This is a genomic window from Streptococcus cristatus (assembly GCF_003943505.1).
Lineage (GTDB): Bacteria > Bacillota > Bacilli > Lactobacillales > Streptococcaceae > Streptococcus > Streptococcus cristatus_E.
This window is the reverse complement of record NZ_RJPS01000007.1, coordinates 57,672-115,342: the sequence shown is the minus strand read 5'-3', so window position 1 is coordinate 115,342 and position 57,671 is coordinate 57,672. Positions and strand designations below refer to the sequence as shown.

Genomic DNA, 57,671 nt, shown 5'->3' with positions numbered 1-57,671 from the left:
ATGGTTCTTCTACTGAAGTTCCTGTACCAGTTAATGTTTTGCCTGCACCGGTAATTGAAACCTATAAAGTGACTTACCGCTTCGAAAGTGCTACGGTAGACAATAACTTGCCAGCAGAAGTATTGAGCTTACTTCCGCAAAGTGGAACATATACGACAAGCTCTTCAGCAGCGATTGCTTTTGTTCCAGAAACACCAATGCCTGTAGAAGTGGCTGCTGCAAATGGCACTTGGAAATTCGTGGGCTACAAAAAAGTGGAAGAGGAAACAAGTTTAACCTTCATCGGCAAATGGGCCTTTGAAGCCAAGCAAGCTCCTAGTCCGCAGCCGAAACCAGAACCACAACCAGAACCAGCGCCACAACCGCAACCGGTTCCGAAACCAGAACCTCAGCCAAGTCCGGTTACACCAGTGACTCCAGAAGTGAAGCCAGATCAAGAGACTGATGATAAAGCTCAAACGGATCAGCTAGTGAAGCCTGAAAGCAAACCTGTTCCAAATGCTAAGCCAGCTGTTCCAACTCCTGCAGGAGATAAGACTAAACAAGCGACCTTACCAAATACAGGTAGCACTGCTCCAGTTTCCATCGCGGGAGCGACGACAAGTGCTCTTCTTGCGGGTCTAGGATTCATGATTCTTGGTCACAAGCGCAAAGATGATGAGGCTTAAAAGAGCATCTCTTTGTGTAAGCTTTGGCTAGTGCCTCAATCAAATCATTAAGAGTCTTCTAAGTAGTGTTTGACTTAGAAGGCTCTTATTTTTCTGAGATTTATGGATTAAGCTAAGATTGATTCACAAAAACTTAGGATTTTTTGGTATAATAGACTCAATAATAGGATAAAAGTAGGGAAAATATGACAAAAATTAAAATTGTGACAGACTCTTCGATTACGATTGAGCCTGAACTAGCAAAAGATTTGAATATTACAATAGTTCCTTTGACGGTCATGATTGACGGTGTAGTCTACTCGGATTCCAATTTGAAGGAGGGAGAATTCCTTCGGTTGATGAAGTCTAGTAAAAATCTACCTAAGACTAGCCAGCCACCAGTTGGAGTATTTGCTGAGGTTTTCGAAGATTTTTCAGCGGAAGATGTCCAAATTATCTCGATTCACATGTCTCATGCTTTATCTGGCACTGTAGAGGCAGCTCGTCAGGGTGCTACCTTGGCTAAGGCTGATGTAACGGTTGTCGATAGTTCTTTCACGGACCAAGCGATGAAATTCCAAGTCGTTGAGGCTGCTAAGATGGCAAAAGCTGGAGCGACTTTGGAGGAGATTTTACAAAAACTTGAGGAAGTCAAAGCCAAGACAGAGCTATATATCGGCGTATCAACCTTAGAAAATTTGGTCAAAGGTGGCCGTATCGGCCGTGTGACTGGTCTGATTAGCTCGCTTTTAAATATTCGTGTCGTCATGCAGATGACAAATCATACCTTGACTCCTATTGTCAAAGGACGGGGCGCTAAAACCTTTAAGAAATGGCTGGATGACTTGAAAGAGTCTCTGAAAGAGAAGGAAATTGAAGAAATCGGAATTTCCTATGCGGGTGGACCAGAATTTGCTAATCAAATGAAGGAAGAGCTGCAGGAATTTGTTGAAAAACCAATCCCTGTCTTAGAAACAGGTTCCATCATCCAAACTCACACTGGAGAAAATGCATGGGCCGTTCTAGTTCGCTATAAATAGAGTAAATTATTTGTAAAATGTCTGCTTAAGACTTGACCTAGACGCTTTTTTTAGATATGATAATATCTGTTAGGGTTATTAACCCAGAAAAAAATTGGAGGATTTGTTAAATGGCTAACAAACAAGATTTGATCGCAAAAGTGGCAGAAGCTACAGAATTGACTAAAAAAGATTCAGCAGCAGCAGTTGACGCTGTATTTGCAGCAGTTACAGAATACCTTTCAAAAGGTGAAAAAGTTCAATTGATCGGTTTTGGTAACTTTGAAGTTCGTGAGCGTGCAGCACGTAAAGGTCGCAACCCACAAACTGGTAAAGAAATCACAATCGCAGCTTCTAAAGTTCCAGCTTTCAAAGCAGGTAAAGCTCTTAAAGACGCTGTAAAATAAAACAAAAATCAAAAGCCTATTGTATCAGCTTCCTAGCTTGTGCAGTAGGCTTTTTCTTATGTTTTGGCATAACATCAATCATTTTTCCTAAGCTTCTAGAAGACACAGTATTTGTTTGTTAGAGAAGACGGTAAAAATCAGGATGCTCCTCCTGCTCAACTTAAAATATGATATAATGTAGCTAAGAAATGGGGGTAACTATGAATTTTAAAAGAATAATAACCTTTTTAACCATGCTTGCAGCTGTCATGGCTTTGACAGCTTGCTATTATCCAAGGAAAAGGGTTCCTAGGTCTGAAGCCTCTTCTGTCCAAAAGGTGAAAATACCAAAGAAAGCGGAAGCAGGTAAGGATACAGGCTCTAGTCAGCAAGAAAAATCAAAGAGTAGCCAGACCTCATCATCAAGTGTCTCAGCTTCTGAGAGCAAGGCGACAAGTTCGCCAGATGAATTGACAGATGGCTTGCCTCAAGATGCGCAGTCTGCCAATACAGACAAGATCTATGCAACAGGTAATGCCAAGGTGTATTATCGTTCTTTTGAGGGAGGATTTAGCGCTCAAGCGCCTGATTTCAAAGGCTATACGGAGGAGCAAGTCAAAAAGGTTCTTGGCGAGCCAGAGGCCGTCATAAAGGATCCGAACTACATTAAGGACACTTTTAAAGCTCAGGAGTTAGAAAATATAAGAGAGCTCTATCAAGGTCAGCGTGTGACGGAAGAGCAGGCAAAGGCTTTCTATGTAACAGCAGTGGATATTGCACAGGCAGCTAGCTTGAACCAAGACTATCAGTTGGAGAGTGATTATATTTTATATAGCTATAAGCAACATAAAATTAATCTGATTTTCTCTAAAGGAGAGTTGTATTATATGACTCCCAATCCTGATTATCTTTATTTTAAATAATCCTGGAAAATTCTTGCGCTAGTTTATTAGGCTTGCTATAATAGCTAAAAAGAAATGGGAAGGAGCAAGGATGAAAGCTTATATTAATGTCAATCTGGTGACCTGTGACAGCGAATTTCATGTTTATCGGGAAGGCTTGCTGGTTGTGGAGGATGAACGCATTGCCTACTGTGGCCCCTACGATGAAAGCTGGCTAGGAAAATGCAGTGAAACAGTAGATTATGAAGGGGCTTGGATCATGCCGGGGCTGGTCAACTGCCATACTCACTCAGCCATGACCTTGCTGCGCGGGATTCGTGATGACAGTAATCTGCACGAATGGCTAGAGGACTATATTTGGCCGGCAGAAAGTCAATTCACATCTGATCTAACAACCGAGGCTGTCCAACTGGCTCTGGCTGAAATGCTCCAGTCAGGAACAACGACTTTTAACGATATGTATAATCCTCAGGGAGTGGAGATTGACCGGATTTATCAGACTGTACGGCGGTCTGGTATGCGCTGCTATTTCTCACCAACCCTCTTTAGCTCAGCAGCTGAAACAGCAGCAGAGACTCTGGCACATACTCGGGCCATTATTGAGGAAATCCTCGCTTATGAAGATGAAGATTTTCAGGTCATGGTGGCGCCGCATTCGCCTTATGCCTGTGACGAAGATCTGCTCAAGGGCAGTCTTGAGCTAGCGCGTGAGCTGGATTTGAAGCTTCATATACATGTGGCGGAGACCCAGGAAGAAAATAAAATCATCCTGGAGCGCTATGGTAAACGGCCTTTGGCTTTCTTGAAAGAGCTTGGCTACTTGGAGCAGCCAGCCATTTTTGCTCACGGGGTTGAGCTAAATCCGTCAGAGATTGCGGATTTGGCAGCTTCTCCAGTCAGCATCGCCCACAATCCTATCAGCAACCTCAAGTTGGCTTCTGGTGTAGCTCCAGTGACAGACTTATTAGCCGCTGGGGTGACCGTTGGCTTAGCGACGGACTCTGTCGCTTCCAATAATAATCTGGATATGTTTGAAGAAGGTCGGACAGCTGCCCTCCTCCAGAAGATGCGGGCAGGAGATGCGACTCAGTTTGCGATTGAGCAGGCCTTGAAGGCTTTGACCATTGAAGGAGCCAAAGCTCTGGGATTGGAGAAGAGAATCGGCAGTCTGGAAGCGGGCAAGCAAGCCGATTTTATCGCCATTCAGCCTAAGGGACGACTTCACCTTTATCCTTTGAAAAATATGCTGTCGCACCTAGTATACGCAGTCAAGGGCAGCGATGTTCAGGATGTCTATATTGCTGGGCAGCAGGTTGTCCGAGATGGTCAGGTACTGACAGTTGATCTAGAATCGTTCCGTTAGAAAGAAAAGCCGAGTTTGTCTCGGCTTTTATGCTAGTCAGGAAAGCTCTTTTCACTTTCTGCTGACTAAGAGTTTCTTTGTCAAAGAAAAACTCCGGGATACCCCAGAGTTAGTGTTAGATTTAAGCTTTCTTTGATTTAGAAATATAGAATAATTGTAGGACGATACCAAGGAGTGCCATACCAATAACGATATAGAAGGCCATTGAATAGTCTCCCTTGTTAGCTTGAGCAAGTCGAGCTCCCAACTGTGGTCCGGCAATAGCTGCAACACCATAGGCCGTGAACATCCAGCCGTAGTTTGTGCCGACATTGGCCACGCCCCAATTTTCTGCTGTAATACCTGGGAAAGATCCAAGGAAGCCACCGAAGGACAGGGCGACAAGCATAACACCTAAGATTGCAAGGATGCTTCCTTCCCCTTTAAAGAGAGCGGTCAGCGCCAAGCCACCAGCGACAGCGCCAAACATGGCGATTACAGTAGGGTAGCGGCCGATTTTGTCCGATACAGCTCCCCAGAAGATGCGTCCAAAAGTATTGGCAATAGAAACCAGCATAACGAATAGAGTCGCTTCTCCAACTAGTTTATATTGGTCGGAGATAGACGCTGCTGAACCGATGATCATCATACCACCAGTAGCACCTAAAATGTAGATGAGCCACAGCAACCAGAAGTTGCCTTCGCGTAGCATTTCTTTGTGAGTTTTTCCTGTCGGTGCAGAACCTCCTGCTGCTGGAGCAGCTGCTGGAGCTTTTTCCATGACAAGAGAAGAGCAGCAGATAACGACAAGCAGGGCAATACCCAGAACTTTAAATGTAGAATAAACGCCCATTGAAGCGATGAGAGTTTTGGCAAGTGGTCCGATGATTAGTGGGCCAAGACCAAAGCCAGCTGCGGTTAAACCACCCGCGAGACCTTTTTTATCAGGGAACCATTTGGTAGCGACAGAAGTTGAAGCGCCATAGGCTGATCCGATACCGAGACCAAGGACAACCCCGTAGGTCAAGTAGAGTACAGGAAGAGAAGTTGCAAATCCTGTAGCAAACATACCCGCACCAAAGAGAATTCCTCCTAGAAAGACAAATTTCTTAGGGCCTAATGAATCGACTTTAGGTCCGAAAATAATCATGCCGATTGGCACCATTGCAAAAGAGATACTGAAAGCTAGAGAGGTTTGAGCTTGCACCCATCCTTGGCTAGCATTGGCTTCCAGCAGCGCTTTTTGAAAAACAGACCAGGCGTATCCAGCACCTAAAGAAAGGTTGGTTAAGATAGCTGCTGCTAAAATTAACCAGCGATTTGGTGTTTTTTTCATAATGATATCCTCATTTATATATTTTTTTCTAAAAAGTGATAGAAAACCAGCCGTATCCAAATGTTCTTCGGCATCTTTTCTGCACGGCAGATAAAATAGCAGAAGTTTGGCTACAGAATTTGTTACTATAAAACCGATATATCAAAATTAAGCGCTTACATATTTGTTAACATCTCTATCATATCGTGCTTTGAGGCAAAAATCTACTTAATTAAAATGAATAAGTCTATTAGATGGCTTAATATTTTTCCTTATTTACAATCATTCTTAATAGAAAATCTATGTTTGTCATGATATAATGGAAATAAGCTAGAAATGAATGTAGATGGAGTATAGAGAAGATGCATGAAGAGTATGAAAAGAATTACCAGGAAGTAATTGAACATCTGAGGCTGAAAGGTGTTCGAATCACAGAGACGAGAAAGGCCGTGATTGCTTTTATCATCAGCAGTCATGACCACCCTAGCGCAGAGATGATTTACCAAGCCCTCTTGCCTGAATTTCCCAATATGAGCTTAGCGACTGTTTATAACAACCTAAAAGTGTTGATTGATGAGGGCTTTGTATCTGAGCTCAAGGTTCGTAATGACACGACGACCTATTATGATTTTATGGGGCATCAGCACCTCAATGTCATTTGTGAAAAATGTGGTCGGATTGCAGATATGGACTTGGATTTGCCAGATGTTCAGCAGGAAGCAGCAGAGCAGACTGGTTATCAAATCACGAAGAGCCAGATGGTCGTTTATGGCATTTGTCCAGAGTGCGCTCAGCAAGAACAAGTGGCTAGCTAGAAGTCTTGAGTGAGAATTGATTTTCTCAAAAGGCTGAGCAAGTGGAAAATTTCACAAATATCTCACTGAGACTAGATTTTTGAGAGAAAATTTTGTAAAATAGAATAGATAAACGGGGTAAACCCTGGAAAATAAAAGGAGAATCCATCTAATGGTAAAATTGGTTTTTGCTCGCCATGGTGAGTCTGAATGGAACAAAGCTAACCTATTCACTGGTTGGGCTGATGTAGATCTTTCTGAAAAAGGGACACAACAAGCAATCGACGCTGGTAAATTGATCAAAGAAGCAGGTATCGAATTTGACCAAGCTTACACTTCAGTTTTGAAACGTGCGATTAAAACAACAAACTTGGCGCTTGAAGCAGCTGACCAACTTTGGGTTCCAGTTGAAAAATCATGGCGCTTGAACGAACGTCACTACGGTGGTTTGACTGGTAAAAACAAGGCTGAAGCAGCTGAGCAATTTGGTGATGAGCAAGTTCACATCTGGCGTCGTTCATACGATGTATTGCCTCCAAACATGGACCGTGATGATGAGCACTCAGCTCACACTGACCGTCGTTACGCTTCACTTGACGACTCAGTTATCCCAGATGCTGAAAACTTGAAAGTGACTTTGGAACGTGCCCTTCCATTCTGGGAAGACAAAATCGCTCCAGCACTTAAAGATGGTAAAAACGTATTCGTAGGAGCTCACGGTAACTCAATCCGTGCTCTTGTTAAACACATCAAACAATTGTCAGATGACGAAATCATGGATGTGGAAATCCCTAACTTCCCACCATTGGTATTCGAATTCGACGAAAAATTGAACGTAGTTGCTGAATACTACCTTGGAAAATAATTGATGATGAAGCTCTGCTTAGCAGGGCTTTTTCTCATTGTTGGAGAAAAATTCTTTTTCGATCCTTTTAGATTTCCATGCTTCATTGCTGGGGAAATGTGGTAAAATAAAAGATAGATTTTTACGAGGATGAGAGAAGAAATGTCTAAGAGAAAATTTGATAGTCATTCTATCACAGGCCGACTCTACCTTCTATTTGGAATTGTCGGAGCCTTATTTTTGGTGCTGATCGCTCGTCTGGGCTACATGCAGGTCGTCAATCAAGAATTTTATACAGATAAATTAGCTAAAGCAAGTAAAACGAAGATTAAATCAAGTTCGGTTCGTGGGCAGATCTATGACGCTTCAGGCAAGCCCTTGGTGGAGAACACAACCAAGCAAGTGGTGACCTTTACACGCGATAATAAACTGACAGCAGAAGAAATCCGTGAAACAGCACAAAAGTTACTGCAGTATGTGTCAGTGTCTGACCTAAAGGTGACCGAGCGCCAAGAGGTTGATTATTATCTGGCGGATAATAAAGTTTACCGAGAAGTAGTTGAAAAATTACCCAAGGAAGAAAAATTTGATACGGATGGCAATCGTTTGCCTGAAGCCAAGATCTATAAGGCAGCGGCGGAGAGTATTGATCCAAGCCAGCTAGGCTATACAGATGAGGAAAAGAGGATTATCGCTCTATTTAGCCAGATGAATGCTGTTCCAAACTTTTCAACAGGGACGATTCAGACGGATGACTTGACGACGGAGCAGGTCGCTACAATTGCGTCCATCGGCAAAGAGCTTCCGGGTATTAGTATTTCAACCAGCTGGAACCGGAAGGTTTTGGAAACATCGTTGGCTTCGATTGTTGGTCAAATTTCAACCGAAAAAACAGGTCTGCCAGCTGAGGAAGCGGATGACTATGTCAAGAAGGGCTATTCTCTGAATGACCGAGTGGGAATTTCTTATCTGGAAAAAGAGTATGAGTCTGTTTTACAAGGAAAACGAGCGGAAAAAGAAATTCGGCTGGACAAAAATGGCAACATGGAGAGCGTTGAGACCATTTCCGAAGGCAGCAAAGGGAACAATTTGAAGCTAACTGTGGATCTGACTTTCCAGCAGGGAGTCGAGGATATTCTCAGAAATGCCTTTAATATGGAGCTAGCCAAGGGCAATGCCACCTATTCAGAAGGCGTCTATGCCGTGGCTATGGATCCCAATACGGGGTCAATCTTGGCTCTGGCTGGTGTCAAGCATGATCTGGAAACTGGCGATATCTCGGCGGATGCGCTGGGTACCATTACAAATGTCTTTGTTCCAGGTTCTGTCGTCAAGGCGGCTACCTTAACCGCTGGTTGGCAGTACGGAGCCATTTCTGGGAATCAATCCTTGGTCGATCAGCCGATTCTTTTCGCGGGTTCTGCTCCTATCAATTCTTGGTTTACAGCCTATGGTTCACGTTCTATTACGGCGGTTGAGGCTCTGGAATACTCGTCCAATACCTATATGGTTCAGGTGGCCCTAAATATGCTGGGGACTCCGTATAGCCCAAATATGGCCTTAGGAACCAACAATGTCGATGCTTCAATGAAAAAACTCCGTTCGACTTTTGCAGAATACGGTCTGGGGACTGAGACAGGAATTGATTTACCGACAGAATCTACAGGCTACATTCCCAAAAACTTCACAGTTAGCAATTACATTACCAATGCTTTTGGTCAGTTTGATAACTATACCCCACTTCAGTTGGCTCAATATGCGTCGACGGTAGCCAATAACGGCAAACGGGTTGCTCCGCATCTGGTCGAAGGCATTTACGCCAACAATGACCAAGGCGGCTTGGGAGACTTGATTGAGAAGAAGGAAACCAAAGAGCTAAATCAGGTCAATATTTCTGAGGAAGATATGGCTCTGATAAAACAAGGCTTCTATCAGGTGGTCAATGGATGGAGTGGCTTTACAACTGGACGGACGATTGCGCAGGGCGCTATGATTTCTATAAGTGCCAAAACAGGTACTGCCGAAACTTTTGTCAACGGTGGTACATCTGCTATCAATACCAATGTAGTATCCTATGCACCAAGCGATCGACCTAAAATAGCTGTGGCCGTAGTATTTCCACATAATACTGACCTCTCTTCAACAGTCAGCCACAGTATCACTCGTGATATTATCAACCTTTATAATCAACAGCACCCTATGAATTAGAAAGGAAAAGCAGTAGAATCGGATCGAGATTTTACTGCTCAACTATTACTATTATGCTTTATCCAACCCCTATCGCTAAATTGATTGATAGCTTTTCCAAGCTGCCGGGTATCGGCATTAAGACAGCTACTCGTCTGGCCTTTTATACCATCGGGATGAGTGACGATGATGTCAATGAATTCGCCAAAAATCTACTAGCTGCTAAACGCGAGTTGACTTACTGCTCTATCTGTGGCAATCTGACGGACGATGATCCTTGTGCTATCTGTACGGATCAAACGCGTGATCAGACCGTGATATTGATCGTTGAGGATAGCCGCGATGTGTCTGCCATGGAAAATATCCAAGAATACCACGGCCTTTATCATGTCCTCCATGGCCTCATTTCCCCTATGAACGGTGTAGGACCAGATGACATCAACCTCAAGAGCCTCTTGACTCGTTTGATGGACAGTCAAGTGACGGAAGTGATTGTAGCTACCAATGCAACGGCTGACGGAGAAGCGACTTCTATGTATATTTCTCGTGTGCTCAAGCCTGCAGGTATCAAGGTGACTCGACTGGCTCGCGGACTGGCTGTGGGCGCTGATATCGAATACGCAGACGAAGTGACCCTGCTCCGAGCCATTGAAAATCGGACAGAATTGTAAGACGAAAGAAAGATTTCCTGCTGAAAAACAGCTTTGGAAGTCTTTTTTCTATTCAAAAATGCCAGGAAATGTGGTATACTGAAACAGTCTAAAAAGAAGATGGGGCAACCCCAAATGAACTTATAGCTAGAAATGTTAGGATAAGATAATGGTCAAACAAACCTTGATTTTACTATACGGTGGCCGTAGTGCTGAGCGAGAAGTTTCAGTCTTGTCGGCTGAGAGTGTCATGCGAGCTGTCAATTATGACAAATTTTCTGTCAAGACTTATTTCATCACAAAAGCTGGCGATTTTATCAAAACACAGGAATTGACGGAAAAACCAGCTGCGGATGAAAAACTCATGACCAATGCAACGGTTGATCTTTCACAGCAAGTCAAACCGAGTGATATTTATGAGGAAAATGCAGTTGTCTTTCCTGTTCTTCATGGACCGATGGGCGAGGATGGCTCTATTCAAGGCTTCCTTGAAGTGTTGAGACTTCCTTATGTGGGCTGCAATATCTTGTCTTCCAGTGTTGCCATGGACAAAATCACCACCAAACGTATTCTGGAGTCTGCTGGAATTCCGCAGGTGCCTTATGTAGCGGTGATTGAAGGTGAAAATCTGGAAGAAAAAATTGCCGAAATCGAAGAAAAATTGACTTATCCGATTTTTACCAAACCGTCTAATATGGGTTCTAGTGTTGGTATTTCCAAGTCTGAGAATCAAGAGGAGCTGCGAGCGGCATTGGATTTGGCTTTCAAGTACGACAGCCGTGTTTTGGTTGAGCAGGGAGTCAATGCGCGTGAGATTGAGGTTGGTCTCTTAGGAAATTATGACGTTAAGAGCACCTTGCCGGGCGAAGTGGTCAAGGATGTGGCTTTCTACGACTATGAAGCCAAGTATATTGACAACAAGATTACCATGGACATTCCTGCGAAAATCTCGGACGAGGTTATTGCAGTCATGCGTACCAATGCTGAGACAGCCTTTCGTGCCTTGGGCGGACAGGGATTGGCTCGCTGTGATTTCTTCTACACCGAAGAGGGGGACATTTTCCTCAATGAGCTCAACACCATGCCTGGCTTTACTCAATGGTCTATGTATCCCTTGCTTTGGGAAAATATGGGACTGCCTTATTCCGAGTTGATTGAGAAATTGGTAAATCTAGCTGAAGAGGCCTTTGCTCAGAGAGAAGCGCATCTTTTATAAATATGATATAATAGAGGGACTGAGATGACAAACTGAATGTTCAACATTGAGTTTGGCCTCACTCCCTTCTTTTTTGGGAAAAAGCGAAAAAATGAGTTAAAAATATGAAATTAGATTTATATGAAATAGCAGAAGTTTTGGCTGCGAAAAATGATGTCAGTCAGTTTGAAAATGTGACTTTTAGAAATGCTGAATTTGACAGCCGTTTGATTGAGGCGGGGGATCTTTTTATCCCGATCAAGGGGGCGCGTGACGGTCATGACTTTATTGCGACGGCCTTCGCTCAGGGAGCTGCGGCTACCTTGTCTGAGCGTCCAGTAGCAGAAGGACCTTATGTCTTGGTCGATGATGTACTAGCGGCCTTTCAAGCTTTGGCTCAATACTATCTGGAAAAGACAGGTGTAGATGTGCTCGCTGTGACAGGCTCCAATGGGAAGACTACAACCAAGGATATGCTGGCTCAGCTATTGGCTACTAGCTACAAAACCTATAAGACCCAAGGCAACTATAATAATGAAATCGGTCTGCCCTACACGGTGCTCCACATGCCGGACGACACAGAAAAGCTAGTTTTGGAAATGGGACAGGACCACTTAGGAGATATCCATCTTCTATCTGAAATTGCCAAGCCAAAAACTGGCATTGTGACCTTGATTGGCGAAGCTCACTTAGAATTTTTCGGAAGCCGTACGGAGATTGCTAAAGGAAAGATGCAAATTGCAGATGGCATGAAGAAAGGCGGCTTGCTCTTGGCTCCAGCTGATAAGATTGTCAATGACTTTCTGCCAGATCAGCAAAAAGTAGTCCGCTTTGGTCCTGATGCAGATATTTGCTTGACCCGTCTAGAAGAGCGCAAAGACAGCTTGACCTTTGAAGCGAATTTTCTGGAGCAGGCGATTGACCTACCTGTGACTGGCAAATACAATGCGACTAACGCCATGATCGCCTCTTACGTAGCCTTGCAGGAGGGTGTCAGTGAGTCGGCGATTCGTCAGGCCTTTGCCCAGCTGGAATTGACCCGCAACCGAACCGAGTGGAAGAAGGCGGCTAATGGGGCCGATATCCTGTCAGATGTCTACAATGCCAACCCAACAGCTATGCGCTTGATTCTTGAAACCTTCTCAGCGATTCCAGCTAGTCAGGGTGGCCGCAAGGCTGCAGTCTTGGCGGATATGAAAGAGCTGGGTGCTGACTCCAAGCTTATGCACGGAGCCATGATTACCAGTCTCAATCCAGAGATTATTACCGATCTTTTCCTCTATGGAGAGGATATGGAAGCCCTCTACGTCTATGCTCGGGAAATCTATCCACCAAATCGGGTGCATTATTTTGTCAAAAATGCTGACAAGGATCAGTTTGAAGATTTGATCAAGACCGTTAAGACTTGGTTGCAATCAGCCGACCAAATCTTGCTCAAGGGTAGTAATTCGATGAAGTTGGATAAACTAGTGGAGGCCTTGGAGCATGGGGACAAGTGATACTTCCCCTGGGCTAGCTAGACAACTGAAAAACTTTTTAAAAAGAAATGAAGGACTTTGCTAGGAAGAACAAGCCCAGTGTCCTTAAAAATTATGTATTAGGATNAAAATTTTAAAGATGAATTTACTAGATTTTTTTACTAGTCACAAAACAGAACCGCCTGTGATGACGCCTTTTGCTTATATTCTGCTCATGATGAGCCTAGTGTCCGTCATCTATGTTGCTAGTCGTTATTTTGAGCAAAAGAAAGTGCAAACTTTTTTTAGAGTTGCCCAAATTGTGCAATTAGTCTCTTTGTATGGCTGGTACTTGGCTATTCAGGAGCCTTTGTCGGAGAGTCTCCCCTTGTACCATTGCCGAGTCGCTATGTTTGCTGTATTGCTACTGCCAGATAAAGTAGCTTATAAGCAATATTTTGCCTTATTGGGAGTATTTGGACCGATTTGCGCCATTGTCTATCCGATTTTGGACCCCTATCCATTTCCACATATCACGCTATTTTCATTTTTCATCGGTCATTTGGCTCTGCTAGGCAATTCGATTATCTACCTGATGAAGCATTATGATAGACTTAATCTGTCCTATCGCCGTATTGTAGAAATCACCTTTGGCTTAGATTTTCTCATCCTGCTTGCAAATATTGTATTTGGAGGAAACTACGGTTTCTTAAAGGAGCCACCTCTGGTAGGAGATTATGGTATGCTTGGCAACTATCTGATTGTGTCGATGGTCTTAGCGGCTGCCTTGCTTCTATTTTCTTACTTGTTCAAAGAAATGAAGGAAAGACAGGCAGAGCGATTGACCCAATAAGGATTGGAAGAGGAAATGATTTCTCTAGCAACTAGGAAAATTCTGCCTAAATTTTCAATCTGACTGGGAGTTTGAACATACAGATTTTAAAAGTAGAAAGGAAACCAGATGCATCATTTTTTGACTACCAACCAAACTGAACCACCCTTTGTATCAGCTTTGGCCTACTCTTTGATGATGGCACTGCTTTTGCTATCCATCTACGCATCGATAAAATACCATAAGAATCCTAGCTTTGTAAAAAGCATGAAAATTCTTCAATTGTGCCAACTGGCAATTCTTTATAGTTGGTATGTGGGTTTTCAGCTTCCTCTGGCAAACAGTTTGCCTTTGTACCATTGCCGTTTGGCCATGTTTGCGGTGGTTTTTTTGCCAGATAAATGGCCTAGCAAGCAGTATTTCGCTCTTTTAGGAGCCAGCGGAGCAGTCTTCGCCCTCGGCTATCCAGTCTTTGATCCTTATGATTTCCCGCATATTACCAGTTTTTCTTTCCTGATTGGTCACTATGCCCTCTTGGTTAATTCCCTAATTTATCTGATGAATCACTACGACAAGACCCAGCTCAAGAAATACATGATTGTTCTCTATACTTTTGTGCTCGATGCCTTTCTTGTCGGTGTCAATCAAGTGACGGGTGGAAATTACGGTCTGCTAAAAAGTCCGCCTTTTATCAGTCAGCACAATCTTTTAGTAAAATATCTAGCTGTATCGATTATTTTGTCCGCTACTTTGCTTCTTTTTGATGAAATATTTAAGAAACGGTGGAAAAAGCAGCTAGAAATTGTTTAATATTGCATTTTATAGCTCCTGTCAAGTATAGTTGGCGGGGGTTTTCTTAAATCTGATTTTAATCTTAATCTTTGCAATTTTTTTCTTTAGCAGTGTCTTAAGACAAGTTAGCCAAATATAAAGAATAGGAGAGTGGGACAGAAATCGGTAATTCGTTAGAATTCGATTTCGTCGTCCCACCTCCGCACAGTTGAGTAGGGCTGTAAAAGCTGATGAAATCAGCGTAATAGAGTCCACTCAACCACTGCGTCTTGCTCGACAATCCAAAGACAATTGAGGGGCTAGGACTTTTGTCCCAGCCTCTTTATCTTCTTCAGATAATTGAAAAAAAGCGCCAAATCCGCTATAATAGGTAGGTTGAAAGGATTGGAATATTCCGATGTAAAATAAAAAAATACTGACATTCACCATTATCCTAAAATGAAAGAAAGAGAAGAAGATGACTTTACAAGAAGAAATTAAGAAACGCCGCACCTTTGCCATTATTTCCCACCCGGACGCGGGGAAAACGACCATCACTGAGCAGTTGCTCTACTTCGGAGGCGAGATTCGTGAGGCTGGTACCGTAAAAGGAAAGAAAACAGGAACTTTTGCCAAGTCTGACTGGATGGATATCGAGAAACAACGTGGGATTTCGGTCACTTCATCTGTTATGCAATTTGACTACGACGGCAAACGCGTCAATATCCTAGACACACCAGGGCACGAGGACTTCTCTGAAGACACCTATCGGACCTTGATGGCGGTGGATGCTGCGGTCATGGTCGTGGACTCTGCCAAGGGTATCGAGGCCCAAACCAAGAAGTTGTTTGAGGTTGTCAAACACCGTGGCATTCCAGTCTTTACCTTTATGAACAAGCTAGACCGTGATGGCCGTGAGCCACTGGACCTCTTGCAAGAATTGGAAGAAGTTCTTGGTATTGCTAGTTACCCAATGAACTGGCCAATCGGGATGGGGAAAGCCTTTGAAGGCTTGTATGACCTCTATAACCAACGCTTGGAGCTCTACAAAGGGGATGAGCGTTTTGCTAGTCTAGAAGATGGGGACAAGCTTTTTGGTAGCAATCCTTTCTATGAGCAAGTTAAGGATGACATTGAGCTCCTGAAGGAAGCAGGGAATGAGTTCTCAGAGGAAGCTATTTTAGCTGGAGAATTGACACCTGTCTTCTTCGGTTCAGCTCTTACTAACTTTGGTGTGCAGACCTTCCTTGAAACTTTCTTGAAATTTGCGCCAGAACCGCATGGCCACAAGAAAACAGATGGAGAAATTGTCGATCCTTATGATAAAGATTTCTCCGGATTTGTCTTTAAAATCCAAGCCAACATGGACCCTCGTCACCGTGACCGCATTGCCTTTGTCCGTATCGTATCAGGTGAATTTGAACGTGGCATGAGTGTCAATCTGCCTCGAACTGGTAAAGGTGCCAAGCTGTCTAATGTTACTCAGTTTATGGCGGAAAGTCGTGAAAATGTGACCAATGCCGTGGCAGGTGATATCATCGGGGTTTACGATACAGGTACTTATCAGGTTGGAGACACCTTGACAGTTGGAAAAAACAAGTTTGAATTTGAACCACTGCCAACCTTTACCCCTGAGATTTTCATGAAAGTTTCTGCTAAGAACGTCATGAAGCAAAAATCCTTCCACAAGGGGATTGAACAATTAGTGCAAGAAGGAGCCATTCAGCTTTATAAGAACTACCAAACAGGTGAGTATATGCTAGGCGCTGTTGGTCAACTCCAGTTTGAGGTCTTTAAACACCGTATGGAAGGTGAGTATAACGCTGAAGTTGTTATGACTCCAATGGGTAAAAAGACGGTTCGTTGGATCAAGCCTGAGGACTTGGATGAACGGATGTCCTCAAGCCGCAATATCTTAGCCAAAGACCGTTTCGACCAACCAGTCTTCCTCTTTGAGAATGACTTCGCCCTCCGCTGGTTTGCAGACAAGTACCCAGACGTAGAGCTGGAGGAAAAGATGTGATTCAGTAAGCCTACTTGATTGCATAGCAATCTAAGTAGACTACGGCAAGTCCTATTAGACTTACCTAACTGCCTCACTAACTGAGTTTTACAAATGAAATCGATTTGTAAAACTCAGTGTCGTAATCTAACAATCGGTAACCGCTATGGCGGCTTACCTAAACGCTTCACTAGGAAAGTTTTACGAATAGTATCGATTCGTAAAACCAGTCAGGCTACCTAACTACGTTTGGCAAATGAAACCGATTTGCTTGGTTATTGTCAGGACATAGGAGTTTTGGCTATGAGGCTAAGTGTGGATATTAGGCGTGAGCTATTAGACAATCATTCTAGATCCCAGAAAGGAGTTCTATGTTTCTGGAGAGAAAACTAAAAGACCAATCTGTCTGGATCAACATTGACTCAGATGATGTTAAAAAGAATGGACAGATTTATCAGGATTACAATATCGACCTTGAAACCATCGAGTATGCACTGGATAAAAACGAGCGGGCTCACATGGACTACAATCGTGAGAATGGGACGGTTCTTTTCATCTATAATGTGTTAAATTTAGTGCCAGAGAAGGACCACTATGAGACCATTCCGATGACTTTCGTGGTACAGCAGGATCGCCTCATCACGATCTGCAATCAAGACAATGCCTATGTGGTCGATATCATGAAGGCCTACACGGAGCATCATGAGCCTGTGTCGGTCTATAAGTTTCTTTTTGCTAGTCTGGAGTTGATCTCCAATTCCTACTATCCGGTCATTGAGCAGATGGACAAGCGCAAGGATGAGCTTAACCGGCTTTTACGTCAGAAAACTACTAAAAAGCACTTGTTTGCCCTCTCGGACTTGGAAACTTCCATGGTCTATCTAGTGGCGGCATCCAAGCAAAATAACATACTGCTAGAGCACATCAAGAGTCATGCTGTTTATCGTGGCTTTGATGAACTAGAAACAGAGCAGTTTGAAGATGCCATGATTGAAGCACGTCAGCTGGTTTCAATGACGGATTTGATTGCTCAGGTTCTTAGCCAGCTTTCGGGCTCCTACAATAACATCTTAAACAACAATCTGAACGATAATTTGACTGTCTTGACCATTATTTCGGTCCTTCTAGCAGTTTTAGCCGTTATCACCGGCTTCTTTGGTATGAATGTGCCCCTACCTTGGGCAACGGACAAGAATGCTTGGCTTTACATTGTCACCATCAGTATTGTCCTTTGGGTTCTTTTGACCAAGCTCCTCAACTGGGTGGTCAATAAAGAGCGATGAATAAAATACATTAAACGAATGAGACTTTCGAGCCTCATTTTTTTGTGGTGTTAGCTGGAGTGAGTTTCATCTTCTGTTTATGAAAAATAAAGAGAAAATTTCTTGTATAGTAGGACAAAAAGATGAAAAACTGCTTTCAAAGTAGTATAATAATCTTAGTATCATAATAGGAGGTTTCATATGCTGCATGTAGAAAAACTAGAAAAAAGTTTTGGGCAAAAGCAAGTCTTGTTCGGTATTGATTTTGAAGCCCAGCCGGGGCATATCCTTGGTCTGATTGGGAAAAACGGTGCTGGGAAAACAACGATTTTTCACAGTATTTTGCGCTTCCTAGACTATAGTGGAGAGATCCGTTTCGAAGGGCAGGCTATTGAGCAGGAGACCTATAGCAGGATTGGCTATCTGCCAGAGGAAAGAAGCCTGATGCCCAAGCTGACGGTCTTTGAGCAAGTGCGCTATCTGGCAAATCTAAAAGGTGTGCCGACAGCTGTTGTCAAAGAAAAACTGCCTCAGTGGATGGAAAAGCTTCAGGTCAAGGGGAAATTAACCGACAAAATCAAGAGTTTGTCTAAGGGGAACCAGCAAAAGGTTCAGCTGATTATCACGCTCCTGCATGAGCCAGACTTGATTATTTTAGACGAGCCTTTCAGCGGTCTGGATCCTGTCAATACTGAAATTTTGAAGGAAGTCATTGTTGAGGAGAAGAAACGCGGAGCGACGATTATCTTCTCGGATCATGTCATGACAAATGTGGAAGAGCTGTGCGATGATGTCCTGATGATTCGTGACGGGCAAGTAGTTCTCAATGGCGATGTACAAGCAGTCCGCAACCAATATGGCAAGACTCGTCTTTTCGTTTCAAGTGACTTGTCACAGGCTGAATTAGAAGCCCTGCACCATGTTGTCAAGGCGACGCAGACCAAGCAAGGCATCTGGAAATTGATTTTGGACGACGAAACAGCTGGTCCTGAATTGTTTGATCGCTTGACTCAGGGAAGCTATGTGGCAACTTTCGACCAGCAGGCACCGACAATTGATGAAATTTTCAAATTAGAATCAGGGGTGGAAGTATGAAACAAATGTTAATCGTAATCAAAGAAACCTACCTGCGTCATGTCAAGTCTTGGAGTTTTGTCTTTATGGTCTTGTCTCCTTTTCTCTTTCTTGGGCTGAGCTTGGGGATTGGCTATCTGCAGGGGAGCTCGATGGCCTCTTCCAAAAAAGTAGCAGTGCTGACCCAGCTTGATTCTGTCAGAGAAGTATTAAGAGCTGAAGATCAGCTGAGTTTTCAGTACAAAGATGAAGCTGCAGCCAAGCAGGCTGTAAAAGATAAGAAAATCGCGGGCTATCTGACGATTGAGGAAAGAAGTGGACAGCTTTCTGCCACCTACTATGCAGAAACCAGTATGAATGCTGTCACAAAAATGGCTCTGTCCAATTCCCTTACTCAGGTCCAGCAGGCTTTAAACTTGGCTCAGGCCGAATTATCAGATGAGCAGAGTCAGATTCTTGCACGGACAGTCCAGTTTGAAGAAAAAATCGATGAAAATAAAGAAAGCAAGAAGATGGTTCAGACCTTTGCTGCAATGGGACTGGGCTTCCTGCTCTATATGATTCTGATTACTTATGCCAGCATTACTGCCCAAGATGTAGCCAGTGAAAAGGGCACAAAAATCATGGAAGTTATCTTCTCCAGTATTAAGGCGACGGATTATTTCTATGCCCGTATGATTGGGATTTTTGCAGTGATTCTTAGCCATCTGGGCATTTATGTGCTTGGTGGACTGGTGGCCTTTCTCTTTGCGGACAGCATTCCTCTTGTATCCCAAGTATTGAAGAGCAATCCAGCCATTCAGCAGTATATCGGAGAAGCTGTTTCCTTGAATACCCTAGCTTTTGTAGCTGTTAGTATCTTTATGTATGTTGTCTTGTCAGCCTTTCTTGGGTCAATGGTGGCACGAGCAGAAGATACAGGAAAAGTCCTTTCGCCAGTTATCATGCTGATTTTGGTCGGCTTTATGGGAGTTTCAGCTTTGGGGGCAGCAGGAGATAATGTGATTTTGAAGGTTGGTTCTTATCTTCCTTTCATCTCAACCTTTTTCATGCCTTTCCGAGCTATCAATGGTTATGCGACCAGCTTGGAAGCTTGGCTTTCTCTAGGAATTACAGCTGCTTTTGCGGTGATGATGACAGTTTTCATCGCGCGAATCTACTCCAGCCTTGTCCTGCAGACGGATGATTTGGGAGCTTGGAAGACCTTCAAACGGGCTTTAAAATATAAATAGTTCACAACTTCACTGGAGTCATCTGGTGAAGTTTTCTTTTTGTATTTTAATTTAATATTTTGAATAATAGGGCTAGGTAAAAAGTGGAATTTATGGTAAAATAGTACAGATAAAACAAGGAGTGGAAAAATGGTAGAACCTAAATATAAGCGTATTTTGATTAAACTATCTGGAGAAGCTTTGGCTGGCGAAAAAGGTGTAGGGATCAACATCGCCACTGTCCAAAAGATGGCTGAAGAAATCAAGGAAGTCCATGAACTGGGCATTCAAATTGCCTTGGTTATCGGTGGCGGTAATCTTTGGCGAGGCGAACCAGCAGCAGAAGCAGGCATGGATCGCGTTCAAGCGGACTATACTGGCATGTTGGGAACCGTCATGAATGCACTTGTAATGGCAGATTCCTTGCAACAAGTGGGCGTTGACACCCGCGTTCAAACAGCAATTGCCATGCAGCAGGTAGCTGAGCCTTATATTCGTGGACGTGCTCTTCGTCACTTGGAAAAAGGTCGGATTGTTATTTTCGGTGCTGGTATTGGTTCACCATATTTCTCAACAGATACGACAGCTGCTCTGCGGGCTGCTGAAATTGAGGCAGATGCTATCCTCATGGCTAAGAATGGTGTGGATGGGGTCTATAATGCCGATCCAAACAAGGATAAAACGGCTGTGAAATTTGATGAATTGACCCACCGTGATGTTATCAACAAAGGCTTGCGCATCATGGACTCGACTGCTTCTACCCTTTCTATGGACAATGACATTGACCTAGTCGTCTTCAATATGAATGAACCGGGCAATATCAAACGAGTAGTCTTTGGCGAGCAAATCGGGACAACTGTCTCAAATAATTTATAAAAATCAGGAGAAAAGAAAATGGCAAATGCAATTGTAGAAAAAGCAAAAGAAAGAATGACCCATTCGCACCAAAGTTTGGCGCGTGAATTTGGTAGCATCCGTGCAGGCCGCGCTAATGCTAGCCTTTTGGATCGTATCCATGTGGAATACTATGGAGTAGAGACACCGCTTAACCAACTCTCTTCTATCACAATTCCAGAAGCGCGTGTTCTTTTGGTGACACCTTTTGATAAGTCTTCTATCAAGGATATCGAGCGTGCCATCAATGCCTCTGACTTAGGTATTACACCATCTAGCGACGGATCTGTCATTCGTTTGGTCATTCCAGCTCTGACAGAGGAAACTCGTCGTGAATTGGCTAAAGAAGTGAAAAAAGTCGGTGAAAATGCTAAGATTGCGATTCGTAACATCCGCCGCGATGCTATGGACGAAGCCAAGAAACAGGAAAAAGCTAAAGAAATCACTGAAGATGAATTGAAGGTTCTTGAAAAGGATATCCAAAGAGTCACTGATGATGCAGTGAAGCATATCGATGATATGACAGCGACTAAGGAAAAGGAACTTCTAGAAGTTTAATATTTTAGCAGAATCAAAACTCAGTTGGCCTAGGCTGGCTGAGTTGTTTTAACATAAAAATCCTTGCGATTAGAAGAGGCAAGGTAGAAGTAGGACTATATGAACACAAATCTTGCTAGCTTCATCGTGGGGATTATCACGGATGAAAATGATCGTTTTTACTTTGTTCAAAAGGATGGACAAACTTATGCCCTTTCTAAAGAAGAGGGACCGCATGAGCTTGGTCAGTCTGTCAAGGGCTTTGCCTACAGCGATATGAAGCAGAAGCTTCGCCTGACGACTCTTGAAGTCACAGCGACCCAAGAGCAGTTTGGCTGGGGAACAGTGACGGAGGTTCGCAAGGATCTAGGCGTCTTTGTCGATACCGGCCTGCCGGATAAGCAAATCGTCGTGTCACTAGACATCTTGCCAGAAATCAAGGAACTTTGGCCTAAGAAGGGCGACCGCCTCTATATTCGTCTGGATGTGGACAAGAAAGACCGCATCTGGGGTCAACTGGCCTATCAGGAGGACTTCCAGCGCTTGGCTCGTCCTGCCTACAATAACATGCAGAACCAAAATTGGCCGGCCATCGTTTATCGGCTCAAGCTTTCTGGCACCTTCGTCTACCTGCCAGAGAATAATATGCTGGGCTTTATCCATCCGAGCGAGCGCTATGCAGAGCCACGTCTGGGGCAGGTCTTAGACGCACGAGTAATTGGCTTCCGTGAAGTAGACCGCACCCTTAATCTCTCCCTCAAGCCTCGCTCCTTTGAAATGCTGGAAAACGATGCCCAGATGATTCTGACCTATCTGGAGAGCAACGGTGGCTTCATGACTTTGAATGACAAATCTTCACCAGATGACATCAAGGCCACTTTTGGTATTTCCAAAGGCCAGTTTAAAAAAGCTTTGGGTGGTCTGATGAAAGCTGGTAAAATCAAGCAAGATCCAACTGGAACGGAGTTGATTTAAATGAGAAAATCTTTTTACAGCTGGCTGATGACGGAGCGCAATCCTAAAAGTAATAAGCCCAAAGCAATTTTGGCGGATTTGGCTTTTCAGGACACGGCCTTTCCCAAGCATACGGATGATTTTGATGAGGTCAGTCGTTTTCTGGAGGAGCACGCAAATTTTTCCTTTAACTTGGGCGAGTTTGATGCTATTTGGGAAGAGTATCAGGCCCATTAAGTGGATAGTGGCTAGGGATAGTCATTTTCTGCTTGCTTTGATATAATAAAGGTAATTCATTCAAAAAATAAATGAGAGAGGTTCTTTGTTTGCAGGAACATTCAGTAGAATTGAAACTGGGCCATCCAGATGATGCCTTTCATCTCTTTGGCTCTAATGAACGCCATCTGCGCCTGATGGAGCAGGAATTAAATGTCACCATCCATGCCCGAACCGAGATTGTGCAGATTCTGGGCACGGAGGCCGCCTGTGAGGAGGCTCGCCAGGTCATTCAGGCTCTCTTGGTCTTGGTCAATCGTGGTATGACTATCGGAACGCCCGATGTGGTAACAGCCATTACCATGGTCAAAAATGACGAGATTGATAAGTTTGTAGCTCTTTATGAAGAAGAGATTATCAAGGACAGCTATGGCAAGCCGATTCGGGTCAAGACACTTGGCCAGAAAATCTATGTGGACAGTGTTAAAAATCATGATATCGTCTTTGGTATCGGGCCAGCTGGAACAGGGAAGACTTTTCTAGCGGTGACCTTGGCCGTGACAGCTCTCAAGCGTGGGCAGGTCAAACGCATCATCTTGACGCGACCAGCGGTAGAAGCTGGTGAGAGTTTGGGCTTTCTGCCTGGTGACCTTAAGGAAAAGGTGGATCCTTATCTGCGACCAGTCTATGATGCCTTGTATCAGATTTTGGGCAAGGACCAGACGACACGCCTCATGGAGCGAGAAATCATTGAGATTGCACCCCTGGCCTATATGCGGGGGCGGACGCTGGATGATGCCTTTGTCATTCTGGATGAAGCTCAGAATACCACCATCATGCAGATGAAGATGTTTCTGACACGTCTGGGCTTCCAGTCCAAGATGATTGTCAATGGAGACATCAGCCAGATTGACCTGCCTCGCAATGTCAAATCTGGTCTCATAGACGCTCAGGAGAAATTGAAAAACATCTCCCAGATTGATTTTGTTCATTTCTCCGCCAAGGATGTGGTTCGCCATCCAGTGGTGGCGCAAATTATCCGTGCCTATGAACCGCCAGCTCCTAAGAAAGAGGATAGTGAAGTAGCTGAGGACGAAAGAATTAGCTGATAAAAAAACGACTAACTTGATGAGCAAGTTAGTCGTTTTCTAGTGTCTGCAAATTATTTGCTTAAACCGTAGTTGTAGTCATCATCTTGCATGGCTTCAACTTCACCAAGAAGGTAACCATTTCCGACTTGAGAGAAGAAGTCGTGGTTAGATGTTCCTGTTGAGATTCCGTTCATGACGATTGGATTGACATCGTCTGCTGAATCTGGGAAAAGTGGATCCTGTCCTAGGTTCATGAGGGCCTTGTTGGCATTGTAACGAAGGAAGGTTTTCACTTCTTCGGTCCAGCCAACACCGTCATAGAGGCTTTCTGTATAGCCTTCTTCGTTTTCGTAGAGGGTGTAGAGCAAGTCGTACATCCATTCTTTGAGTTTTTCTTGCTCTTCTTCCGGCAATTCGTTGAAACCAAGTTGGAATTTGTAACCAATGTAAGTTCCGTGAACAGATTCATCACGGATGATTAGTTTGATGATTTCCGCAACGTTGGCCAGTTTGTTGTTACCGAGATAGTAGAGGGGTGTAAAGAAACCAGAGTAGAAGAGGAAGGTTTCAAGAAAAACACTAGCAATCTTCTTTTCAAGGGGGCTACCATTGAGGTAGATTTCATTGATAATTTCTGCTTTTCTTTGTAGGTATGGGTTTGTGTTAGTCCATTCAAAGATTTCTTCAATTTCAGCCTTGGTATTCAAGGTAGAAAAGATAGAAGAGTAAGATTTTGCGTGAACGGACTCCATAAACTGGATGTTGTTGAAGACAGCTTCTTCGTGGGCAGTACGGACGTCCTTGCGTAGAGCATCCACACCAGATTCAGATTGGAGGGTATCCAGCAATGTCAATCCTCCGAAGACCTTACCGACCAAGTCTTTTTCCTTGTGGGACAATTTTCTCCAGTCATCTAGGTCATTAGACAAGGGAATTCGTGTATCGAGCCAGAATTGCTCCGTCAGCTTTTCCCAAGTTGATTTGTCGATGACATCTTCGATAGCATTCCAGTTTATGGCTTTATAGTATGTTTCCATGATAATCTCGCTTTAAACTTCTAATACTTGCTTATGTCGCCAATGGAATAATTTCTTTGGCGACATTGCGATAATTGTTTTTTATACTTTAATTTTGTTGAATTTAAATGGTGTAATTGTAAATTGTTACTTACTAGATCACACAGCTTTCACATTGGTTAGCTCCTACTTCGCCGCCATCGTCAGTAAAGGTGCGGACGTAGTAGATGGACTTGATTCCCTTGTTGAAGGCATAGTTACGCAGGATAGAAAGGTCACGGGTTGTTTGCTTGCTTTCTTTTTTCCACTCGTAGAGGCCTTTTGGAATGTCACTACGCATGAAGAGTGTCAGTGAAAGTCCTTGGTCCACGTGCTCAGTTGCAGCTGCGTAGACATCGATCACCTTGCGCATGTCCATGTCGTAGGCAGAAGTATAATAAGGAATGGTTTCAGTTGACAAACCTGCCGCAGGATAGTAGATCTTACCGATTTTCTTTTCCTGACGTTCTTCGATCCGCTGAGTGATTGGATGGATTGAAGCAGAAACATCATTGATATAGCTGATAGAGCCATTTGGTGCAACAGCTAAGCGGTTTTGGTGGTAAAGGCCATCAGCCTTGACCTTGTCGCGCAACTCTGCCCAATCTTCTGCAGATGGGATAAAGATACCTGCGAAGAGTTCTTTGACACGGTCAGACTTAGGTACAAATTCACCCGTCAGGTATTTGTCAAAGTAAGTTCCGTTGGCATAGTCAGATTTTTCAAAGTTATGGAAGGTCACGCCACGCTCGCGAGCGATATTGTTAGACTCAACCAAGGTCCAGTAGTTCATAAGCATAAAGTAGATGCTAGTGAACTCTACAGCTTCCGCAGATCCATAATCGATCAGCTGCTGTGCCAAGTAGCTGTGCAGTCCCATAGCTCCCAGGCCAAAGGTGTGGGCTAGGCTGTTACCGTGGTCAATTGAAGGAACAGCTGTAATGTGCGAGCTGTCAGTGACAAAGGTCAGGGCGCGTGTCATAGTCCGGATGGATTTTCCAAAGTCAGGCGAAGTCATCATGTTGACAACGTTGGTAGAGCCTAAGTTACATGACACATCTGTTCCCAAGTGGAGATACTCTTGTGCGTCATTTAAAAGGCTAGGCTCTTGTACCTGCAGGATTTCAGAGCAAAGGTTACTCATGATGATTTTGCCGTCGATTGGATTGGAACGGTTGGCAGTATCGATATTCACGACATAAGGATAGCCAGATTCTTGCTGGAGTTTAGAAATTTCTGTTTCCAAATCACGAGCTTTGATCTTGGTCTTGGTGATCTTAGGGTTAGCGACCAACTCATCGTATTTTTCAGTGATGTCAAGGTAGGCAAATGGCACACCGTACTCGCGTTCAACAGAATACGGGCTGAAGAGGTACATATCTTCATTTTTACGCGCCAATTCGTAGAACTTATCTGGAATCACGACTCCGAGCGAGAGGGTTTTAACCCGAACTTTTTCGTCAGCATTTTCTTTCTTAGTAGAAAGGAAGGCGATGATATCTGGGTGGAAGACATTGAGGTAAACAACTCCAGCTCCCTGACGTTGACCCAGCTGGTTAGAGTAGGAGAAGCTGTCCTCAAAGAGTTTCATAACAGGTACAACGCCAGACGCTGCTCCCTCATAGCCCTTGATAGGTGCTCCAGCCTCCCGCAGATTGCTGAGAGAAATACCGACCCCGCCTCCGATACGAGACAATTGCAGGGCAGAGTTGATGGAGCGGCCGATTGAGTTCATATCATCTGTTACTTGGATGAGAAAGCAGGAAACTAATTCACCACGACGAGCCCGACCAGCGTTGAGGAAGCTTGGTGTCGCCGGTTGGTAGCGCTGGTGGATGATTTCATTAGCAATATCCTTGGCAATGGCTTCATCTCCGTTGGCAAAGTAGAGGGCATTAAAGAGCACCCGATCTTCCATGCTTTCCAGATAGTATTCACCATCATTTGTCTTCAGTGCATACTGGTTGTAGAATTTATAGGCAGCCATGAAAGATTTGAACTTGAAATCTTGAGCATGGATAAAAGCAGACAACTCTTCAATATATTCAGGAGAATAGAGTTGGATAAATTCTTTTTCCAAGTAGTTCTCTTCGATTAAGTATTGAATTTTTTCAGTAATAGAAGCAAACTTCATCGTGTTTGGTTCAACATTTTCTTTAAAGAAGGCTTCCAAAGCTTCCTTGTCTTTGTGAAGCATGATTTGCCCATTGACTGGACGGTTGATTTCGTTATTTAGACGGAAGTAAGTCACATCTTCTAAGTGTTTGAGTCCCATAATTTTCCTTTTTCTAAAATGTCTTTTGCTTTTACAAAATAAACGGCTCCTACGAATGATAGGAGCGGCAACAAAGCTCTAAATACTGGTGAGATTATGATAATTTTTTAAGTTTACCAGGCTGGAAACCAGAGAATGCTTCAGTTGGCGTTTGAATAACAGGCGCTGCATTGAAACCGAGGCTTTTAACATGGTCGATGTATTCTGGTTGCTCATCAAGGTTGATTTCGCGATATTCCACATTGTTGGTATCAAGAAAACGTTTGGTCATCTTGCATTGAACACAATCGTTTTTAGAGTAAATAGTTACCATTAGATGATTCCTCTATACTTTCATTTTCTTAAATTTAAATCTGAAACTAGTATATCTAAAAGCGAATTCGATGTCAACAGTTTTGAACTAAATATTGTATGATGTTTTCTTATAGCAACTATTGAGATACAATATATAGTGTATAAAACATCGAAACAAAGAGAAATAACCACAAGGAGTCACAGCGCTTACTATACTTTAAGCGAAGCTAGACCAAGAAGAATTCATTATAGGGAAGAAATCCTTGAAACTATTTCGGAAAGAGAGGGAGTTGACTATCTAATCTACTATATTTAAAACAGAATTCATTTTCAAACTCTAACGAAATATTTTGTAAGCGGGCTATAAAATTCTTGAAAAAGATTTCAAAAAGTGATATAATATCAACTTGTAAGGGTTATCACTTTAACTCAAAAAGAATTATTTTAAAGGAGAGTCTAACTATGGCTTCTAAAGATTTCCACATTGTGGCAGAAACAGGTATTCACGCGCGTCCAGCAACATTGTTGGTACAAACAGCTAGCAAATTTGCTTCAGATATCACTCTTGAGTACAAAGGTAAATCAGTAAACCTTAAATCAATCATGGGTGTTATGAGTCTTGGTGTTGGCCAAGGTGCTGACGTTACAATCTCAGCTGAAGGTGCAGACGCGGATGATGCTATCGCTGCTATCTCAGAAACAATGGAAAAAGAAGGATTGGCATAAGAAAATGACAGAAATGCTTAAAGGAATTGCAGCATCTGATGGTGTTGCTGTTGCTAAGGCATATCTATTAGTTCAACCGGATTTGTCATTTGAGACTGTTTCAGTCGATGATACGAATGCAGAAGAGGCTCGTTTGGATGCAGCTCTTGAAGCTTCACAGAACGAGCTTTCTGTTATCCGTGAGAAAGCAGTAGATAGCCTTGGTGAGGAAGCGGCGCAAGTATTTGACGCTCACTTAATGGTACTCGCTGACCCTGAAATGGTTGGTCAAATCAAAGAAACGATCCGTACTAAGAAAGTGAATGCGGAAGCTGGTCTGAAAGAAGTTACAGACATGTTTATCGCTATTTTTGAAGGTATGGAAGACAATCCATACATGCAAGAACGTGCGGCAGACATTCGTGATGTGACGAAGCGTGTTTTGGCAAACCTTTTGGGCAAGAAATTACCAAATCCAGCTTCTATCAATGAAGAATCAGTTGTGATTGCACATGACTTGACTCCTTCTGATACAGCTCAATTAGACAAGAAATTTGTTAAAGCGTTTGTAACCAATATCGGTGGACGAACAAGCCACTCGGCAATCATGGCGCGTACGCTTGAAATCGCAGCCGTATTGGGAACCAATAATATTACTGAACTCGTTAAAGACGGTGATATCATTGCAGCAAATGGTATCACTGGTGAAGTTATCATTAACCCAACTGAAGAGCAGGCAGCAGCATTCAAGGCAGCTGGTGAAGCTTATGCGAAGCAAAAAGCTGAATGGGCTCTCTTGAAAGATGCTCAAACAGTGACTGCTGATGGCAAACACTTTGAACTCGCTGCTAATATCGGTACACCAAAAGACGTTGAAGGTGTCAATGCAAATGGTGCTGAAGCCGTAGGTCTTTACCGTACAGAATTCCTTTACATGGATTCACAAGACTTCCCAACAGAAGATGAGCAATACGAAGCTTACAAGGCTGTCTTGGAAGGCATGAATGGAAAACCAGTGGTTGTCCGTACGATGGACATCGGCGGAGATAAGGAGCTTCCTTACTTCGATATGCCGCATGAAATGAACCCATTCCTTGGATTCCGTGCATTGCGTATCTCTATCTCTGAAACTGGTGACGCTATGTTCCGTACACAAATCCGCGCTCTCTTGCGTGCTTCTGTACATGGACAATTGCGTATCATGTTCCCAATGGTTGCCCTCTTGACAGAATTCCGTAAAGCTAAAGCAGTTTACGAAGAAGAAAAAGCGAAATTGCAAGCTGAAGGTGTTGCTGTAGCGGACAATATTCAAGTAGGTATCATGATTGAAATTCCAGCAGCAGCAATGCTAGCTGATCAATTTGCCAAAGAAGTTGACTTCTTCTCTATCGGTACTAACGACTTGATCCAATACACAATGGCTGCTGACCGTATGAACGAACAAGTTTCATACCTCTACCAACCATACAACCCATCTATCCTTCGCTTGATCAACAACGTTATCAAGGCAGCTCACGCTGAAGGCAAGTGGGCAGGTATGTGTGGAGAAATGGCCGGTGACCAAACAGCTGTGCCACTCCTTGTCGGTATGGGCTTGGATGAGTTCTCTATGAGTGCCACTTCTGTCCTTCGGACTCGTAGCCTTATGAAGAAATTGGATACAGTGAAGATGCAAGAACTTGCACAACGCGCTTTGACTGAGTGTGCGACAATGGAAGAAGTTCTTGAACTTGAAAAAGAATATCTTGACTTTGATTAATCTAAAAAATAAGATCAGGAAATTTTCCTGGTCTTTTTTAGTTTTCTTCAGCGTTATAGTAGACCTAGTGTAGAAAGTGAGAATTGATAAAAAATCGAGAAGTATAGAGAGTTCATATGAGCAAAAGAAGATGATTCATGAAATTTGTGAAAAATTTCTTTAAATATATAAAATTTAGTTGAAATTTTCAGAAAATTTGATAAAATGATACTTAATAACATTATGGAGGGGACAAGTGACACAATATAAGAACTATATAAATGGAGAGTGGAGAGCTTCTGAAAATGAAATCACCATCTCATCTCCTATCAATAATGAGATTTTAGGAACTGTGCCTGCCATGAGTCAGGCAGAGGTTGATTATGCGATGGCGAGCGCTCGTGCTGCTTTGCCAGCTTGGCGCGCTCTTTCAGCAGTCGAACGTGCAGCTTATCTGCATAAGGCCGCGGATATTTTGGAGCGTGATCAAGAGAAGATTGGCGAAATCCTTGCAAAAGAAGTTGCCAAGGGGATCAAAGCGGCAGTCGGAGAGGTAGTCCGGACAGCAGACTTGATTCGTTATGCGGCTGAAGAGGGCATCCGTATTCACGGTCAGGTTATGGAAGGTGGTGGCTTTGAAGCTGCCAGCAAGAAAAAATTGGCTATGGTTCGTCGTGAGCCTGTAGGAGTTGTCTTGGCTATTGCGCCATTTAATTACCCAGTCAATCTGTCTGGTTCTAAGATTGCTCCTGCCCTTATCGGTGGAAATGTCGTGATGTTTAAGCCACCTACGCAAGGTTCGATTTCTGGTCTGCTCTTGGCTCAGGCTTTTGCTGAGGCTGGTCTTCCTGCTGGTGTTTTCAATACCATCACAGGCCGTGGTTCAGAAATTGGGGACTACATTATTGAGCATAAGGAAGTAAACTACATTAACTTTACTGGCTCCACTCCAATCGGTGAGCGCATCGGTAAGTTGGCTGGTATGCGTCCAATTATGCTTGAATTGGGTGGTAAGGATGCTGCAGTTGTGCTGGAAGATGCTGACTTGGAGCATGCAGCTAAGCAGATTGTTGGCGGGGCATACAGTTATTCCGGTCAGCGCTGTACGGCTATTAAACGTGTCATTGTCATGGAGAGTGTAGCAGATAAATTAGCGGCGCTGCTTCAGGCAGAGGTAGAGAAACTGACGGTTGGTAATCCCTTTGATAATGCGGATATCACACCAGTCATTGATAATGCATCAGCAGATTTCATCTGGGGCTTGATTGAAGATGCTCAAGAAAAGGGAGCGTCAGCCTTGACAGAAATCAAACGTGAAGCAAATCTCATCTGGCCTGCCTTGTTTGACCATGTGACACTGGATATGAAATTAGCTTGGGAAGAGCCATTTGGTCCTGTTCTTCCGATTATTCGTGTGACTTCCGTTGAAGAGGCTATTCAGATTTGTAACCAGTCAGAATTTGGCCTGCAATCTTCAGTCTTTACAAATGATTTTCTGAAAGCATTTGAAATTGCTGAGAAACTGGAAGTGGGTACTGTACATATCAATAATAAGACCCAGCGTGGTCCAGATAACTTCCCATTCCTTGGTGTTAAGGGGTCTGGAGCCGGAGTGCAAGGGATTCGTTACAGTATCGAAGCGATGACACAAGTGAAATCTATCGTGTTTGATGTGAAATAATGAGAAAGGCGGCTTTGTGCGGCCTTTTTTCTTACCATAATGAACTTGTAAATCTAACATATGATCGAACAATTTGAAAAGAAATAAGTATTTATATTTTTGATTACTTATCAATTTAAAATGTAAATTTACATATTGGTCTAGATAAATTATTTTAGGAATCCTAGTACAGGGATTGATTTTTAAGTACAGATATTAGCCTTAAACTCTTTGAAATCAGTATTTTATCAGATATTTTCCACAAAAACCTTGATATAGCAAGTCATTCTTTTGAAGAAATTGGGCTTTTGAAATTTTTGAGATAGTTTTTGGAAATTTACTTGAAAAATATAAGAAAATGGGGTAAAATAGAAACATAGAAAACGCTTACAAATAGAAAGGTGACTAAATGGACAAAAAAGAAGCATTAAGAACCTTTACAACAGGTGAAAACTTTCATTTGCAGCATTATTTAGGAGTGCATCAGGATGTGGTGGATGGCAAAGCTGGCTACACCTTTAGAGTATGGGCTCCAAATGCGCAGAATGTGCATCTGATTGGAGATTTTACCAACTGGTATGGAGAGCAGATTCCTATGACTCGCAATGAAGGCGGTGTCTGGGAAGTCTTCACGGATTTGCCTAAGGAAGGAGATATTTACAAGTACAATATCAAACGGAGTAGTGGTCAGGAAATCTTGAAAATTGATCCGCTTGCTATCTATTTTGAAGAGCGCCCAGGTACGGGAGCTATTGTTCGGACTATTCCAGAGAAGAAGTGGCAAGATGGACTTTGGTTGGCTCGGAGAAAGCGTTGGGGCTTTTTCTCAAGACCGGTCAATATCTATGAAGTACACGCTGGATCTTGGAAACGCAATCCTGACGGCAGTCCATATTCTATGGCTCAGCTTAAGGAGGAATTGATTCCTTATTTGGTAGAAATGAACTATACACACGTTGAGTTCATGCCGCTCATGGCTCATCCTTTGGGACTCAGCTGGGGTTACCAGCTCATGGGTTACTTTGCCTTTGAACATACTTATGGAACGCCAGAGGAATTTCAGGACTTTGTCGAGGAATGTCACTTGAATAATATTGGTGTCATTGTGGACTGGGTTCCAGGTCACTTTACCATCAATGACGATGCCTTGGCCTACTATGATGGAACACCAACCTTTGAGTACCAAGATCATGACCGAGCTCATAACTATGGCTGGGGTGCCTTGAATTTTGACCTAGGAAAAAATGAAGTGCAGTCCTTCTTGATCTCTAGCATCAAGTTCTGGATTGATTTCTATCATCTAGATGGGGTTCGTGTGGATGCAGTTAGCAACATGCTCTATCTAGACTACGATAGTGGTCCTTGGCAGCCAAACAAGGACGGCGGTAATCGTAACTATGAAGGTTATTATTTCTTGCAACGCTTGAACACAGTTATCAAGTTATTTCATCCAGATGTTATGATGATTGCTGAAGAGAGCTCGTCCGAAACCAAGATTACGGGTATGAGAGAGATGGGCGGTTTGGGCTTTGACTTCAAGTGGAATATGGGCTGGATGAACGATATTCTCCGGTTCTACGAAGAAGACCCGATTTACCGCAAGTACGATTTTAATTTGGTGACCTTCAGCTTTATGTATTCATTTTCTGAAAATTTCCTCTTGCCTTTCTCTCACGACGAAGTCGTTCATGGCAAGAAGAGTATGATGCATAAGATGTGGGGTGACCGCTATAATCAATTTGCTGGTCTCCGCAACCTCTTGACCTATCAAATCTGCCATCCAGGCAAGAAATTGCTCTTTATGGGTTCAGAATTTGGTCAATTCCTAGAGTGGAAGTCAGAAGAGCAGCTGGAATGGTCAAATCTGGACGATCAGATGAACAAGCAGATGCAGAGCTTCACTTCGGCCCTCAACGCCTTTTATCGAGACAATCGTCCGCTTTGGGAGATTGATTTGAGCTACGATGGCATCGAAATCATTGATGCTGACAATACCGATCAGAGCGTCCTTTCCTTTATTCGTAAGACGGAAAAAGGAGATATGCTGGTCTGTGTGTTCAATATGGTGCCAGTAGAGCGCAAAAACTTTACCATTGGTGTGCCAGTGGAAGCCATTTATGAAGAAGTATGGAATACTGAATTAGAGAAATGGGGAGGTGTTTGGAAGGAACACAACGAAACAGTTCAGTCTCAAGAGGGACTATGGAAAGATTATCCGCAGACCTTGACCTTTACGCTACCAGCTTTGGGAGCAAGTATTTGGAAAATCAAGCGTCGTGTGAATGTTCGTAAAAATGCTAAAAAAGATTCCACAAAGGAGTAGGATATGAAGAATGAAATGCTAGCTTTGATTCTTGCCGGTGGGCAAGGAACTCGTCTTGGAAAGCTCACACAAAGTATTGCAAAACCAGCAGTACAGTTTGGTGGTCGTTATCGTATTATTGATTTTGCGCTGTCAAACTGTGCTAACTCTGGGATCAACAATGTCGGTGTGATTACACAGTACCAACCACTTGCTTTGAACAGTCACATCGGGAACGGTTCAAGCTGGGGCTTGGATGGTATCAATACAGGTGTATCCATTCTTCAGCCGTACTCTGCCAGTGAAGGAAATCGTTGGTTTGAGGGAACTAGCCACGCTATTTTCCAAAATATTGACTATATCGATAGCATCAATCCTGAATATGTTTTAATCCTATCTGGAGACCATATCTACAAGATGGACTATGATGATATGCTCCAATCCCACAAGGATAACAGCGCTAGTTTGACGGTTGCTGTCTTGGATGTGCCTCTCAAGGAGGCTAGCCGTTTTGGTATCATGAATACCGATGCTAACAATCGGATTGTTGAATTTGAAGAAAAACCAGAAAATCCTAAATCTACCAAGGCATCTATGGGTATCTATATCTTTGACTGGCAACGTCTCCGTAATATGCTGATTGCTGCTGAAAAGACCAATGTAGATATGTCCGACTTTGGTAAAAATGTTATCCCTAACTATCTTGAATCTGGCGAAAGCGTTTATGCTTATGAATTTAGTGGCTACTGGAAAGACGTTGGTACGATTGAGTCACTTTGGGAAGCGAACATGGAATACATTAGTCCAGAAAATGCTTTAGACAGTCGTGATCGTCAGTGGAAAATTTACTCACGCAACTTGATTTCACCACCAAACTACCTTGGTGCGAATGCTCATGTTGAAGACTCTTTGGTAGTTGATGGCTGTTTCGTAGATGGAACTGTTAAGCATTCTATCCTCTCAACAGGTGCCCAAGTTCGTGAAGGCGCAGAAGTCACTGATTCTGTCATAATGAGTGGCGCTATTATTGGCCAAGGAGCTAAGATTAAACGTGCGATCATTGGCGAGGGCGCTGTTATTTCTGATGGTGTAGAGATTGACGGAACAGATGAAGTGCAAGTAGTCGGATATAATGAAAAAGTGGGGGTACCAACAGATGAAGATTGATAAATATTCAGCGATTTTAGGAAATACGGTCGGTTTCCACGACATGTCAACCTTAACAGAGCATCGTCCAGTTGCCAGTTTGCCATTTGGTGGGAAATACCGTTTGATTGACTTCCCCCTTTCTAGCCTTGCTAATGCTGGCGTTCGTAGCGTCTTTGGTATCTTCCAGCAAGACAATATTAGCTCTGTATTTGACCATATTCGTTCAGGTCGTGAGTGGGGCTTGTCTACACTTTTGAGCCACTACTATCTAGGCATTTACAATACTCGTGTAGAAAGTAGCACAGTTGGTAAGGAATATTATGAACAGTTATTGACTTATCTGAAGCGCTCAGGCTCTAACCAAACTGTAGCCCTGAACTGTGATGTGTTGATCAACATTGACCTTAATCAAGTCTTCCACTTACATAACACAACCCAGCAACCGATGACGGTGGTTTACAAGAAATTGCCATCTAAAGATATTTCAGATGTCAATGCAGTTCTGCAAGTCAGTGAAACAGACCATGTCCTAGGACACAAGCTGCATAGTGATAGAGACGAGGGCGAGCTTTTCAATATGTCTACAGATATTTTTGTAGTAGATACGCCGTGGTTGATTGAAAAATTGGAAGAAGAAGCCCAAAAAGAATTCCCACAAAAGCTACGCTATGTTCTTCGAGACTTGGCAGCTGAAGTTGGAGCTTTTGCTTATGAGTACACAGGCTATTTGGCAAATATCTACTCTGTTGCTTCCTATTATAAAGCTAACATTGACATGCTTGATCGGCAGAAATTCTACTCTCTCTTCTCACCAAATCACAAGATTTATACAAAGGTGAAAAATGAAGAGCCGACTTACTATGCAACTACATCAAAAGTAAATCGCTCTCAGTTTGCGTCAGGTAGTATTGTAGAAGGTGAAGTTGTAAACTCTGTTATCTCGCGGAATACAAGAATTTTAGCGGGTAGCAGTGTCAAAGACAGTCTCCTCTTCCCACGCGTTGTCGTTGGAAAAAATGCAGTGCTAGAATATGCAATTGTGGACAAGGGTGTTGAGATTGCTGAAGGAGTAGTTGTTCGAGGTACAGCGGAACATCCAGTTGTGCTGAAGAAAGGTCAAAAAGTTACAGAGGACATCGTTTCATGAAAATTTTATTTGTAGCAGCAGAAGGGGCACCTTTTTCCAAGACCGGTGGTTTGGGGGACGTTATCGGCGCCCTCCCCAAATCCTTGGTCAAAGCTGGCCATGAAGTNGGAGTCATTCTGCCGTACTATGACATGACGGATGCTAAATTTGGTGATCAAGTTGAAGACCTCTTCTCCTTTGAAGTCAGTGTCGGTTGGCGTCGAGAATACGTCGGTGTCAAAAAGATTGAGTTGGAAGGCGTCAACTTCTACTTTATTGACAATCAGCATTATTTCTTCCGTGGGCATGTCTATGGTGATTTTGATGACGGCGAACGTTTTGCTTACTTCCAATTAGCAGCAATCGAACTGATGGAGCGCATTGATTTTATTCCAGATGTTCTCCATGCGCACGACTACCATACGGCCATGGTTCCTTTCTTGGTCAAGGAAAAATATCGCTGGATTCAGGCCTATAATAATATCAAGACGGTGCTGACCATTCACAACTTAGAGTTTCAGGGACAGTTTTCGGACAGCATGCTCTGGGAACTCTTTGGTGTCGGCTATGAACGTTATGCGGACGGAACTCTCCGTTGGAATGACTGCCTCAACTGGATGAAGGCGGGTATTCTTTATGCGGATCGCGTGACAACTGTCTCACCTAGCTATGCCAACGAAATTCGGACGGCTGAGTTTGGTTGCGGTCTGGATCAGGTTCTTCGGATGGAGTCTGGCAAGCTGGTCGGTATTGTCAATGGTATCGATACAGATATCTACAATCCAGAAACTGATAAAATGCTGGCTTACCACTTTAATAAAGATGATTTGACCGGGAAATTAGAAAACAAACGAGCTCTTCAATCAAAAGTAGGCTTGCCAGTTCGGGATGATGTTCCTGTCGTTGGTATCGTCTCTCGTTTGACTCGTCAAAAAGGTTTTGATTTGGTGGTGGAAGAGTTGCATAATCTGCTTCAGGAAGATGTGCAAATTGTGCTACTTGGAACAGGTGACCCTGCATTTGAACGTGCCTTCGCTTGGTTTGGCCAGGCTTATCCTGAAAAATTATCCGCGAATATCCTTTTTGATGTTACTTTGGCTCAGGAAATCTATGCGGCTAGTGATATTTTCCTTATGCCGAGCCGCTTTGAACCTTGCGGTCTGTCTCAGATGATGTCCATGCGTTACGGTACACTGCCGCTGGTTCACGAGGTTGGTGGCCTGCGGGATACGGTTGAACCTTACAACGTTTATAGTGGACAGGGAACAGGCTTTAGCTTCAATAACTTCTCTGGTTATTGGCTAACATGGACTTTCAAAGAAGCCCTCAATCTTTACTGGCATGACCGAGAAGCTTGGCGCAGTCTGCAAACTCAGGCTATGGAAAGAGATTTCTCTTGGGATACAGCCAGTCGAGCATACAGTGATTTATATGAGTCACTGCTCTAGCATGTTGCATTAGAACAGCAATCCTCTCTTGTTTCTGACAAGAGAGGATTTGTCGAGTAAGTGGTCTTTCTTATGTTGACGTCTTATCCAGACGGATGCTTTTCCCTAAAAGAAAGGAAGTTGATTCGTAAAAATGGAGTTAAATAAAGAACAGTTTATCCGAGATTTCAAGGATACTTTGCACGAACGACAGCTGATTAAGATTGCGGATGCTACACCTGCCGAGCTTTTTCAAGCCCTCGCTAGTACCATTCGTAAATATATTACGCCACTGTGGCTGGAGCGCCGCAATAAACTTGTGGAACAGCAGCAAAAAACAGCCTATTATTTCTCAATTGAGTTTCTACCAGGACGTATGCTGGAAACCAACCTGCTCAATTTAGGTATTCTCGATACGGTCAAGGAAAGTTTTGTTGAGTTAGGAGTTGACTTTGAGGATGTAAAAAATGCTGAGCACGACATGGCTTTGGGAAATGGGGCCTTGGTCGCTTAGCAGCGGCTTTCATGGACTCGCTAGCTACTACTGGCTATCCAGGTTTTGGCAATGGACTTCGCTATCGCTATGGTCTTTTCAAGCAGAGAATCGTGAATGGCTATCAGGTCGAGATTCCAGATGATTGGTTTGGCAGTCTATGCAATGTCTGAGAAACCCGTAAGGATCACGGCATTGTGGATGTTAAAATCTTTGGTAATGTTTACCTCCGTGCCAATGAAGAAGGCCGTATTGTGCCAGTTTATGAGCATTCTCAAACTCTGCGAGCAGTTCCTTATGATGTGCCGCAAATTGGCTTTGGCAATGACAATATCAACAATCTCCGTCTTTGGGATGTTGAAATCCCAGAAGAATATGAATTGGACTATCCGACGATCGAAGCCCGTCGACGGGTGCAGGACATCACTGCCATTCTCTATCCAGACAACTCTAGTTATAAAGGAAAAGAACTGCGTCTGATTCAGGAATATTTTATGACCAGTGCAGGTTTGCAGACTATTATCAAGTCTTACCTCAAGCAAGGTCGTCCGCTCAAGGATATTCATGAGAAGGTCTCTGTCCATATCAACGATATCCATCCAGCTGTTGCACCGGCTGAATTTATGCGCCTTTTGCTGGATGACTATGGTCTCGAGTGGGCAGATGCATAGAAGGCGACGGTTAAGACCATGAGCTACACCAACCACACCATTTTGTCAGAAGCCTTGGAAAAATGGGATGCAGAGCTCTTTAAGAATGTCCTGCCGCGGGTTTATCAGATTATCCTAGAAATCGACAACCGCTATGTAGCTGAAATGGCTGGACGCGGTATCGATCCACGGGTCATCGAGAATACTCGGATTGTCAGGGAAAATCAAGTCCATATGGCTCACTTGGCTGTCATCGGTGGTCATTCGATTAATGGTGTTGCCAAACTCCACACCGAATTGCTCAAAGAAGATACCTTACGTGATTTTTACAGCATTTACCCAGAGAAGTTTAATAACAAGACCAATGGCATTATCCAGCGTCGCTGGCTGCAGATTGCGGATGAGCCGCTGTCAGCTGAGATTGATAAGTTGATTGGCAAGGGCTGGAGAAGTGATATCCACGAGCTGCGCAAGCTTTTGGAATTCAAGGATGATCAGCAAGTGCTGGCTGATTTCTACCGAGTGAAGCAAGAAGCCAAGGCTCGTCTGGCTGACTTCATCAAGGAATCAACAGGAGTAGAAGTTTCTACAGAAGCCATCTTTGATGTCCAGGTGAAACGCCTCCATGCCTACAAGCGTCAGCTGCTCAACCTGCTTCATATCATCAAGCTTTACTGGGACCTCAAGGACAATACTGATAAGGATATGGTGCCGCGCGTCTTTATCTTTGGTGCCAAGGCTGCTCCGGGCTATCACTTTGCCAAGTCTGTTATAAAGCTGATCAATGAAGTAGCCAATCTGGTCAACAAGGATGAAAGCCTGCAAGGCAAACTAAAGGTTGTTTTCCTAGAAAACTACCGGGTCAGCCTGGCCGAGCTCATCATTCCAGCTGCGGATGTATCAGAGCAGATTTCCCTGGCTTCCAAGGAAGCTTCTGGTACTTCCAACATGAAGTTCATGATGACTGGTGCCATTACCCTAGCTACACTGGACGGAGCCAATATCGAAATCAAGGACGAGGTCGGTGACGACAACATTGTCATCTTCGGGATGGACAAGGATCAAGTTTACGAGCACTATGCCCGCCATGATTATTACTCACGCGGTGTCTATGAAAGCAATCCAGACATTCGCCGGGTAGTCGATACCTTTGTCAACGGCACCATTCCAAACGTTCGTGAAGAAGGCTCTGAAATCTACGAAGCCCTCATCACCCACAATGATGAATATTTCCTCTTGGAAGACTTTCATGCCTATGTGGAAGCTCAAGAGAAGATTGATGCCCTCTATCGTGACAAAGAAAAATGGGCTCGCATGAGCTTGATTAATATCGCTACATCCGACAAGTTCACCTCAGATGATACCATTGAGCAATATGCCAAGGAAATCTGGAACTTGGAGAAATAATACTCCTGAGAAAATATGAACAAAAAGAGATTGGGACCTGGATCTCAGTCTCTTTTGTTATCCATCTACCATCTTATAAAGAATTATGCTATAGTAGAGAAAGTATGAGAGTCCAACGTTTAGAAAAGTAGGGTAAGTAAGCATGAAAGACTACACAATTTTTTATCAACAATTAACAGCTCCTTTTCTCAGTCGCCCTAGGATAGTGAAAGGGATGGCCTATTTTAATAGGGGGATGACTGTTTTTATGCCTCTAGTGTATGGATTGGTCTTGATTGATGCCCTTCTGACAGAAGGCTGGAAAGGCCTGCTTGCTTTTTTCTTCTTACCAGCTATTGGATTTGGTCTCTTGTCAGCTATTCGTAAACGGCTGAATCAAGCACGCCCCTACGAGAAATGGGCTATTCAACCCTTGCTGGCCAAGGATACATCAGGTAAGTCCATGCCCAGCCGCCATGTCTTTTCGGCGACAGTGATTTCCATGTGTTTGCTTTACTTTTTCTGGCTGCCGGGGCTTATCTGCCTCTTGCTTTCAGCAGGGCTGGCTGCGGTGCGCGTGATTGGTGGAGTGCACTATCCAAAGGATGTAGTGATAGGATACCTTTGTGGCATTTGCTGGGGAGCTTTACTCTTTTTATTATAAAGGTCTGGCCAGAGCCAGATTTTTTATGTAAAGTAAGGTGAGGAGTAGACAAAGTGCCCGAGTCTATATTATAATGTAAGCAGTTCCAAATTTTCATCGCCAAGGAATATGGGATTTTGGAAGATGAAAAATATGTAAGGAGACTATTATGTCAGAACCGTTATTTCTAGAGTCTGTGATGCAGGAGAAAATTTGGGGTGGCACCAAGCTGCATGATGTCTTTGGCTATGAAATTCCCAGTGACCATGTGGGAGAGTATTGGGCAATTTCGGCTCATCCGAACGGTGTCTCAACCGTCAAGAATGGCCGTTTTGCAGGTCAGAATCTAGATGCGCTCTATGCCGAGCACCGTGAGCTTTTTGGCAATCGTCCAGAGCCTGTCTTTCCGCTTTTGACGAAGATTTTGGATGCCAATGACTGGCTCAGCGTTCAGGTCCATCCAGATGATGCCTATGGACTAGAGCACGAAGGTGAGCTTGGCAAGACAGAATGCTGGTATGTCATCGCTGCAGACGAAGGGGCAGAGATTATATACGGTCACAATGCCAAGAGCAAGGAAGAGCTGCGCCAGCAAATCGAGAGCAAGGACTGGGATCATCTTTTGACCAAAATTCCAGTCAAGGCTGGTGATTTCTTCTATGTGCCAAGTGGCACCATGCATGCTATTGGCTCAGGGATTCTGATTTTAGAAACTCAGCAGTCTAGCGATACTACTTATCGGGTTTATGACTTTGATCGTAAGGACGACGCTGGCAATTTGCGCGAGTTGCATTTGGAGCAGTCTATTGATGTTCTGACTATCGGCGAGCCTGCTAATAGCCGTCCCGTTACCATTCAGGCAGACGATTTGATCTCTACTCTTTTGGTGGCCAATGACTTCTTTGCTGTTTACAAGTGGGACATTGCTGGTTCTGTTGAGTTTAAAAAGACAGCAGATTACAGTCTGTTTAGCGTTTTGGAGGGTGCTGGAGAGTTGACAGTGGATGGACTAGTGTATCCTATCGAAAAAGGCTCTCATTTCATCCTGCCGAGCGATGTCACAGAATGGACCTTGTCTGGCGACTTACAACTGATTGTCAGCCATCCATAGTGAAAAAACAAATGAGAGTGGGACAGAAATCGGTAATTCGTTAGAATTCGATTCCGTCGTCCCACCTCCGCACAGTTGAGTAGGGCTGTGAAAGCTGATGAAATCAGCGTAGTAGAGCCCACTCAACCACTGCGTCTTGCTCGACAATCCAAAGACAATTGAGAGGCTAGGACTTTTGTCCCAGCCTCATTTTTCTTTATTTTCGCAGAATGAATAGAGAAAACAGGACTTTAACTTCAATCGGTGAAAAAGTCCAATAAATAAGGCATTTCATCATGGTTGCTTGAAGATATTTTTTCTGAAAAATGTTACAATGAAAAGGAATATCCAAAGGAGTCGAATATGGAACACAAAGAAAAAGATTTTAGTTTATCCTGGTTTTTTAGATGGTTCTTGGATAATAAGGCCATTACCGTATTTTTGGTGACCTTGCTCATCGGTTTGAACATTTTTATTCTTAGCAAAATTAGCTTTATTTTTACACCAGTGATTGAGTTTATTGGTGTCATTATGTTGCCAGTGATTTTGGCTGGGCTGCTTTACTATCTGCTCAATCCCATTGTCGACTGGATGGAAAAGCGCAAGATTAGCCGTGTGGCTGGAATTACGATTGTCTTTGTCTTGATTGGTATCTTGATTGTGTGGGGCTTGGCAGTTGCTATTCCTAGCTTGCAGCATCAGATAGTGAGTTTTTCAAAGAATGTTCCCGCCTATCTCAAGCAAGCCAATAAAATGATTGAAGATGTTTTGGACAATCATATTTCAGATGATTTGAAGCCACAAATCGAGCAAGTTACGAATAAGCTTTCGACCCAGATTACTTCATGGGCTAGCAATTTTTCATCTAAGGCAGTCAATTGGGCTAGCAATTTGATTAGTACGGCTTCACAAATCATTGTAGCTATTATCATCATGCCTTTCATTCTTTTCTATTTGCTACGCGATGGGAAGAATCTCAAAGGCTATGTAGTTCAGTTCTTGCCAACGAAATTCCGCGAGTCATTTGGTCAGGTTATGACGGATGTTAATACCCAGTTGGCCAATTATGTTCGTGGTCAGGTGACTGTAGCGATTATTGTGGCCTTTATGTTTATGATTCTTTTCAAGATCATTGGCTTGCGTTACGGTGTGACTCTAGCCGTTGTGGCAGGGGTTTTGAACTTGGTGCCTTATCTGGGAAGCTTCCTTGCCATGTTGCCAGCCTTGGTTCTTGGCTTGATTGCTGGTCCGATAATGCTGTTGAAAGTCATTATCGTCTTTATCGTGGAGCAGACTATTGAGGGGCGCTTCGTGTCTCCTTTGATTTTGGGAAGTCAATTAAGCATCCATCCGATTACGATTTTATTTGTTTTGCTGACTTCAGGAACCATGTTTGGTATCTGGGGCGTCTTGCTGGGGATTCCAGCTTATGCGTCAGCCAAGGTTGCCATCACAGCGCTCTTTAAGTGGTACAAGAAGGTCAGCGGTTTGTACGAAGAAAGTGATCAAGAATTAGGAGAAGGCAGTGAGTAAGAGTGAACAAATGTTAACAGCCCTGCAAAATCAGGATTTATCACAGGCTGAGAAGTATTTTGAAGAGGCTTTGAGCCAAGATACCGATCAAGAGTTGTTAGAATTAGCCGATTACTTAGAAAGTATCGGCTTTTTCCCTCAAGCCAAACGTATTTATGAAAAATTGGCTCCGCTTTTCCCTGAATCCTATATCAGTCTGGCAACGATTGCTGCTGACGATGGTGACTTGGAAGAGGCTTTTGCCTATTTAGAGGAAATTGACTCGGAAAGTGAATGGTATGTGGCAGCTCTCTTGGCCAAGGCTGATCTCTATCAGCTAGAAGGATTGCCAGATGTGGCAAGGGAGAAATTGCTGGAAGCTGCGAAACTGTCGGACGAACCTTTAGTGACTTTTGGTTTAGCAGAAATTGAGTTTGAATTGGAAAATTTTGCCCAGGCCATCAAGGAATATGCTCAGCTAGATAATCGCTCTATCTACGAGCAGACAGGCGTGTCCACCTACCAGCGTATTGGCCTTTGCTATGCCAGTCTGGGGAAAATCGAAGCAGCCATTGAATTTTTGGAAAAGGCTGTGGAGTTGGAGTACGACGAAGAGACGGTCTATGAATTGGCAGCTATCTTATATGAGCAAGAGGAGTACCAAAAAGCTAATTTGTACTTCAAGCAGCTGGATACGATTTCGCCAGATTTTGAAGGCTATGAGTATGCCTACGCGCAGTCTCTCCATGCGGAGCATAAGACTGAGGAAGCTTTGGCAATGGCCGAGCAAGGCTTGACCAAAAATCCTTTCGAGACTCGCCTTTTGCTTCTTGCTTCGCAATTATCTTACGAACTGCATGATGTGGAAAAATCCGAGGATTACCTGCTAGCGGCTCAGGAAAATGCAGATGATGTAGAGGAAATTGCTCTGCGCCTGACTAATCTCTATTTGGAGCAGGAGCGCTATGATGAGATCTTAGCTTTTGAGGAACAAGAGCTAGACAATGTCTTAACCCGCTGGAATCTGGCGCGGGCTTATCAAGCCTTGGAAAATCTGGAAAAAGCTGGGGAGCTTTATCAGGAACTGGCAGTTGACCTGCAGGAAAATCCTGAATTTTTGGAAGAATATGTTTATCTCTTACGCGAATTAGGGCATGTGGAAAAAGCAAAAATACAGGCTGGCAAGTACCTGCGTTTGGTTCCAGATGATACTGCTATGGCAGATTTGTACGAAAGTTTGTAGAAGTTTCTGTGAAGAATCTCTTGTGTTAGTAGCTTTCTGTGCGGACAAGATAGTTTGATTAAAGAAGGAGTAGAGAGAATGTCCCAATTGAAAAGAATCCAAGAAATGGAAGAGCATTTGAATAAATACGCTCAGACGCTGGCTGCAGCTCAATCAGCTTTGGCTGAGCTGGAGGCCAGCCAGAAGCATTATATCCAGCTCCGAGATTATTACACCAGCCAAGCTTTCTTTGACGATTTGGAATTTTCCAATCGACCAGACTTTCCTGAGGATGTGGCCTGTGGTGTTCTGAGCGAGGATGCTGTCTATGACCTCATGGGAGAGTACTTTGAGACGGCCTTGCAGCTGCTAGATCTATCTAGTGCCATGCTGAAAGAAAGGTAAGGGCATAGAAATAGTAGGAGCTGAATAGTTACAACTGTAGTAAAACCTAAACAAAGTTCGACCAACTATTGGCCGTACCAAAGGGACAAAAGACTAGCAGAAAGGCGGTTGCGTATGCGTGATAATCATCTTCATACCTATTTTTCCTATGATTCTGAGGCGGATTTTTCTGACTATCTGGACCATTACGAGGGCGAGATTGTCACTACAGAGCACTATGACCTGTCCAATCCCTACCCTTACCAAGCTGCCTCGCCCCACGATGATGTTCCTGACTATGTGGCCTATTCAGCAAAAATTGCAGAGCTGAACCAGCAATATGGCAACCGCATCAAAAAGGGGATTGAAATTGGCTATTATGCTCCGCGTAAAGATGATATCCTAGCTTTTCTAGCGGACAAGGACTATGACCTGAAACTCCTATCTGTCCACCACAATGGTAGTTTTGACTATCTGGAAGAGCCTGTCTTGCAGATAGATAAGATGGAGTTAATTCCTCGTTACCTGAGAGAGCTGGAAGAGGCTATCGAGGCTGTTCCAGCAGATGTGCTAGCGCATTTCGACTATGGTTTCCGCAAATTTGCGCTTACTGTAGAAGAGTTGAAAAGTTTTGAACCGCAGCTACGCCAGCTTTTTCAAAAGATGATTGATCATGGTTTGGCTTTTGAACTCAATTGCAAGTCCATGTGTCTTTATGGTCACGAGGAACTCTATGTCTACGCTCTTGGTCTGGTCAAGGAGCTGGGTGGTCAGCGCTTTTCAGTTGGCTCCGACGGCCACAAGCTGGAGCATTTCCGCTTGAAGTTTGACCGCGTGGCTCAAATCCTCGCTGATGCCGGTATTGAGGAAGGTCAGTTGATTTAAGGCATCCCGTGTGGTTTTCCAATCGCCCATTAAACGCTTTTTTTGAAATTCAAGCAGAATATGATATACTTAATTATCTTAGAAAATACAGAATTTTGTTGATATAGGAGAAAAAATGGCAGAGCCAGTGAAATTATTTCAGTATAATACTCTAGGAGCCTTGATGGCTGGACTTTATGGTGGGAGCATGACGATTGGGGAGCTCCTGAAATACGGTGATTTGGGGATTGGTACACTGGATTCCATTGATGGGGAGCTGATTGTTCTTGATGGCAAGGCTTATCAGGCCAAGGGATCTGGCAATGTGCCTGAAGTCGTTGAAGTTTCAGATGATGTGACAGTGCCTTACGCTGCGGTTGTTCCCCACCAAGCGGAGGTCATTTTCCGCCAACGCTTCGAAATGACAGATGAAGAGCTGGAAAAGCGGATTGAATCCTATTACGATGGAGAAAATCTATTTCGATCCATCAAGATTCATGGTGAATTTTCCCACATGCATGTGCGAATGATTCCGAAATCAACCTCAGAGAAGAAGTTTGCTGAAGTAGCCGTGAGTCAGCCTGAGTACCATGCGGACAATGTTTCTGGAACTATTGTTGGCTTTTGGACACCCGAAATTTTCCACGGTGTCAGTGTGGCGGGCTACCATCTTCACTTTATTTCGGACGACCATACCTTTGGTGGTCACGTTATGGACTTTGTTATCAAGGAAGGGATTGTGGAGCTAGGTGCTGTCGATCAGTTGGATCAACGTTTCCCAGTTCAAGACCGTAAGTTCCTCTTTGCAAAATTCAATGTCGATGAAGTAAGATCAGACATGGACAAGGTTGAGTAGCCACCTGCTGCGGCAATAGTCTATATCTAACAAAAAAGAGGCTGGGATTCTTCTGTCACAACCTCTGAAAGATAACTATAAATTGAACTATTAGCAATTTCGAGGAGCCGAGGCTCCTCTTTTGTTTTTCAATATCCGCCAAATCGATATTTTAGAAACTGATTAGTTTACATTTTCATGCTTTTGATTTTTTCTTCGTCTGGTGTGACGCGCAGGGTTTTCTGCCCCGTATAGGTGACGAATCCAGGCTTACCACCAGTTGGTTTGTTGAGTTTTTTAGCCTCAATCATGTCCACTTGGACCAGATTGGAGAGTCTGGCCTTGGAGAAGTAGGCTGCTAGCTCGGCAGCATCTGTCTTGACCTCATCACTAGGCTGGAGATTGCCTGTGATGACCACATGACTGCCTGGAATATCCTTGGCGTGAAACCAAAGCTCGTCCTTCTTGGCCATCTTAAACGTCAACTCGTCATTTTGTAGATTGTTGCGCCCGACGAGGATAATAGTTTGACCATCTGTCGCCAAGTATTTCTCTGGCTTCTGTCTTTTCTGGATTTTTTCTCTTTGGCGTCGGCGGATAAAGCCTGTCTGGATGAGTTCCTCCCGAATTTCGGCAATTTCAGTCAGGCTGGCCTGAGCAAGGGCGGTTTCGACGCTCTCTAGATAGAGAATCGTAGACCGAGTCTCCTCAATCAAACTGATCAGGTGTTTGACAGCTTCCTTGAGCTTCTGGTAGCGTTTAAAATAGCGCTGGGCATTTTGATTGGGGGTCAGGGCCTTATCAAGCGAGATGATAATCTTCTCACCTGTGTAGTAATTGTCCAGCTCCACCTGATCTTGATCGTTGGGCACCTGATGGAGGAAGGTGGTCAAGAGTTCCCCTTTTTGGCGGAATTCCTCTGCATTCTCCGTTGCTAGGAGCTCTTCCTCCTGCTTGCCCAGCTTTTTACGGTTCTTGTCCAACTCATTTTCTACTCGGCGAATCAGTTCGCTGGCCTGCTGGTTGACCCGATCACGCTCAGCCTTATCCTTATAGAAAGTGTCTAAAAGCTCGGATAGAGTGGACATTTGGGTCTTACTGTCGGAAAATAGCAAAGCAGAAAAGGATTTTTCGGTCAAGCTTGGCTGAGTCGGACTGGCAAAGAAGGCTCGGAAGGTTTTGAGCTTGTCAGCTGTCAGACGGCCACTAAGTTCAGTAGCCGTATCCCGACCCAAGCCCTGAAACATTTGCTGCAGGCGTTTGGGCTCTAAGTCCTCTGTCTGTAGGATTTGGAAGAGCTTTTCATCACCCACAGTGAAAGGATTGAGACTGCCTGTCTGAGGTGGTGCGACATAGGTTGAGCCTGGCAGGATGGTTCGATAGCTATTTTGTGAAAATCCGACGTGTTTGATAGCTTCAATGATCTTTCCGCTGGCCTTATCCAAGAGAATGATGTTGCTGTGCTTGCCCATGATTTCGATGACCAAAGTCACAGCCACGCTATCGCCGATTTCGTTCTTATTGGAGACGCTGATTTCCAAAATCCGGTCATTCTCCACTTGCTGGATCGCTTCAATAACAGCGCCCTGCAGATATTTGCGCATGACCATGATAAAGGTATTGGGAACAGCAGGATTTTCAAACGTAGTCTCTGTCAGCTGGACGCGCCCAAAGACCGAGTGAGCTGACAGGAGCAGTTTGTGGCTTTTTCGATTGCTGCGAATCTGTAAAACCAGCTCCTGTTCAAAAGGTTGATTAATCTTTTGGATGCGGCCGCCCAGCAATTCGCGGCGGAGCTCCTCTGTCATGTGGTGTAAAAAAAATCCGTCGAAAGACATGCTTTTCTCCTTGAAAGTTGCTAAAGAAGATTATAACAAAAAACCAAGCTAAAAGCTTCTAAAGTCTCATCAAAAAGAAATTTATTTTTTGTCAATGATTATCAATATAAATAAAAACCGAACATTTTATAAAAAATTTCAAAAAAGCCTTGACATCCCTTCAGGAAAAATTTACAATATAGGAAATTAGAAAAGTAGTAGATGCATTTGTTTTTAGCGAGCTTGTGGTTGGTGGAAATGAGCAGCAAATCTTTACGAAATTGGGCTAATTGATAAAATGAATTTGAAACAATAAGAATTCGGTGCGCACACCTTACAGTGCAGCTTGTTTGATGACAAGACAGAGATATGGGGAAAGACTAGTTATTTTTCCATAAATGAGGTGGCACCGCGATTTACGCCCTCACACAGAATACCTGTGTGAGGTTTTTTGTTGCTTATTATAAAAAATAAGGAGAAATGTCCATGTTTAAACGATGGCGTCCCTAGGGATTGAATAGAAAAAATGGAATAAAGAAATGGAGAAAAAATATGAAAAATAAACGTTTAATGACTATTTTGGGCCTCTTGGCTATTTTGGTAATCGGTGGGATGGCTTATTCCAGCTTGAGCAGCAAGAGCAAGGCTACTAATAGTGGCGATGAGAGTAAGACAGTAAAGGTTGGTGTCTTGCAGTATGTCAGCCATCCATCGCTTGATTTGATTTACAAGGGAATTCAAGATGGTCTAGCTGAGGAAGGCTACAAGGGTGACAAGATCAAGATTGACTTTATGAATGCTGAGGGAGATCAGAGCAAAGTTTCTACTATGAGTAAGCAGTTGGTGTCCAATGACAATGATGTGCTGATTGGGATTGCCACTCCATCTGCGCAAGGACTAGCTGCGGCTACTAAGGACAAGCCTATCGTCATGGGAGCTATCACAGATCCAGTCGGAGCAAACCTAGTGAAAAATCTGGAAAAGCCAGGTGGTAATATCACAGGTGTTTCTGACCACAATCCAGCTAAGCAACAACTAGAGTTGATTAAAAAATTAACGCCAAATGTGAAAACAATCGGTGCCCTCTATTCTAGCAGTGAAGACAACTCCAAAGCTCAGGTAGAAGAGTTCAAAAAATTAGCTGAAGAGGCAGGCTACAAGGTAGAGGAATACTCTGTTCCTTCAACAAATGAAATTGCTTCAACTATGAATGTCATGACTGGTAAGGTTGATGCTATCTGGATTCCAATTGACAATACCATTGCGTCAGCATTTGCGACAGTCGTGTCCAGCAATAAAGAAGCTAAGAAACCGATTTATCCAAGTGCGACAGCCATGGTAGAAGAAGGCGGTCTTGCCTCTGTCGTTGTAGACCAGTATGACCTCGGTGTTGCGACAGGTAAAATGGCTGCTAAAGTCCTTAAAGGTGCCAAGCCTGCTGATACTGCAGTAGATATTTTTGATAAAGGTAAATCTGTTATCAATACTAAAAATGCCAAAGAACTCGGTATCACTGTACCAGAAGATGCTCTCAAAGAAGCAGGACAAGTGATTAAATAGAGAGAAAGGAAGTCCGTTGCTCAATGGACTTCTTTTTCTTCTTGTAAATTCTATAACTGAGCTTGCGAAATGTTTAGAAATCTGTTAGAATGAATTATAATTGAATAGCAATCCGCAAGACCAGTAACCTAGGGGAAGTTTGACAGGGAGGGGAGCCAGCGACTGAGAGCTCTCTAGATGAAAGCTAGGCGAATTCACTTGCTTTGGGATTGGTAATTAAGGTCTGGCTTGCCAGATAAAAAACGGATGGTACCGCGTGTCAACGCTCCGCTTCGGTGTGAGTGAGACCGCGGTTTTTATTTTGGAGGAACTATGTCAACAATTGAAGAACGATTGCAGAGTCTGCGTGAGGAAACTTTAGCCCAATTGCAGACCATTACTCTGGAAAATGCTAAGGATATGCAGGAGCTGAAAGTATCTGTCCTAGGGAAAAAAGGAAGTCTGACTGAGATTCTCAAAGGGATGAAGGATGTTTCTGCTGAGATGCGCCCTATTATCGGGAAGCACGTCAATGAAGCACGAGATGTGCTGAATGCGGCCTTTGAAGAAGCAGCTCAAATCTTGGAAGAGCAGAAAGTCGCAGCCCAGCTGACCAATGATGCCTTGGATGTGACCCTGCCTGGCCGTAAGATTCCAGCTGGAAATCGCCATATTTTGACCCAAACGAGTGAAGAAATCGAAGATATTTTTATCGGTATGGGCTATCAGGTCGTGGATGGTTTCGAGGTTGAGTCAGACTACTACAACTTTGAGCGGATGAACCTGCCTAAAGACCACCCTGCGCGGGATATGCAGGATACCTTCTACATCACAGAAGAGATCCTCTTGCGTACTCACACATCTCCTGTCCAAGCTCGTGCGATGGATGCCCATGATTTTAGCCAAGGGCCACTTAAGATGATCTCTCCGGGACGTGTTTTCCGTCGCGATACAGACGATGCGACTCACTCTCACCAGTTTCACCAGATTGAAGGTCTGGTCGTAGGGGAAAATATCTCTATGGCTGATTTGCAAGGAACCTTGCAGCTGATTATTCAAAAAATGTTTGGTGCGGATCGTAAGATTCGTCTGCGTCCATCTTACTTCCCATTCACAGAGCCATCTGTCGAAGTGGATGTCTCTTGCTTTAAGTGTGGTGGTGCCGGCTGTAATGTCTGCAAGAAGACTGGCTGGATCGAAATCATGGGAGCTGGAATGGTGCACCCAAGTGTCTTGGAAATGAGTGGCATTGATTCAGAGAAATATTCTGGCTTTGCCTTTGGGCTTGGTCAAGAGCGGGTGGCTATGCTTCGCTATGGTATCAACGATATCCGTGGCTTCTACCAAGGCGATGTGCGTTTTTCAGAGCAATTTAAGTAAGAAGCTTAGAATAGAACTTATTTTGAACAATCCCATCACGAAAAGCCTGATTAGCAATGTTTGCGGACTTGAAATGCATGGGAAAGAGGCTCATCAGTATTACTAGCTTATAAGACAATTTTAGCTAGGAATATCGCTCACAGCCGCTTCTGAGAAAGGAGTGCCCTATGTTAGTTAGAGTTCAGCCAGAAGATCTGGATATTTTGCGGGAGTTACAAGTACAGACCTACCAAGAAACTTTTGGTCCTTTCATCAAGCAAGAAGATTTGGAACATTATTTTTCCCATGAGCTGGCGCGTGAAAGGCTGGCGCGGGAGTTGGCGAATCCTGAGTCTGAGCATTATTTTGTACTGGACAAGGAGCAAAAGATCGCTGGTTTTCTCAAGTGTAACTGGGGGCAGGCTCAGACAGAGCAAGAGTTGGAAGATTCCTTTGAAATTCAACGGATTTATGTGCTTGCCTCTCATCAGGGCCTCGGCTTGGGCAAGGAAATGTTTGAATTCGCCCTAGCAGAAGCTGAGAAACGTGGTTTTAGCTGGGCTTGGCTAGGCGTTTGGGAAAGAAATTTCAAGGCGCAGAACTTTTACTTTAAATATGGCTTTGAGAGGTTTAGCCAGCATGAATATATCACTGGTGACACGGTCGATATTGACTGGCTTTTAAGGAAGAAATTAAATTAAAAAGACGATAACATCGCTGTTTATTGGGTTTTTAGTGAAAACAGAAATTTATAGAGAGGAATCAAATACGACCGAAGATAGAACGGACTGGCTTTGTCTATGAAATCAAAGTTAGCGCTGGTCGGTCGTAAAATCATCAATATGTTAGTTAGTTATAAATGGTTAAAAGAACTGGTTGATTTGGATGTGACAAGCGCCGAGCTGGCGGAGAAAATGTCCACAACTGGTATTGAAGTAGAGGGAGTCAGCTCGCCAGCTGAAGGTCTTTCGAAAATTGTTGTCGGAGAAGTTCTGAGCTGTGAGGATGTACCTGAAACTCACCTGCACCTCTGTCAGGTAAATGTCGGTGAAGAGGAGCCTCGCCAGATTGTCTGTGGCGCACCGAATGTCCGCGCTGGAATTAAAGTCATGGTGGCTGTACCAGGCGCTCGCATTGCAGATAATTATAAGATCAAAAAAGGGAAAATCCGCGGTTTAGAGTCGCTGGGTATGATTTGTTCACTCGGTGAGCTGGGGATTTCTGATTCTGTTGTTCCAAAGGAATTTGCGGATGGCATTCAAATTTTGCCAGATAGTGCTGTGCCAGGAGATGAGGTTTTCCCTTATCTAGATCTGGACGATGAAATTATCGAGCTTTCCATCACGCCAAACCGGGCTGACGCTTTGTCTATGCGTGGGGTGGCGCACGAAGTAGCAGCTATCTACGATAAGCCTGTTCATTTCAAAGAATTTCCTTTGATTGAAGGGGATAAAGAGGCTGCGGCTAGCTTGTCTGTTGCCATTGAGAGCGAAAAAGCACCGTTTTATGCCGCTCGCATTTTGGACAATGTGACTATTGCTCCGAGTCCTCAGTGGCTGCAAAATCTCCTCATGAACGAAGGAATCCGTCCAATTAACAATGTAGTGGACGTGACTAACTATATCTTACTCTACTTTGGTCAGCCCATGCATGCCTTTGATCTGGACACATTTGAGGGCGATCAGATTGTCGTGCGGGAAGCGCGTGCTGGTGAAAAACTGGTGACGCTGGACGGCGAAGAGCGTGAACTGGAAGTCGGCGATTTAGTCATCACTGTGGCAGATAAGCCAGTAGCCCTTGCAGGCGTCATGGGCGGAGCAGCGACGGAAATCTCTGGTAAGTCTACTCGTGTCGTTCTGGAAGCGGCTGTCTTCAATGGCAAGTCAATCCGTAAGACAAGCAGCCGTCTGGGCTTGCGTTCCGAGTCTTCTGCACGCTTTGAAAAAGGGATTAACCTTGCAACAGTAACTGAAGCTCTAGATGCTGCTGCAAGCATGATTGCTGACTTGGCAGGTGCAACTGTTCATGCTGGTATTGTCCAAGCAGGACAATTAGATACGACTGACAAGCAGGTTTCGACTAGCCTTTCTGATGTTAACCGAGTTCTGGGAACAGATTTGACTTACGCGGATATTGAAGATATTTTCCGTCGTCTAGGCTTTGGTCTTAGCGGATCTGCGGACTTGTTTACAGTCAGCGTGCCTGCTCGTCGTTGGGATATCAGTATTCCAGCAGATCTTTACGAGGAAATTGCTCGTATTTATGGCTATGACCGTTTGCCAGTTTCCCTACCTCAAGATGCTGGAACGGCTGGCGAATTGACGGCCACTCAGAAGCTACGTCGCAAGGTTCGGACGGTGGCTGAAGGAGCAGGTCTGACCGAGATTATTTCCTATGCCTTGACCACGCCAGAAAAAGCTGTCGAATTTACGCTTAATCCTACAAATCTGACTGAGCTTATGTGGCCTATGACAAGGGAGCGCAGTGTTCTTCGTCAAAATATGCTCTCAGGCATGCTGGATACTGTCAGCTACAATGTTGCTCGTAAAAATAAGGATTTAGCCCTTTATGAAATTGGGAAAATCTTTGAACAAACAGGCAATCCGAAGGAAGAATTGCCTAATGAAATCAATAGTTTTGCCTTTGCCCTAACTGGCTTGGTAAGTGAAAAGGATTTCCAAACGCCAGCGACTCCTGTGGACTTCTTCTACGCTAAGGGAGTGGTTGAAGCGCTCTTTGACCGCCTAGGATTAGAAGCTGATTATCAAGCAACTGACCAACTTAAGAGTCTGCACCCGGGTCGGACAGCGCTGATTTCGATCAAAGGTCAGCCAGTGGGCTATGTTGGGCAGGTTCATCCAGTGACGGCCAAGGCTTATGATATCCCAGAAACCTATGTGGCTGAGCTCAATCTGACGGCTATTGAGGCGAGTCTTGAGCCAGAACAGCCGTTTGTAGAAATCACCAAATTCCCAGCTGTTACTCGTGATATGGCCTTGTTGCTCAAAGCAGAAATCAGCCACAGACAGGTTGTTGAAGCGATTCAAGCTGCCGGAGTGAAACGTTTGACGGATATCAAGCTCTTCGATATCTTCTCTGGTGAAAAGCTGGGTGTTGGCCTCAAGTCTATGGCCTACACACTGACCTTCCAAAATCCAGAAGACAGCTTAACCGATGATGAAGTCGCTAAATACATGGAAAAAATCCAAAAATCCTTAGAAGAAAATGTCGGAGCAGAAGTGCGCTAGTATATACAAAGAGAAGCAGTCCTTAAGGGCTGCTTCTTTAATAAAATGATACTTTATAAAATGCTTAATTTATGGTATTCTTGTTCTATTAAATAATGTGGTGTAAAGGAGATTTGTGTGGAATATAAGAGGAGTTATGCGGGTGAAATTGTAGCTATTATTATTGTTATTATTGGAGCCTTCATATTCATTGGAGTAATGCAATCACCAAATAGTAGTGGTAGGAACCATAGTGATAGCTTGGAACAGCTAGAATCTGAACGAAAAGAAGCAAGGTTGAATGAAAGCCCGATGACTATTGAAAAAGCCAAAACCTTGGTTAATTCGGATTTTGCACCTGAGAATGAAACACCAGAAGAGGAAGAAAAAAGGCTACAAGCTTTTGTAGAGACCTATAATAAACAATTAAAGTCCGAACAGGATTCTATCCGAAGAGAAAAGGAATCTGAGCAAGAAATTCTCAATCAAGATAAAGAATATGTGGGCCCAATTCTAATTGGTGCAGGTGTTATAGTTATTATTTTAGGTGTTTCGGCTTATAAGAAAGCTCATGAGCCTGCAGCTTTTACCATTTCTGATGATAAGATTGATGTCAAACCCTCTGTTTTCCAAGATATAAACCACATTGATTTAACAAATATTAAGCAAATCGAGTATGAAATTAGACGTGCTTATTCTAAAAATTCGAGATCAACTTATCGTATACTTTATTTTAAAGACGAAGAAGGAAAAACATTGGAAGAGATTGACTTGAATGATCTTGTTGATGCTGATTTCAATACGATTTATAAAGAAATCAGTAAACGAGTTCCGCATATCGAATGGATTTTTCCGGAATAAAAGGAAAGATTGTAGGAATATTAATCATGGAAAATGTAAGCCAAATCTCCCAATGTCAGACTCTTTGGGCTAAAAATAAGTATCTGGTGCTCAGTCATTCCAGTAAGATCTATCTGGAAATCCGTCAGTATCTGAAAAGCGATTTGGTGGAAGCAGCACATGTCCAAGACTTGATTGATCAGGCGGTAGCCCTGCCTGAAAATCGCGGTCAGGTCTGCAATGCCTTTCAGCATGTTTGGGGCTATTTTAAGAAAAAAGCCCTCCCAGCTGAAAAAGAAAACTTTATGCTGCTTTTAGAGCGATACCAAGTAGGTCAGGTGGAGCAGAAGTTTTTGGCAGAAGCTGTAAAAGATTTGCTTCGAAAGTACCCCAATTCCTATCTGCAGAATTCTGCTCTGTTATTTGGTGATAAGGCAGAACGCTCGTCCATCAAGGATGACTAGCTTTGATCCTCTAGAAGAAGCAAGAAATTCTACATCTCCAGTCAAGTAAGGATGGAGAATTTTCTATTTTTAGATAAAAAAATGCTATATGATTGACAAATAAAACAGACAATTGTAGAATATAATTATAAACTACAAATGTAGAAAAAGGAGAAAACAATATGACTATTTCAAAAAAGGCCTTTGTCGGCATTCTATCTCTGACAGTAGCAGTTTCACTGGCTGCTTGCTCAAACAATGCTAACCAGACAGGGAATACTGGTTCATCACAAAATACCCAAAGCCAAACATCACAGCCTGCGCAAGAACAGACTTCTTCATCCAATGCAGGTCAGACCAGCAATCTAAACGGACGCTACCAAGCAAGCGACCATGATGGAGAACAACATGTCCTTGAAATCAATGGTAGGACTGGTACTTGGACTGAGACCGAGGTCGATGGCAGTAAGGAAATCAAACAGGTACAAGTAGATGCAGCGAACCAAAGACTAATTGTCGGTGACGATGTCAAAAGTTACCGACAAAATGGCAATCAGCTGATTGTGGACGAACTAGATGATGGTCCAGATACTCTGACCTTTACTAAGCAGTGAAGCGTTTCTCAATCTGCTCAGAAAAAGAGTGTGCGAAGCGTAAAGAAAAAGAAACAAGAACGGTTTCGGTAGATGAACTGAAGCCCTTGTTTCTTTTATTTTGTGATTTTCTTTCAAGGAATGTTTCTTACTTAGGGAATCGCTATATGACTTAGTGATTTTTGTGTGAATCTAGTTACCATTAGTCTCATATGTTTTTCCAGCTTGCTTCTTTATGATATAATGGTCTTCAATATCTCAAAGGAGGGTAGCCGTGTTTTTAGCTTTCAAAGAGATTGTCTATAGCCGAGGGCGTTATCGTTTAGTGGTTGCTGTGGTCTTTCTCATTACCTATATGGTTTTCTTTTTATCCAGTCTTTCCGTTGGTTTGGCTAGGCTCAATCGCTTGGCTCTCGACCAATGGCAGGCTGAGTCAATCGTCTTGTCAGAGTACGCCAATAAGAATCTGGTTTCTTCGACTCTCAAGGAAGAGGAGTACAGCCGCCTGCTTCAAGGCGACTCAATTGCGGCTTTAGGACAGATGGCAGCAGTGGCCAATTATGAAGATGGAACGGATAAACTCAACGCTCAAGTTTTTGGTCTTTCTTGGGATAGTTTTCTGGCGCCTGACATTATTGAGGGACGTCCTGTTGAGAATGCTCATGAAGTCATTGCGGATAAGCGCCTGCAGCAAAAAGGTGTGAAACTGGGCGACCAGCTCCAGCTCAATGGTAGTGAGCACCTTTATCAAGTTGTTGGTTTCACAGAGGATAACAGCTTCTTAACTCAGCCAGTTGTCTTTATGGCGCTGGAAGATTTCAGGGAATTAAAGTATGGCTCTAGTCAGGTTAAGAATATCAGCGCACTTGTGGTCAAAGATAGTCAAAAGATTGAAGAAACTGGGCTTAGTCAGCTGTCTATGAGTGATTTTATAGAAAATATCCCTGGCTATCAGCCTCAGGTTCTGACTTTTTCCTTTATGATTGGGGCCATGGTTCTGATTACCTTTTTAGTATTGGGGATTTTCATGTACATCATCACCATTCAGAAGACTCAACTTTACGGTATTATGCGTGCCCAAGGGATTGCCAGTGGGAAGATTATTGCTTCTATTTTCTGGCAGATTTTCATCCTGTCCACTCTGGGAATCAGCTTAGCTGTCTTGGCTCTTTTGGGAACCCAGCTAGTCTTGCCGGCTTCTATGCCTTTTTACAGTGACTGGAGAGCTTATGCTGGATTGATTGTTCTGATTATTTTCATGTCTCTAGCTGGCGGTCTCTTGTCCATTCATCGGGTTCTGAAAATTGACCCTATCACAGCGATTGGAGGTGAGTAAATGTCAATTATAGAACTAAAAGGGGTTACAAAAGAATATGGTCAGGGACATACACTGGTCCAAGCCTTGAAACCAACTGATTTCCAACTGGAAGCGGGGCAGTTTGTAGCTATTATTGGGCCGTC

Annotated in this window: 50 protein-coding genes, 1 pseudogene and 1 other annotated feature (2 of these 52 cut by a window edge); of the genes and pseudogenes, 46 read left to right on the top strand and 5 right to left on the bottom strand. The window is 43.6% G+C overall.

The annotated features are described in order from the left end of the window. The 5 genes from D8792_RS07570 to D8792_RS07550 form a co-directional block, all read left to right on the top strand. On the top strand, positions 1-668 hold part of the coding region annotated (locus D8792_RS07570) for an SHIRT domain-containing protein (RefSeq protein WP_221763070.1) (this coding region is incomplete at its 5' end). The annotated region extends 857 nt beyond the left edge of the window; 668 of 1,525 annotated nt are visible. Positions 669-853: 185 nt separating this feature from the next. After that, a complete protein-coding gene (gene fakB / locus D8792_RS07565) occupies positions 854-1,687 on the top strand; it encodes a fatty acid kinase binding subunit FakB (RefSeq protein WP_125373548.1) in 834 nt (277 codons plus the stop codon). A 110-nt stretch (positions 1,688-1,797) separates the two neighbouring features. Then, on the top strand, positions 1,798-2,073 hold the full coding sequence (hbs, locus tag D8792_RS07560) for a non-specific DNA-binding protein Hbs (RefSeq protein ID WP_005589527.1): 276 nt from the start codon (positions 1,798-1,800) through the stop codon (positions 2,071-2,073). Between the two features lie 200 nt (positions 2,074-2,273). Then, complete coding sequence (locus D8792_RS07555) at positions 2,274-2,975, top strand: DUF4947 domain-containing protein (RefSeq protein ID WP_125373547.1); 702 nt, start codon at positions 2,274-2,276, stop codon at positions 2,973-2,975. A gap of 70 nt (positions 2,976-3,045) precedes the next feature. Then, complete coding sequence (locus D8792_RS07550) at positions 3,046-4,317, top strand: TRZ/ATZ family protein (RefSeq protein WP_125373546.1); 1,272 nt, start codon at positions 3,046-3,048, stop codon at positions 4,315-4,317. Between the two features lie 121 nt (positions 4,318-4,438). On the opposite strand, the gene D8792_RS07545 is transcribed toward D8792_RS07550, so the two are convergent. Beyond that, the gene (locus tag D8792_RS07545) at positions 4,439-5,632 is read right to left on the bottom strand and encodes an L-lactate MFS transporter (protein WP_125373545.1); all 1,194 of its coding nucleotides are present in this window, start codon (positions 5,630-5,632) and stop codon (positions 4,439-4,441) included. Positions 5,633-5,973: 341 nt separating this feature from the next. Here D8792_RS07545 and D8792_RS07540 point away from each other — a divergent pair, with 341 nt between their 5' ends. The 17 genes from D8792_RS07540 (at position 5,974) to D8792_RS07455 (ending at position 23,600) form a co-directional block, all read left to right on the top strand. Beyond that, positions 5,974-6,426, top strand: a complete 453-nt coding sequence (locus tag D8792_RS07540; RefSeq protein ID WP_125373544.1) for a Fur family transcriptional regulator — start codon at positions 5,974-5,976, stop codon at positions 6,424-6,426. A 151-nt stretch (positions 6,427-6,577) separates the two neighbouring features. Continuing rightward, positions 6,578-7,270: a phosphoglycerate mutase gene (locus tag D8792_RS07535; RefSeq protein ID WP_005589536.1), complete on the top strand. Its 693-nt coding sequence runs from the start codon at positions 6,578-6,580 to the stop codon at positions 7,268-7,270. Between the two features lie 129 nt (positions 7,271-7,399). Further along, positions 7,400-9,457: a penicillin-binding protein PBP2B gene (gene pbp2b / locus D8792_RS07530; RefSeq protein ID WP_125373543.1), complete on the top strand. Its 2,058-nt coding sequence runs from the start codon at positions 7,400-7,402 to the stop codon at positions 9,455-9,457. Between the two features lie 53 nt (positions 9,458-9,510). Further along, complete coding sequence (gene recR, locus D8792_RS07525; RefSeq protein ID WP_045496451.1) at positions 9,511-10,107, top strand: recombination mediator RecR; 597 nt, start codon at positions 9,511-9,513, stop codon at positions 10,105-10,107. Positions 10,108-10,255: 148 nt separating this feature from the next. Then, on the top strand, positions 10,256-11,302 hold the full coding sequence (locus D8792_RS07520; RefSeq protein WP_125373542.1) for a D-alanine--D-alanine ligase: 1,047 nt from the start codon (positions 10,256-10,258) through the stop codon (positions 11,300-11,302). 104 nt (positions 11,303-11,406) lie between these two features. Next, a complete protein-coding gene (locus D8792_RS07515; protein ID WP_125373541.1) occupies positions 11,407-12,780 on the top strand; it encodes a UDP-N-acetylmuramoyl-tripeptide--D-alanyl-D-alanine ligase in 1,374 nt (457 codons plus the stop codon). A 118-nt stretch (positions 12,781-12,898) separates the two neighbouring features. After that, positions 12,899-13,591: a YwaF family protein gene (locus D8792_RS07510; RefSeq protein ID WP_125373540.1), complete on the top strand. Its 693-nt coding sequence runs from the start codon at positions 12,899-12,901 to the stop codon at positions 13,589-13,591. 108 nt (positions 13,592-13,699) lie between these two features. Continuing rightward, positions 13,700-14,380, top strand: coding sequence for a YwaF family protein (locus D8792_RS07505; protein ID WP_125373539.1), 681 nt, complete (start codon positions 13,700-13,702; stop codon positions 14,378-14,380). Between the two features lie 439 nt (positions 14,381-14,819). Next, complete coding sequence (locus D8792_RS07495; RefSeq protein ID WP_125373538.1) at positions 14,820-16,364, top strand: peptide chain release factor 3; 1,545 nt, start codon at positions 14,820-14,822, stop codon at positions 16,362-16,364. Between the two features lie 350 nt (positions 16,365-16,714). Then, positions 16,715-17,626 carry a magnesium transporter CorA family protein gene (locus tag D8792_RS07490; RefSeq protein ID WP_125373537.1) on the top strand — a complete coding sequence of 304 codons (912 nt, stop codon included), beginning with the start codon at positions 16,715-16,717 and terminating at the stop codon, positions 17,624-17,626. Between the two features lie 180 nt (positions 17,627-17,806). Further along, positions 17,807-18,700: an ABC transporter ATP-binding protein gene (locus tag D8792_RS07485; protein WP_125373536.1), complete on the top strand. Its 894-nt coding sequence runs from the start codon at positions 17,807-17,809 to the stop codon at positions 18,698-18,700. Next, positions 18,697-19,911, top strand: a complete 1,215-nt coding sequence (locus tag D8792_RS07480; RefSeq protein ID WP_125373535.1) for an ABC transporter permease — start codon at positions 18,697-18,699, stop codon at positions 19,909-19,911. The genes D8792_RS07485 and D8792_RS07480 overlap by 4 nt, the downstream gene beginning before the upstream one ends. Before the next feature lie 129 nt (positions 19,912-20,040). Beyond that, positions 20,041-20,766 (top strand): UMP kinase, encoded by a 726-nt coding sequence (pyrH, locus tag D8792_RS07475; protein ID WP_005589574.1) that lies wholly within the window; start codon positions 20,041-20,043, stop codon positions 20,764-20,766. Positions 20,767-20,784: 18 nt separating this feature from the next. Further along, complete coding sequence (gene frr, locus D8792_RS07470) at positions 20,785-21,342, top strand: ribosome recycling factor (protein ID WP_125373534.1); 558 nt, start codon at positions 20,785-20,787, stop codon at positions 21,340-21,342. Between the two features lie 99 nt (positions 21,343-21,441). Continuing rightward, positions 21,442-22,296: an RNA-binding virulence regulatory protein CvfB gene (gene cvfB / locus D8792_RS07465; RefSeq protein WP_125373533.1), complete on the top strand. Its 855-nt coding sequence runs from the start codon at positions 21,442-21,444 to the stop codon at positions 22,294-22,296. Continuing rightward, positions 22,297-22,512, top strand: a complete 216-nt coding sequence (locus tag D8792_RS07460; RefSeq protein ID WP_005589581.1) for a YozE family protein — start codon at positions 22,297-22,299, stop codon at positions 22,510-22,512. An 89-nt stretch (positions 22,513-22,601) separates the two neighbouring features. Continuing rightward, positions 22,602-23,600 (top strand): PhoH family protein, encoded by a 999-nt coding sequence (locus D8792_RS07455; RefSeq protein WP_125373551.1) that lies wholly within the window; start codon positions 22,602-22,604, stop codon positions 23,598-23,600. A 53-nt stretch (positions 23,601-23,653) separates the two neighbouring features. Here the strand turns inward: D8792_RS07455 and nrdF are convergent, their stop codons facing one another. The 3 genes from nrdF to nrdH all read right to left on the bottom strand — a co-directional run bounded on the left by nrdF (position 23,654) and on the right by nrdH (position 27,225). After that, the gene (nrdF, locus tag D8792_RS07450; protein ID WP_125373532.1) at positions 23,654-24,619 is read right to left on the bottom strand and encodes a class 1b ribonucleoside-diphosphate reductase subunit beta; all 966 of its coding nucleotides are present in this window, start codon (positions 24,617-24,619) and stop codon (positions 23,654-23,656) included. A 133-nt stretch (positions 24,620-24,752) separates the two neighbouring features. Next, positions 24,753-26,912, bottom strand: a complete 2,160-nt coding sequence (nrdE, locus tag D8792_RS07445) for a class 1b ribonucleoside-diphosphate reductase subunit alpha (protein WP_125373531.1) — start codon at positions 26,910-26,912, stop codon at positions 24,753-24,755. A 94-nt stretch (positions 26,913-27,006) separates the two neighbouring features. Continuing rightward, on the bottom strand, positions 27,007-27,225 hold the full coding sequence (gene nrdH / locus D8792_RS07440) for a glutaredoxin-like protein NrdH (RefSeq protein ID WP_005589588.1): 219 nt from the start codon (positions 27,223-27,225) through the stop codon (positions 27,007-27,009). A 443-nt stretch (positions 27,226-27,668) separates the two neighbouring features. On the opposite strand from nrdH, the gene D8792_RS07435 reads away from it, so the two are divergent. From D8792_RS07435 to budA, 15 genes and pseudogenes are all read left to right on the top strand, one after another. After that, positions 27,669-27,932, top strand: a complete 264-nt coding sequence (locus tag D8792_RS07435) for a phosphocarrier protein HPr (protein ID WP_005589589.1) — start codon at positions 27,669-27,671, stop codon at positions 27,930-27,932. 4 nt (positions 27,933-27,936) lie between these two features. Next, positions 27,937-29,670 carry a phosphoenolpyruvate--protein phosphotransferase gene (gene ptsP / locus D8792_RS07430; protein WP_125373530.1) on the top strand — a complete coding sequence of 578 codons (1,734 nt, stop codon included), beginning with the start codon at positions 27,937-27,939 and terminating at the stop codon, positions 29,668-29,670. Positions 29,671-29,905: 235 nt separating this feature from the next. Beyond that, positions 29,906-31,330, top strand: a complete 1,425-nt coding sequence (locus D8792_RS07425) for an NADP-dependent glyceraldehyde-3-phosphate dehydrogenase (protein WP_125373529.1) — start codon at positions 29,906-29,908, stop codon at positions 31,328-31,330. 388 nt (positions 31,331-31,718) lie between these two features. Continuing rightward, the gene (gene glgB / locus D8792_RS07420; RefSeq protein WP_125373528.1) at positions 31,719-33,632 is read left to right on the top strand and encodes a 1,4-alpha-glucan branching protein GlgB; all 1,914 of its coding nucleotides are present in this window, start codon (positions 31,719-31,721) and stop codon (positions 33,630-33,632) included. 3 nt (positions 33,633-33,635) lie between these two features. Further along, positions 33,636-34,778 (top strand): glucose-1-phosphate adenylyltransferase, encoded by a 1,143-nt coding sequence (locus tag D8792_RS07415; protein WP_048764837.1) that lies wholly within the window; start codon positions 33,636-33,638, stop codon positions 34,776-34,778. Then, the gene (glgD, locus tag D8792_RS07410; RefSeq protein WP_125373527.1) at positions 34,768-35,907 is read left to right on the top strand and encodes a glucose-1-phosphate adenylyltransferase subunit GlgD; all 1,140 of its coding nucleotides are present in this window, start codon (positions 34,768-34,770) and stop codon (positions 35,905-35,907) included. The genes D8792_RS07415 and glgD overlap by 11 nt, the downstream gene beginning before the upstream one ends. After that, entirely contained in the window at positions 35,904-37,334 is a 1,431-nt protein-coding gene (glgA, locus tag D8792_RS07405; RefSeq protein WP_125373526.1) for a glycogen synthase GlgA, read from the top strand. Before glgD ends, glgA begins: the two co-directional genes overlap by 4 nt. A 133-nt stretch (positions 37,335-37,467) precedes the next feature. Then, positions 37,468-39,863: pseudogene (locus tag D8792_RS07400) on the top strand (glycogen/starch/alpha-glucan phosphorylase). Positions 39,864-40,005: 142 nt separating this feature from the next. Beyond that, the gene (locus D8792_RS07395; protein ID WP_125373525.1) at positions 40,006-40,506 is read left to right on the top strand and encodes a phosphatase PAP2 family protein; all 501 of its coding nucleotides are present in this window, start codon (positions 40,006-40,008) and stop codon (positions 40,504-40,506) included. 148 nt (positions 40,507-40,654) lie between these two features. Next, positions 40,655-41,596 (top strand): mannose-6-phosphate isomerase, class I, encoded by a 942-nt coding sequence (gene manA, locus D8792_RS07390; protein WP_048764847.1) that lies wholly within the window; start codon positions 40,655-40,657, stop codon positions 41,594-41,596. A 342-nt stretch (positions 41,597-41,938) separates the two neighbouring features. Further along, positions 41,939-43,108 (top strand): AI-2E family transporter, encoded by a 1,170-nt coding sequence (locus D8792_RS07385; RefSeq protein WP_125373524.1) that lies wholly within the window; start codon positions 41,939-41,941, stop codon positions 43,106-43,108. Then, a complete protein-coding gene (locus D8792_RS07380; RefSeq protein ID WP_125373523.1) occupies positions 43,101-44,330 on the top strand; it encodes a tetratricopeptide repeat protein in 1,230 nt (409 codons plus the stop codon). Before D8792_RS07385 ends, D8792_RS07380 begins: the two co-directional genes overlap by 8 nt. A 78-nt stretch (positions 44,331-44,408) precedes the next feature. After that, on the top strand, positions 44,409-44,714 hold the full coding sequence (locus D8792_RS07375) for a DUF4298 domain-containing protein (RefSeq protein WP_125373522.1): 306 nt from the start codon (positions 44,409-44,411) through the stop codon (positions 44,712-44,714). A 114-nt stretch (positions 44,715-44,828) separates the two neighbouring features. Next, positions 44,829-45,578: a PHP domain-containing protein gene (locus D8792_RS07370; RefSeq protein ID WP_125373521.1), complete on the top strand. Its 750-nt coding sequence runs from the start codon at positions 44,829-44,831 to the stop codon at positions 45,576-45,578. 115 nt (positions 45,579-45,693) lie between these two features. Then, positions 45,694-46,413 carry an acetolactate decarboxylase gene (budA, locus tag D8792_RS07365; RefSeq protein WP_061910878.1) on the top strand — a complete coding sequence of 240 codons (720 nt, stop codon included), beginning with the start codon at positions 45,694-45,696 and terminating at the stop codon, positions 46,411-46,413. Positions 46,414-46,580: 167 nt separating this feature from the next. Here the strand turns inward: budA and fbpA are convergent, their stop codons facing one another. Continuing rightward, on the bottom strand, positions 46,581-48,230 hold the full coding sequence (gene fbpA / locus D8792_RS07360; protein WP_125373520.1) for an Rqc2 family fibronectin-binding protein FbpA: 1,650 nt from the start codon (positions 48,228-48,230) through the stop codon (positions 46,581-46,583). A 171-nt stretch (positions 48,231-48,401) separates the two neighbouring features. Beyond that, positions 48,402-48,638 (top strand) — a binding site (T-box leader). Positions 48,639-48,761: 123 nt separating this feature from the next. Here fbpA and trpX point away from each other — a divergent pair. From trpX to D8792_RS07315, 9 genes are all read left to right on the top strand, one after another. After that, positions 48,762-49,769, top strand: coding sequence for a tryptophan ABC transporter substrate-binding protein (gene trpX, locus D8792_RS07355; protein WP_125373519.1), 1,008 nt, complete (start codon positions 48,762-48,764; stop codon positions 49,767-49,769). A gap of 312 nt (positions 49,770-50,081) precedes the next feature. Further along, complete coding sequence (pheS, locus tag D8792_RS07350; protein ID WP_125373518.1) at positions 50,082-51,128, top strand: phenylalanine--tRNA ligase subunit alpha; 1,047 nt, start codon at positions 50,082-50,084, stop codon at positions 51,126-51,128. A gap of 167 nt (positions 51,129-51,295) precedes the next feature. Then, positions 51,296-51,808 (top strand): GNAT family N-acetyltransferase, encoded by a 513-nt coding sequence (locus D8792_RS07345; RefSeq protein ID WP_125373517.1) that lies wholly within the window; start codon positions 51,296-51,298, stop codon positions 51,806-51,808. 99 nt (positions 51,809-51,907) lie between these two features. Further along, on the top strand, positions 51,908-54,355 hold the full coding sequence (pheT, locus tag D8792_RS07340) for a phenylalanine--tRNA ligase subunit beta (RefSeq protein WP_376739439.1): 2,448 nt from the start codon (positions 51,908-51,910) through the stop codon (positions 54,353-54,355). A 117-nt stretch (positions 54,356-54,472) separates the two neighbouring features. Further along, positions 54,473-55,195, top strand: a complete 723-nt coding sequence (locus D8792_RS07335) for a hypothetical protein (protein ID WP_125373516.1) — start codon at positions 54,473-54,475, stop codon at positions 55,193-55,195. A gap of 26 nt (positions 55,196-55,221) precedes the next feature. Continuing rightward, positions 55,222-55,638 (top strand): YbgA family protein, encoded by a 417-nt coding sequence (locus tag D8792_RS07330; protein WP_125373515.1) that lies wholly within the window; start codon positions 55,222-55,224, stop codon positions 55,636-55,638. Positions 55,639-55,799: 161 nt separating this feature from the next. Further along, positions 55,800-56,231: an SP_0198 family lipoprotein gene (locus D8792_RS07325; RefSeq protein WP_125373514.1), complete on the top strand. Its 432-nt coding sequence runs from the start codon at positions 55,800-55,802 to the stop codon at positions 56,229-56,231. Positions 56,232-56,484: 253 nt separating this feature from the next. Then, positions 56,485-57,546, top strand: a complete 1,062-nt coding sequence (locus D8792_RS07320; RefSeq protein ID WP_185758428.1) for an ABC transporter permease — start codon at positions 56,485-56,487, stop codon at positions 57,544-57,546. Beyond that, positions 57,547-57,671 carry the 5' portion of an ABC transporter ATP-binding protein gene (locus tag D8792_RS07315; protein WP_125373513.1) on the top strand. The gene runs 541 nt beyond the window's last position, so the window shows 125 of its 666 coding nt (coding positions 1-125); it begins with the start codon at positions 57,547-57,549; the stop codon falls past the right edge of the window.

Coding starts and splice junctions, on each gene's coding strand:
- hbs (WP_005589527.1), top strand. CDS start 1,798: ATGGCTAACAAACAAGATTTGATCGCAAAAGTGGCAGAAGCTACAGAA.
- D8792_RS07460 (WP_005589581.1), top strand. CDS start 22,297: ATGAGAAAATCTTTTTACAGCTGGCTGATGACGGAGCGCAATCCTAAA.
- D8792_RS07555 (WP_125373547.1), top strand. CDS start 2,274: ATGAATTTTAAAAGAATAATAACCTTTTTAACCATGCTTGCAGCTGTC.
- D8792_RS07330 (WP_125373515.1), top strand. CDS start 55,222: ATGGAAAATGTAAGCCAAATCTCCCAATGTCAGACTCTTTGGGCTAAA.
- pheT (WP_376739439.1), top strand. CDS start 51,908: ATGAAATCAAAGTTAGCGCTGGTCGGTCGTAAAATCATCAATATGTTA.
- D8792_RS07545 (WP_125373545.1), bottom strand. CDS start 5,632: ATGAAAAAAACACCAAATCGCTGGTTAATTTTAGCAGCAGCTATCTTA.
- budA (WP_061910878.1), top strand. CDS start 45,694: ATGGCAGAGCCAGTGAAATTATTTCAGTATAATACTCTAGGAGCCTTG.
- D8792_RS07550 (WP_125373546.1), top strand. CDS start 3,046: ATGAAAGCTTATATTAATGTCAATCTGGTGACCTGTGACAGCGAATTT.
- ptsP (WP_125373530.1), top strand. CDS start 27,937: ATGACAGAAATGCTTAAAGGAATTGCAGCATCTGATGGTGTTGCTGTT.
- nrdE (WP_125373531.1), bottom strand. CDS start 26,912: ATGGGACTCAAACACTTAGAAGATGTGACTTACTTCCGTCTAAATAAC.
- pheS (WP_125373518.1), top strand. CDS start 50,082: ATGTCAACAATTGAAGAACGATTGCAGAGTCTGCGTGAGGAAACTTTA.
- D8792_RS07535 (WP_005589536.1), top strand. CDS start 6,578: ATGGTAAAATTGGTTTTTGCTCGCCATGGTGAGTCTGAATGGAACAAA.
- pyrH (WP_005589574.1), top strand. CDS start 20,041: ATGGTAGAACCTAAATATAAGCGTATTTTGATTAAACTATCTGGAGAA.
- pbp2b (WP_125373543.1), top strand. CDS start 7,400: ATGAGAGAAGAAATGTCTAAGAGAAAATTTGATAGTCATTCTATCACA.
- cvfB (WP_125373533.1), top strand. CDS start 21,442: ATGAACACAAATCTTGCTAGCTTCATCGTGGGGATTATCACGGATGAA.
- D8792_RS07435 (WP_005589589.1), top strand. CDS start 27,669: ATGGCTTCTAAAGATTTCCACATTGTGGCAGAAACAGGTATTCACGCG.
- nrdF (WP_125373532.1), bottom strand. CDS start 24,619: ATGGAAACATACTATAAAGCCATAAACTGGAATGCTATCGAAGATGTC.
- D8792_RS07540 (WP_125373544.1), top strand. CDS start 5,974: ATGCATGAAGAGTATGAAAAGAATTACCAGGAAGTAATTGAACATCTG.
- glgB (WP_125373528.1), top strand. CDS start 31,719: ATGGACAAAAAAGAAGCATTAAGAACCTTTACAACAGGTGAAAACTTT.
- D8792_RS07495 (WP_125373538.1), top strand. CDS start 14,820: ATGACTTTACAAGAAGAAATTAAGAAACGCCGCACCTTTGCCATTATT.
- D8792_RS07490 (WP_125373537.1), top strand. CDS start 16,715: ATGTTTCTGGAGAGAAAACTAAAAGACCAATCTGTCTGGATCAACATT.
- nrdH (WP_005589588.1), bottom strand. CDS start 27,225: ATGGTAACTATTTACTCTAAAAACGATTGTGTTCAATGCAAGATGACC.
- D8792_RS07395 (WP_125373525.1), top strand. CDS start 40,006: ATGAAAGACTACACAATTTTTTATCAACAATTAACAGCTCCTTTTCTC.
- trpX (WP_125373519.1), top strand. CDS start 48,762: ATGAAAAATAAACGTTTAATGACTATTTTGGGCCTCTTGGCTATTTTG.
- D8792_RS07505 (WP_125373539.1), top strand. CDS start 13,700: ATGCATCATTTTTTGACTACCAACCAAACTGAACCACCCTTTGTATCA.
- D8792_RS07520 (WP_125373542.1), top strand. CDS start 10,256: ATGGTCAAACAAACCTTGATTTTACTATACGGTGGCCGTAGTGCTGAG.
- D8792_RS07485 (WP_125373536.1), top strand. CDS start 17,807: ATGCTGCATGTAGAAAAACTAGAAAAAAGTTTTGGGCAAAAGCAAGTC.
- D8792_RS07480 (WP_125373535.1), top strand. CDS start 18,697: ATGAAACAAATGTTAATCGTAATCAAAGAAACCTACCTGCGTCATGTC.
- fbpA (WP_125373520.1), bottom strand. CDS start 48,230: ATGTCTTTCGACGGATTTTTTTTACACCACATGACAGAGGAGCTCCGC.
- glgD (WP_125373527.1), top strand. CDS start 34,768: ATGAAGATTGATAAATATTCAGCGATTTTAGGAAATACGGTCGGTTTC.
- D8792_RS07510 (WP_125373540.1), top strand. CDS start 12,899: ATGAATTTACTAGATTTTTTTACTAGTCACAAAACAGAACCGCCTGTG.
- manA (WP_048764847.1), top strand. CDS start 40,655: ATGTCAGAACCGTTATTTCTAGAGTCTGTGATGCAGGAGAAAATTTGG.
- recR (WP_045496451.1), top strand. CDS start 9,511: ATGCTTTATCCAACCCCTATCGCTAAATTGATTGATAGCTTTTCCAAG.
- D8792_RS07515 (WP_125373541.1), top strand. CDS start 11,407: ATGAAATTAGATTTATATGAAATAGCAGAAGTTTTGGCTGCGAAAAAT.
- D8792_RS07375 (WP_125373522.1), top strand. CDS start 44,409: ATGTCCCAATTGAAAAGAATCCAAGAAATGGAAGAGCATTTGAATAAA.
- D8792_RS07415 (WP_048764837.1), top strand. CDS start 33,636: ATGAAGAATGAAATGCTAGCTTTGATTCTTGCCGGTGGGCAAGGAACT.
- fakB (WP_125373548.1), top strand. CDS start 854: ATGACAAAAATTAAAATTGTGACAGACTCTTCGATTACGATTGAGCCT.
- frr (WP_125373534.1), top strand. CDS start 20,785: ATGGCAAATGCAATTGTAGAAAAAGCAAAAGAAAGAATGACCCATTCG.
- D8792_RS07325 (WP_125373514.1), top strand. CDS start 55,800: ATGACTATTTCAAAAAAGGCCTTTGTCGGCATTCTATCTCTGACAGTA.
- D8792_RS07370 (WP_125373521.1), top strand. CDS start 44,829: ATGCGTGATAATCATCTTCATACCTATTTTTCCTATGATTCTGAGGCG.
- D8792_RS07385 (WP_125373524.1), top strand. CDS start 41,939: ATGGAACACAAAGAAAAAGATTTTAGTTTATCCTGGTTTTTTAGATGG.
- D8792_RS07345 (WP_125373517.1), top strand. CDS start 51,296: ATGTTAGTTAGAGTTCAGCCAGAAGATCTGGATATTTTGCGGGAGTTA.